The organism is Mesorhizobium sp. CNPSo 4688 (assembly GCF_057784295.1).
Genome location: NZ_JBWLUY010000011.1, coordinates 221,709 through 266,625, shown reverse-complemented (window position 1 = coordinate 266,625; position 44,917 = coordinate 221,709). Strand labels below are relative to the sequence as shown.

The 44,917-nt window shown below is 62.3% G+C and carries 52 protein-coding genes and 1 riboswitch (1 of these 53 running past the window's edge); of the genes, 15 read left to right on the top strand and 37 right to left on the bottom strand.

Features of this window, described 5'->3' with window-relative positions; genetic code table 11:
* Nucleotides 1-93: 93 nt before the first annotated feature.
* The 6 genes from AC04SH_RS22805 to AC04SH_RS22780 all read right to left on the bottom strand — a co-directional run bounded on the left by AC04SH_RS22805 (nucleotide 94) and on the right by AC04SH_RS22780 (nucleotide 5,941).
* The gene (locus tag AC04SH_RS22805) at nucleotides 94-1,347 is read right to left on the bottom strand and encodes a L,D-transpeptidase family protein (protein ID WP_488576734.1); all 1,254 of its coding nucleotides are present in this window, start codon (nucleotides 1,345-1,347) and stop codon (nucleotides 94-96) included.
* 341 nt (nucleotides 1,348-1,688) lie between these two features.
* Nucleotides 1,689-2,066, bottom strand: a complete 378-nt coding sequence (locus AC04SH_RS22800; protein WP_488576733.1) for a hypothetical protein — start codon at nucleotides 2,064-2,066, stop codon at nucleotides 1,689-1,691.
* Nucleotides 2,067-2,457: 391 nt separating this feature from the next.
* The gene (locus tag AC04SH_RS22795) at nucleotides 2,458-3,465 is read right to left on the bottom strand and encodes an ABC transporter substrate-binding protein (protein ID WP_488576732.1); all 1,008 of its coding nucleotides are present in this window, start codon (nucleotides 3,463-3,465) and stop codon (nucleotides 2,458-2,460) included.
* Nucleotides 3,462-4,250: an ABC transporter ATP-binding protein gene (locus AC04SH_RS22790; protein ID WP_488576731.1), complete on the bottom strand. Its 789-nt coding sequence runs from the start codon at nucleotides 4,248-4,250 to the stop codon at nucleotides 3,462-3,464. The genes AC04SH_RS22795 and AC04SH_RS22790 overlap by 4 nt, the downstream gene beginning before the upstream one ends.
* The gene (locus tag AC04SH_RS22785) at nucleotides 4,247-5,140 is read right to left on the bottom strand and encodes an ABC transporter permease (RefSeq protein ID WP_488576730.1); all 894 of its coding nucleotides are present in this window, start codon (nucleotides 5,138-5,140) and stop codon (nucleotides 4,247-4,249) included. Before AC04SH_RS22785 ends, AC04SH_RS22790 begins: the two co-directional genes overlap by 4 nt.
* Before the next feature lie 192 nt (nucleotides 5,141-5,332).
* Nucleotides 5,333-5,941, bottom strand: a complete 609-nt coding sequence (locus AC04SH_RS22780) for a YkoF family thiamine/hydroxymethylpyrimidine-binding protein (RefSeq protein WP_488576729.1) — start codon at nucleotides 5,939-5,941, stop codon at nucleotides 5,333-5,335.
* Nucleotides 5,932-6,044, bottom strand: a riboswitch (TPP riboswitch). Its footprint overlaps the gene before it by 10 nt.
* A 193-nt stretch (nucleotides 6,045-6,237) precedes the next feature.
* On the opposite strand from AC04SH_RS22780, the gene AC04SH_RS22775 reads away from it, so the two are divergent.
* Complete coding sequence (locus AC04SH_RS22775; RefSeq protein WP_112566792.1) at nucleotides 6,238-6,603, top strand: hypothetical protein; 366 nt, start codon at nucleotides 6,238-6,240, stop codon at nucleotides 6,601-6,603.
* Nucleotides 6,604-6,725: 122 nt separating this feature from the next.
* On the opposite strand, the gene AC04SH_RS22770 is transcribed toward AC04SH_RS22775, so the two are convergent.
* From AC04SH_RS22770 to AC04SH_RS22760, 3 genes are all read right to left on the bottom strand, one after another.
* Nucleotides 6,726-6,965, bottom strand: coding sequence for a DUF2934 domain-containing protein (locus AC04SH_RS22770; protein ID WP_112566789.1), 240 nt, complete (start codon nucleotides 6,963-6,965; stop codon nucleotides 6,726-6,728).
* Between the two features lie 87 nt (nucleotides 6,966-7,052).
* Entirely contained in the window at nucleotides 7,053-7,256 is a 204-nt protein-coding gene (locus AC04SH_RS22765) for a hypothetical protein (protein WP_477234644.1), read from the bottom strand.
* A gap of 91 nt (nucleotides 7,257-7,347) precedes the next feature.
* Complete coding sequence (locus AC04SH_RS22760) at nucleotides 7,348-7,677, bottom strand: DUF1236 domain-containing protein (RefSeq protein WP_477234646.1); 330 nt, start codon at nucleotides 7,675-7,677, stop codon at nucleotides 7,348-7,350.
* Between the two features lie 203 nt (nucleotides 7,678-7,880).
* On the opposite strand from AC04SH_RS22760, the gene AC04SH_RS22755 reads away from it, so the two are divergent.
* Nucleotides 7,881-8,189, top strand: coding sequence for a DUF982 domain-containing protein (locus AC04SH_RS22755; RefSeq protein ID WP_488576728.1), 309 nt, complete (start codon nucleotides 7,881-7,883; stop codon nucleotides 8,187-8,189).
* Nucleotides 8,190-8,204: 15 nt separating this feature from the next.
* Here AC04SH_RS22755 and AC04SH_RS22750 read toward each other — a convergent pair whose 3' ends face one another.
* A complete protein-coding gene (locus AC04SH_RS22750) occupies nucleotides 8,205-8,504 on the bottom strand; it encodes a hypothetical protein (protein ID WP_488576727.1) in 300 nt (99 codons plus the stop codon).
* 182 nt (nucleotides 8,505-8,686) lie between these two features.
* On the opposite strand from AC04SH_RS22750, the gene AC04SH_RS22745 reads away from it, so the two are divergent.
* The 3 genes from AC04SH_RS22745 (at nucleotide 8,687) to AC04SH_RS22735 (ending at nucleotide 9,591) form a co-directional block, all read left to right on the top strand.
* Complete coding sequence (locus tag AC04SH_RS22745) at nucleotides 8,687-8,959, top strand: hypothetical protein (RefSeq protein WP_352587470.1); 273 nt, start codon at nucleotides 8,687-8,689, stop codon at nucleotides 8,957-8,959.
* Nucleotides 8,960-9,055: 96 nt separating this feature from the next.
* Nucleotides 9,056-9,340 carry a PRC-barrel domain containing protein gene (locus tag AC04SH_RS22740; protein ID WP_142870101.1) on the top strand — a complete coding sequence of 95 codons (285 nt, stop codon included), beginning with the start codon at nucleotides 9,056-9,058 and terminating at the stop codon, nucleotides 9,338-9,340.
* 101 nt (nucleotides 9,341-9,441) lie between these two features.
* A complete protein-coding gene (locus tag AC04SH_RS22735) occupies nucleotides 9,442-9,591 on the top strand; it encodes a hypothetical protein (protein ID WP_142870100.1) in 150 nt (49 codons plus the stop codon).
* Nucleotides 9,592-9,734: 143 nt separating this feature from the next.
* On the opposite strand, the gene AC04SH_RS22730 is transcribed toward AC04SH_RS22735, so the two are convergent.
* From AC04SH_RS22730 to AC04SH_RS22715, 4 genes are all read right to left on the bottom strand, one after another.
* A complete protein-coding gene (locus tag AC04SH_RS22730; protein ID WP_477234656.1) occupies nucleotides 9,735-9,956 on the bottom strand; it encodes a hypothetical protein in 222 nt (73 codons plus the stop codon).
* Nucleotides 9,957-10,239: 283 nt separating this feature from the next.
* Nucleotides 10,240-10,647, bottom strand: a complete 408-nt coding sequence (locus AC04SH_RS22725; protein ID WP_488576742.1) for a hypothetical protein — start codon at nucleotides 10,645-10,647, stop codon at nucleotides 10,240-10,242.
* Nucleotides 10,648-10,838: 191 nt separating this feature from the next.
* Complete coding sequence (locus tag AC04SH_RS22720) at nucleotides 10,839-11,603, bottom strand: hypothetical protein (protein ID WP_488576726.1); 765 nt, start codon at nucleotides 11,601-11,603, stop codon at nucleotides 10,839-10,841.
* 422 nt (nucleotides 11,604-12,025) lie between these two features.
* Entirely contained in the window at nucleotides 12,026-12,262 is a 237-nt protein-coding gene (locus AC04SH_RS22715) for a hypothetical protein (protein WP_488576725.1), read from the bottom strand.
* A gap of 229 nt (nucleotides 12,263-12,491) precedes the next feature.
* Here AC04SH_RS22715 and dinB point away from each other — a divergent pair, with 229 nt between their 5' ends.
* Nucleotides 12,492-13,733: a DNA polymerase IV gene (gene dinB, locus AC04SH_RS22710; protein WP_488576724.1), complete on the top strand. Its 1,242-nt coding sequence runs from the start codon at nucleotides 12,492-12,494 to the stop codon at nucleotides 13,731-13,733.
* A 3-nt stretch (nucleotides 13,734-13,736) separates the two neighbouring features.
* Here dinB and AC04SH_RS22705 read toward each other — a convergent pair whose 3' ends face one another.
* The 4 genes from AC04SH_RS22705 to AC04SH_RS22690 all read right to left on the bottom strand — a co-directional run bounded on the left by AC04SH_RS22705 (nucleotide 13,737) and on the right by AC04SH_RS22690 (nucleotide 18,755).
* On the bottom strand, nucleotides 13,737-14,006 hold the full coding sequence (locus AC04SH_RS22705; protein WP_477234664.1) for an excalibur calcium-binding domain-containing protein: 270 nt from the start codon (nucleotides 14,004-14,006) through the stop codon (nucleotides 13,737-13,739).
* A gap of 95 nt (nucleotides 14,007-14,101) precedes the next feature.
* Nucleotides 14,102-15,397, bottom strand: a complete 1,296-nt coding sequence (locus tag AC04SH_RS22700; protein WP_477234666.1) for an HlyD family type I secretion periplasmic adaptor subunit — start codon at nucleotides 15,395-15,397, stop codon at nucleotides 14,102-14,104.
* A gap of 11 nt (nucleotides 15,398-15,408) precedes the next feature.
* Nucleotides 15,409-17,142 (bottom strand): type I secretion system permease/ATPase, encoded by a 1,734-nt coding sequence (locus AC04SH_RS22695; protein WP_488576723.1) that lies wholly within the window; start codon nucleotides 17,140-17,142, stop codon nucleotides 15,409-15,411.
* Between the two features lie 320 nt (nucleotides 17,143-17,462).
* Complete coding sequence (locus AC04SH_RS22690; protein WP_477234670.1) at nucleotides 17,463-18,755, bottom strand: Ig-like domain-containing protein; 1,293 nt, start codon at nucleotides 18,753-18,755, stop codon at nucleotides 17,463-17,465.
* 506 nt (nucleotides 18,756-19,261) lie between these two features.
* Between AC04SH_RS22690 and AC04SH_RS22685 the strand changes: the two genes are divergently transcribed.
* From AC04SH_RS22685 to AC04SH_RS22675, 3 genes are all read left to right on the top strand, one after another.
* The gene (locus AC04SH_RS22685) at nucleotides 19,262-19,957 is read left to right on the top strand and encodes a response regulator (RefSeq protein ID WP_488576722.1); all 696 of its coding nucleotides are present in this window, start codon (nucleotides 19,262-19,264) and stop codon (nucleotides 19,955-19,957) included.
* A 292-nt stretch (nucleotides 19,958-20,249) separates the two neighbouring features.
* Entirely contained in the window at nucleotides 20,250-21,554 is a 1,305-nt protein-coding gene (locus AC04SH_RS22680) for a sensor histidine kinase (RefSeq protein WP_488576741.1), read from the top strand.
* A complete protein-coding gene (locus AC04SH_RS22675) occupies nucleotides 21,551-22,198 on the top strand; it encodes a response regulator (RefSeq protein ID WP_488576721.1) in 648 nt (215 codons plus the stop codon). Before AC04SH_RS22680 ends, AC04SH_RS22675 begins: the two co-directional genes overlap by 4 nt.
* A 130-nt stretch (nucleotides 22,199-22,328) precedes the next feature.
* Here AC04SH_RS22675 and AC04SH_RS22670 read toward each other — a convergent pair whose 3' ends face one another.
* The 3 genes from AC04SH_RS22670 to AC04SH_RS22660 all read right to left on the bottom strand — a co-directional run bounded on the left by AC04SH_RS22670 (nucleotide 22,329) and on the right by AC04SH_RS22660 (nucleotide 24,501).
* The gene (locus AC04SH_RS22670) at nucleotides 22,329-22,757 is read right to left on the bottom strand and encodes a hypothetical protein (protein ID WP_488576720.1); all 429 of its coding nucleotides are present in this window, start codon (nucleotides 22,755-22,757) and stop codon (nucleotides 22,329-22,331) included.
* Between the two features lie 212 nt (nucleotides 22,758-22,969).
* Nucleotides 22,970-23,914 (bottom strand): LysR family transcriptional regulator, encoded by a 945-nt coding sequence (locus tag AC04SH_RS22665; RefSeq protein WP_488576719.1) that lies wholly within the window; start codon nucleotides 23,912-23,914, stop codon nucleotides 22,970-22,972.
* A gap of 53 nt (nucleotides 23,915-23,967) precedes the next feature.
* Nucleotides 23,968-24,501, bottom strand: coding sequence for a YybH family protein (locus AC04SH_RS22660; RefSeq protein WP_488576718.1), 534 nt, complete (start codon nucleotides 24,499-24,501; stop codon nucleotides 23,968-23,970).
* Nucleotides 24,502-24,617: 116 nt separating this feature from the next.
* Between AC04SH_RS22660 and AC04SH_RS22655 the strand changes: the two genes are divergently transcribed.
* Both AC04SH_RS22655 and AC04SH_RS22650 read left to right on the top strand, forming a co-directional pair.
* Entirely contained in the window at nucleotides 24,618-24,911 is a 294-nt protein-coding gene (locus tag AC04SH_RS22655; RefSeq protein ID WP_488576717.1) for a hypothetical protein, read from the top strand.
* A gap of 34 nt (nucleotides 24,912-24,945) precedes the next feature.
* A complete protein-coding gene (locus AC04SH_RS22650) occupies nucleotides 24,946-25,041 on the top strand; it encodes a putative RiPP precursor (RefSeq protein ID WP_488576716.1) in 96 nt (31 codons plus the stop codon).
* Between the two features lie 97 nt (nucleotides 25,042-25,138).
* Here the strand turns inward: AC04SH_RS22650 and AC04SH_RS22645 are convergent, their stop codons facing one another.
* The 8 genes from AC04SH_RS22645 to minC form a co-directional block, all read right to left on the bottom strand.
* Nucleotides 25,139-26,314: a hypothetical protein gene (locus AC04SH_RS22645; protein WP_488576715.1), complete on the bottom strand. Its 1,176-nt coding sequence runs from the start codon at nucleotides 26,312-26,314 to the stop codon at nucleotides 25,139-25,141.
* A gap of 292 nt (nucleotides 26,315-26,606) precedes the next feature.
* Nucleotides 26,607-27,488, bottom strand: a complete 882-nt coding sequence (locus AC04SH_RS22640; protein WP_488576714.1) for an EamA family transporter — start codon at nucleotides 27,486-27,488, stop codon at nucleotides 26,607-26,609.
* A 147-nt stretch (nucleotides 27,489-27,635) separates the two neighbouring features.
* Complete coding sequence (locus AC04SH_RS22635) at nucleotides 27,636-28,217, bottom strand: dihydrofolate reductase family protein (protein WP_488576713.1); 582 nt, start codon at nucleotides 28,215-28,217, stop codon at nucleotides 27,636-27,638.
* A 164-nt stretch (nucleotides 28,218-28,381) separates the two neighbouring features.
* Nucleotides 28,382-28,918, bottom strand: a complete 537-nt coding sequence (locus AC04SH_RS22630) for an SRPBCC family protein (protein WP_488576712.1) — start codon at nucleotides 28,916-28,918, stop codon at nucleotides 28,382-28,384.
* Nucleotides 28,915-29,352 carry an ArsR/SmtB family transcription factor gene (locus AC04SH_RS22625; protein WP_488576711.1) on the bottom strand — a complete coding sequence of 146 codons (438 nt, stop codon included), beginning with the start codon at nucleotides 29,350-29,352 and terminating at the stop codon, nucleotides 28,915-28,917. The genes AC04SH_RS22630 and AC04SH_RS22625 overlap by 4 nt, the downstream gene beginning before the upstream one ends.
* A 382-nt stretch (nucleotides 29,353-29,734) precedes the next feature.
* Nucleotides 29,735-30,007 (bottom strand): cell division topological specificity factor MinE, encoded by a 273-nt coding sequence (gene minE, locus AC04SH_RS22620; protein ID WP_112560940.1) that lies wholly within the window; start codon nucleotides 30,005-30,007, stop codon nucleotides 29,735-29,737.
* On the bottom strand, nucleotides 30,004-30,819 hold the full coding sequence (gene minD / locus AC04SH_RS22615; RefSeq protein ID WP_029869303.1) for a septum site-determining protein MinD: 816 nt from the start codon (nucleotides 30,817-30,819) through the stop codon (nucleotides 30,004-30,006). The genes minE and minD overlap by 4 nt, the downstream gene beginning before the upstream one ends.
* Nucleotides 30,820-30,873: 54 nt before the next feature.
* A complete protein-coding gene (minC, locus tag AC04SH_RS22610; RefSeq protein ID WP_488576710.1) occupies nucleotides 30,874-31,689 on the bottom strand; it encodes a septum site-determining protein MinC in 816 nt (271 codons plus the stop codon).
* 310 nt (nucleotides 31,690-31,999) lie between these two features.
* Between minC and AC04SH_RS22605 the strand changes: the two genes are divergently transcribed.
* The 4 genes from AC04SH_RS22605 (at nucleotide 32,000) to AC04SH_RS22590 (ending at nucleotide 40,069) form a co-directional block, all read left to right on the top strand.
* A complete protein-coding gene (locus AC04SH_RS22605; protein ID WP_488576709.1) occupies nucleotides 32,000-32,272 on the top strand; it encodes a hypothetical protein in 273 nt (90 codons plus the stop codon).
* 223 nt (nucleotides 32,273-32,495) lie between these two features.
* Nucleotides 32,496-37,238, top strand: coding sequence for an NACHT domain-containing protein (locus AC04SH_RS22600; RefSeq protein ID WP_488576708.1), 4,743 nt, complete (start codon nucleotides 32,496-32,498; stop codon nucleotides 37,236-37,238).
* A gap of 411 nt (nucleotides 37,239-37,649) precedes the next feature.
* Entirely contained in the window at nucleotides 37,650-38,180 is a 531-nt protein-coding gene (locus AC04SH_RS22595; protein WP_488576707.1) for a FecR domain-containing protein, read from the top strand.
* Between the two features lie 20 nt (nucleotides 38,181-38,200).
* Entirely contained in the window at nucleotides 38,201-40,069 is a 1,869-nt protein-coding gene (locus AC04SH_RS22590) for a CHASE2 domain-containing protein (RefSeq protein ID WP_488576740.1), read from the top strand.
* A 68-nt stretch (nucleotides 40,070-40,137) separates the two neighbouring features.
* Here the strand turns inward: AC04SH_RS22590 and AC04SH_RS22585 are convergent, their stop codons facing one another.
* The 8 genes from AC04SH_RS22585 to metH form a co-directional block, all read right to left on the bottom strand.
* A complete protein-coding gene (locus tag AC04SH_RS22585) occupies nucleotides 40,138-40,461 on the bottom strand; it encodes a DUF2934 domain-containing protein (RefSeq protein WP_192248711.1) in 324 nt (107 codons plus the stop codon).
* Between the two features lie 108 nt (nucleotides 40,462-40,569).
* The gene (locus tag AC04SH_RS22580) at nucleotides 40,570-41,184 is read right to left on the bottom strand and encodes a BA14K family protein (RefSeq protein ID WP_488576706.1); all 615 of its coding nucleotides are present in this window, start codon (nucleotides 41,182-41,184) and stop codon (nucleotides 40,570-40,572) included.
* A gap of 124 nt (nucleotides 41,185-41,308) precedes the next feature.
* Nucleotides 41,309-41,830: a DoxX family protein gene (locus AC04SH_RS22575; protein WP_488576705.1), complete on the bottom strand. Its 522-nt coding sequence runs from the start codon at nucleotides 41,828-41,830 to the stop codon at nucleotides 41,309-41,311.
* Nucleotides 41,831-42,070: 240 nt separating this feature from the next.
* Nucleotides 42,071-42,550, bottom strand: a complete 480-nt coding sequence (locus tag AC04SH_RS22570) for a tetratricopeptide repeat protein (RefSeq protein ID WP_488576704.1) — start codon at nucleotides 42,548-42,550, stop codon at nucleotides 42,071-42,073.
* A 31-nt stretch (nucleotides 42,551-42,581) separates the two neighbouring features.
* Nucleotides 42,582-43,553 carry an MBL fold metallo-hydrolase gene (locus tag AC04SH_RS22565; protein ID WP_488576703.1) on the bottom strand — a complete coding sequence of 324 codons (972 nt, stop codon included), beginning with the start codon at nucleotides 43,551-43,553 and terminating at the stop codon, nucleotides 42,582-42,584.
* 118 nt (nucleotides 43,554-43,671) lie between these two features.
* Nucleotides 43,672-43,911: a DUF680 domain-containing protein gene (locus AC04SH_RS22560; protein WP_488576702.1), complete on the bottom strand. Its 240-nt coding sequence runs from the start codon at nucleotides 43,909-43,911 to the stop codon at nucleotides 43,672-43,674.
* A gap of 151 nt (nucleotides 43,912-44,062) precedes the next feature.
* Nucleotides 44,063-44,248: a transcriptional regulator gene (locus AC04SH_RS22555; RefSeq protein WP_488576701.1), complete on the bottom strand. Its 186-nt coding sequence runs from the start codon at nucleotides 44,246-44,248 to the stop codon at nucleotides 44,063-44,065.
* 91 nt (nucleotides 44,249-44,339) lie between these two features.
* On the bottom strand, nucleotides 44,340-44,917 hold the final stretch of the coding sequence (gene metH / locus AC04SH_RS22550) for a methionine synthase (protein WP_488576700.1). It continues 3,232 nt past the right edge of the window; only the last 578 of its 3,810 coding nucleotides appear in the window; the start codon falls outside the window, past its right edge; the stop codon is at nucleotides 44,340-44,342.

The following is a 44,917-nucleotide window of genomic DNA, read 5'->3' as shown; positions in this document are numbered from 1 at the left end:
GCTGGTGAAGGCTCATATAGGCCGAGTCCAGCCAGAGCGGCGCAACAAAAAAGGCCGCCTTTCCGGCGGCATTTTGTTAATTATATCAAATATTTATAGCGAAGATGTAATCTGCAGTTCGCTGGCGCCATCGAGTGCGTAGACGTCGTCGCGGAACTGCACAACGCCCGGACCCGTCGACCACGCCGACAGATAGAGGAAGTGCACCGGCACCGGGTTGACGACCTGCACAGGCGTGTTCTCACCGGTCTTGATGGTCGCCTCGAAATGCTGGCGGTCCCAACCGGGGGTGTCGCGCAGGATCCAGGTGACGAGGTCGCGCACATTCTGCACGCGCACGCAGCCCGAGGAATCGAAGCGCATCATCTTGCCGAACAGGCTCTGCTGCGGCGTGTCGTGCATATAGACGCCGTCCGGGCTTGGGAAGTTGATCTTGACCGAGGCCATGGCGTTGCCTGAGCCCGGATCCTGACGGAAGCGGTATTTGGCGGCGTCGTCCGTCGACCAGTCGACGTTCATTGGATCAACTTCGCTGCCATCCGGCGCGAACAGGCGAATATGGCTGTCCGTGAGGTAGCTGGGGTTCTTCCGCATCAGCGGAATGATGTCCTTGCGCACGATCGAGACCGGCGCATTCCAGTAGGGATTGACGATGATCTCGTTGATCTTGGAATTGACCACCGGCGTCTGGCGGTCGATCTTGCCGACGATTGCGGTGTGACGCAACACGACGCGGTCGTTCTCGACCGCCTCGATCTGTGCCGCCGGAATGTCGACCAGCACATAACGGCTGCCCAGCGTGCCGGCCTTTTCGCGCAGCCGCTCCAGATTGGTCTGCAGCTGGCCGAGGCGGATCTGCGCCGAAACATTCATCGCGGCATAGGTGTATTTGCCCATGGCGCCGTCTGCCGGCAGGCCGTGGCGGGTCTGGAAGCGCTTGACCGCCGCGTCGACATAGGAATCGAACGACGTCGAAATGCCGGCGCTCTGCGCCAGGTCGCCCGAAATTATCAGCCGCTTGCGCAGCGGCACGACATCCGGATCGTCGACGCCGAGTTGTAGCTTCTTGGTCGCCGGAACGTCTTGCCAACCGCCTTGGGCGACAATGTTCTGATACTGTGCCACCGCCTGTTCGGTGAAAGCGACCGTCTGCAGGCTGAAGATCGGCAGCGTCGAGGCGACCTTGCCGCCTTCCGAGGCGCGGGCGTCGAACTGGTCGTCCCAATTGCCGCGGGCCGAGGATTTCAGGATATCGTCGATGACGTCCTGCGCGCTGGCGACATTAGCGACCATGGCGACGGCGAGCGCGGAGGCTCCGGAAAGGAAAAAGCGGCGGCTGGTTCTCATCGACGTTCCAGACATTCTTGTAGCGTTTGGCGCATAGCGTTCCGCTACTTGCTCGATCATTGGGCGATATCGCCCGCACTCTAAAGTTGGCACTGTTAACAATTAGCCAACCATGACCTGCATCACTCAGCCGTGAAAAAGCGGACCGCGATGCGACATTGCGGGCGCGCCGATGGCTTACGCCGCTGCATCACCCGCATCCTCGCTTCCACCGCGAATATGGCGGCAACGTGGCTTTGCGTCGAATTTGGAACCGCCAGCAATCTGAAATGGAATGACCGGTGCTTTTCGGCACCGTTCCCTGACTGTTCCCTCTAAGCCCCAAGTCTCGCTGGTCCGGCTCAGTTCTTTGCGTTGCCTGCCAGCTCCGAACAACGCTGCAGCACCTGGTTTTCCGGATAGCGCAGCAACTTGTTGTCATCGAGCTTGAGCAGCAGCGTTCGTCTTTTGTCGACGCTCTGCTCATCGTCCGAGCAGGTCATGTCGAGAATGATGGCGTCCAGGCCTTTCAGTTTCTGGACTTTTTGGACGGTGCAAGCGACTTCCCACATGTCCGCCGATTTGTCGGTGAACGTCACGATGGAGTCATTGTTGTCGCACGGGCTCGAGCCTTCACTGGCGAAGGCGCCCTGCCACCACTCCTGCGCAAACGCCATTTGCGGCGCGGCCAAGAGCATCATTGCAACCGGATAGATTTTGAGATTGTCGCCTAAACGCATGCTGTCCCCCTCCGGGCCAGGGCTATCGCATATGAGTTTTTACGAAGAAGACCCCCACCCTAACCCTCCCCACAAGGGGGAGGGAACGCTGCCGCACGCCCTGTTTGTCTCCGCCCTTGCATCCAGACCTCAGTAATTTGCCAAGATCAGCGCCAGCAGGGTCTCCCTCCCCCTTGTGGGGAGGGATTAAGGGTGGGGGTAAGTGCCGGGCAAACATCTCAGAAAATGTCATATGCGATAGCCCTACCCTCGAGGGGGAGATGTCGCCGAAGGCGACAGAGGGGGTCGCCGCGCGTGAAGCGCCGACTCTCCATCTGCAGGGGTAAGTCGAGCCCAGTCGGACCGACCCCCTCTGGCCGCTTCGCGGCCATCTCCCCCTCGAGGGGGGAGATTACGCCCCCAAAAACTCGTTCGTGAAATACGCTCCAAAATCCGGTCGCTCCTTCAGCGCCTTGCCGTCGGCGTCGAGCAATATGCCGGCGTTGAAGAGATAATCTCCCATCGCCTCGACCTTGGCCTTGTCGATTGTGCCGATAACGCCGGCCTCGCTTCTGAGGAAGTGCCCCTCGACCAGCATCTTCAGCGAAGCGTGGATCAGCGCCGGGTCGGTCAGCGCGTCCTTGTTGGACGCGATCAGCAGATCGCCGGCTTCTTGCGGATGATCGACGGCAAACTGATAGCCGCGCCGCGTAGCCTCGACGAAGGCCGACGCCGCTTTCGGGTTTGCCTGGAGATAGGCATCGCTGGAGCAGATGACGGTGGTGTGCTCGTCGGGCACACCATAATCGGCATAGCGGAAGCCGCGCTGCCTGATGCCCTTCAGTTCGGCATCGACGCCTTCCCAGGTCGAGACTTCCAGCGTGAAATCGACCGAGCCGTTGGCCAGCGCCTCATAGGCCGAGGTGCCGAGCGTCACCGTCTCGAAACTGCCCTTGCCGCCATCGTGGCGGATAATGGTCGAGATCAGCGTGTTTTCCCAGGCGCTGCCGAAGCCGCCATAGGTCAGGCCGTCGAGATTCTTCGGGCTCTTGATCTCGCTGCGATCCGCGTTGAAGACCAGCCGGCCGGTCTCTTGCTGCACCACGGCGTAAACCGCCTTGAGGTCGGCGCCGGCGGCGCGCTGGGTGAACAGGCCGACGCCGGCAATGCCGAAATCGGCGATGCGGTTGGCAACCAGCGTGCCGGCGCCGGTATCGCCATAAGGCAGGATGTCGACGGTGAGCCCGGCCTCGTCGTAAAAACCTTTGTCGCGAGCAACAAACAGGCCGATGTGGTTGGTGTTGACCGTCCAGTCGAGCGCGACGGTGACTTTTTGCGCAGCCGCATGAGCGCGCGAGGCCAGCGGCAGTCCGGCGGCCAGCGTCAGCAGCAAGGCTTGCCGGCGGGTGAATTTGGTCATGATGATCTCCTTTGAGCGGTCTGCGGGAACGAAGCTCGGTCAGTCCCAGGATTGAGCAGCGTGTCGAGGATTTCGGCTTCGAGCGCAGCGGCCTGGCGCGCGGCATCGCTGCCGGCGGCGCGCGGGCGCGGCAGCGGCACGGCAATCTCGCTGATGATGCGGGCCGGCCGCGCCGACAGGAGATAAATGCGGTCCGACAGGTACACCGCTTCACGCACGTCATGGGTGATCAGCAGCGCCGTCCAGCGATGACGCTGCCACATGCCTTCCAGCCAGCGCTGCATGGCCGCGCGTGTCAGCGCATCCAGCGCGCCAAAGGGCTCGTCGAGCAGCAGCATGTCGCGTTGCTGCACCACTGTGCGCAAAAGCGCGGCGCGCTGGCGCATGCCGCCGGAGAGCTCTGCCGGCCAGGCGCGCTCGAAACCGGCAAGGCCGAATTCGGCGAACAGCGGCGCGACTTGCTCGCGCGCCTCGCGGCGCTTCATGCCCTGCACCTCCAGCCCCAGCGTCACATTGTCGATGACGCGCCGCCACGGCATCAGCGCGTCGCGCTGCGGCATGAAGGCGAAATGGCGGCCATGGTCGTCGAGTGGCGCACCGTCGAAGCGCATGTCGCCCTCGCCTTTCAGCGCACCGGTCAGCAGCTGGAACAGTGTCGACTTGCCGGCGCCGGAGGGCCCGAGAATAGAAACGAACTCGCCGGCCGCGACGTGGAGCGAAATGCCCGCGAGCACCTCCAGCGCGCCGAAGCTTTTGCTGATATCGCGGAGTTCGAGCCGTGTCATTGGCTCTCTCCCGAAGGCTTGCGGTCGCGGCTCTCGCTCCCCGCATGTTCCCAGGGCATTGCGAGGCGCTGGATGAGCACCGCAAGGCCGAACAAAGCAAGCGTGAGCGCCGCGCTGACGGCGACCGCGGCGAGCACCAGATCGGGGCGGAAATTGTTCTTGGCGTTGAGCATGTAGATGCCCAACCCCTTCGCCGCCCCCGCATATTCGGCGAAGATCGCGCCGACCACGGCATAGGTGATGGAGATGCGCAGCCCGGCGAAGAAATAGGGCAGCGCCGAAGGCAAACGCGCCAGCCAGAAGATGCGCCAGCGCCCTGCCCCCATGGCGGCGAGCATCTGGGCAATCTCCTTGCTCGTTGCAGCGTAGCCTTCGACCAGCGCCACCATCATCGGGAAGAAAGTGACCAGTGCGACGAGCAGGATTTTCGGCATCAGCCCGAAGCCGAACCACAGCACTATGAGCGGCGCGATGGCGACCAGCGACAAGGTCTGGCTGACGATCAGCAGCGGGAAGAGCGCTCGGCGCAGCGGGGCCAGAAAATCCACCAGCGCCGAAAGCACGAAGGCGGCAATCAACGAGCAGGCGAAGCCCGCTGATGTGGCGCGGATGGTGGGAAGCGTGTTGTCGGCAAGGGCGCCGCGGTTTTCCCAGGCCTGCAGCAGCACGCGCGACGGCGCCGGCAGCATGCCATGCGTGACGCCGCCATAGCGGGCGTAGAGCTCCCAGGCCGCAAGGAGCAGGGCGAAGGAGATGGCTGCGGGGATGGCCTTGGCGATGCCAGCGAATCTCCCCCCTTGAGGGGGAGATGTCGCCGAAGGCGACAGAGGGGGTCGTCTCGCATAGAGCGCCCACGCCCTACCGACGCGAGGAGGACGTCGGCGCTCCACGCGCTCGGACCCCCTCTGGCCTGCCGGCCATCTCCCCCTCGAGGGGGGAGATTCGCTGGCATCGCGGCCTTCGTCAATCGCAGAAGATTCCACTCCGCCTCGCTGATCAGAAGCGGAGGCATCTCCCCCACGCAATGGGTTGGACAAAACAGCCACGACAATTTCCCTCAACGGCGCGCGCAAAGACGCGGCTCAGACGGCGCTCGGGCTGTTCGCCGAAATCGTGATGTCGAGGGTGACGTGGCCGGCGCCCGGGCCGAAGCGGCAGAAGGCCTCAGTGAGCGTTGCAAACACCGCGCCGGCATCGCCACGCAATTTGGTGCAGAAGTTCTTCGAGCGTTCAAAGACGCCGGACTGCTTCAGGAAATCGATGCAGCCATAAATCTCGTCCATATGGTCGCCCGTGCCCATCACATAGAGCGAGAACTGTGCTGCCACCGGCTGGTCGGTCGATGGCGTAGCCTGGACGGCGCGGATCGCGGCGAGCTTGCGCTCGTCCAGCGCAATGGCGGGTCCGCCGGTCTCGTCGGAGCGGCAGATCGGATCGTCGGGCTCACCCGGGCAACCGCGTGAAACTGCAGCCGAAAGCACGCAGTGCTTGCCGCTTTTGGCGGCCGCCACGAACAGGTCGCGCATGGCTGGAAACAACACCTCGGGCGGCCCGACCAGAAGCGTCGAGATGTCGTCGGTCTCGATCCTCAGCCGGTCGCGCCAGGGATCGAGCGCGCCGAGCGCGCCAAGGATGACGCCGACGAAATCGTCGGTCATGGGATAAAGGGAAATCTGTGCACCGGAAAACATCGCCCGCCTCGCTCCGCTGGTATTATCCAGATCAGCTTTAGGGTCCGAAGGCTTGCCGCCCTCATCTCAGCCCCGACCGTACGGAGCACCCCTGTGGATGGGCGGGTTAAAGCACTGTTCGAGGCATTGGGGAAGAGCATTTTTCGACTGTCATCGCGAAGTGTGTTGGGCCAGGTTTCTTGGCTTCAGGAAAATCCGCATCATTTCGAAAGTTGAATTCGTTCAAATTGTACGCGTCATCCTTGACGAAATATCGTACATAAAGTACGATATTTCCTTTCAACAAGGGGAATTCCGTGAGCACAGCGAACCATGCCGCCTTCGCCGACCTCTCCCGCCCGCTGTTGTCGCTGCCGCTGCTGCCGCCCTTGTCGCTCGACCAGCGTGAACGCGTTGCCGGAGCATGGCGAATGGCCAGCCAGGACATCGCCGACGATATTCGTTTCATCCGCCAATATTTGAAAGTGATTGCCGAGAAGGACGAGAGGCTGTCGACCGGCACGCTCGTTCACAGCCGCGCCTATGTCGAAGCCTGCGCCGGCTGGCTGCCGCAGACGGTGGCGCGCTATCTGCGCCACCTGCGCCAGATCACCGAATGCGAACTGGTCATGACAGCTGCCGGTATCCGCTTTGCCCTGTCGAGTTATGCCTGGGAGGCATAGGGTATCACGCGATCTTCATGCGCAATGAATTGCGCTCCCCGTTGGGGGCGCAATTCGTCGGACCCGGGTGCGCCGAACGGCGACATCCAGAACGAGGCCGCCCGGGCGAATTCTGCCCTTGCCTATTTCGACTTGGCTTTGCCGGACTTTGCGGCCGCCGGCTTTGCAGCCTTGGGCTTGGCGTCGGCCTTGACGGGCTTCGCAGCAGCCTTCTTCGCCGTCTTCTTCGGTTTGGCGGCCGCACCATCTATTTCGGCCGTGGCCTGTTCCCAGTGCTCCTGATGCGCGCCTTCTGGGCGGCCGGCCTGTTCCCAAATCTCATGTGCGCGCTGGCGAATGCGGTCCTGTCTGTCGTCCGTCACTTAAGCCTCCGTGGTTGGGTCCGATGGTTGGGTCCAGATTCCACGAAAACATTAGCCGAAATTTGAGCCGGCGTCTTGAGTGTGCTTTCAATGCGGATCGGAAACGATCGCAACGCCGAGCAGCGCCGCTTTCTTGGTGATCAGCCCGGCGAGGTCGGCATCCGACCGATCCGTGCCGGTGCGCTCCCGCAGCAGCTCAATCGCTTCCCTCATCGACAACAGCGCGGTGCTGCGCTCAGCCAACAGCTTGTCGCAACACGCCGCCACGTTGGTCTCGACATGCGGCAACATGGGGTAATGCTCCTTTCATCATTCGGCCCTGCCGCCCCTTTTGGGATGAACGACAGGGCCGTATTGGTGGTTCGGTCAGTTGTGGTCAGCGTTATTCGACCACCTCAACGATCCTGCGCGTGCTGGGATCGACCAACACTGTATGGTTGTCGACCACAGCATATCTGTACTGAACGTCAGGAACCTCCTGCAGTTCGACGGTGTCGGGCAAGGCGGAGCCGACATTCAACTCAACGCCGAGAAGACTAACCGAGGCCAGCGGATGTTTTTTTACGTATTGGTGCACGACCGTGCGCTGTTCAGGGGTGATGATCACCTGCTGCTGCGCCGGCTGCGTGACAATGACCTCGTCGGCCACGGCAACACCGAGACCTGCCATCATGGCGAGCCCGGCGACTGCTGGAATAAGGACGGTTTTCATCTTCGTCTCCTGTCGTTGTTGGCGAGCTCCGCCGAGCTCCCGCACGAGGCGAAAACAACACGGATCAAATTGGCGGGCTCCTGGAGACAAACGCCTCCGGTACGGTCTAGTTCCGTAAGTGGAGACTAATTGATCGGTTCCATTGCTGCTGGAACGCACAGGCATGATTCGCATTAGAGGATGATCCTCAGGAGACCTTCAAAATGGACGATATGCCGCTGCAAAATCCGGTGGCAATTGCCGTCGGCGCCGGCTCCCGACGCGACATCACCACGCTGGCCGAGATGCAGAATTTTCTTCAGGAATGGCCGCACGCCAGGCGCGGCAAGATTTACGAAACGGCGCTGAGGGCCTGCGAAATGGCAAGGGCTGGACACGTGACCAAGGACCAGGCGCGGCGGGCGTTCACAGCCTTTACGGAGACGGCCGGCATTGCCTGGACCGGCATTGATCCGGTGACGGCGCTGCGCCTGGCCAAGGCTGGAACTGGCCGGCCCCGGTCCACACTGTAGAGACCTCAAGCAAGGTCATTGCTTCGGTGGCTGCACAGGCACCTCGCCGGGCTTGATCACCGGTGTTTTTCCCTGGTCCGGCGGCGGCTGCGTCATGCCCTGGTCACCGCTGGGCGGCGGTTGGAGGACGCCGCCGCAAGAACCAAGATTGGCGGTCGAATTGCCACTGCCGTCATCGGCCAGGGGCGGCTGCTGGCCGCCATCCTGGGGCTGCGCCTGGCAAGGCACGGGAGGAGTGCCCTCGCCGCTGTCTTGCGCGGCGGCAGGGCCGGCAAGTGCCAGCAGCGCACACGGCAAGAAAACAAAGATCTTCATTGTCCGGTCTCCGTCTGGAATCGTCTTCTTTTGGCAAATGCAGCCCAGCGGAAATTGGTTCCCAAAGTGGTTCCCCCACTGGTTCCTAAGTGGTCCCCAAGCAAGGTGGACCGGTTTCGGGAACCTGCTTGCCGGCGGCGAGTTCCGCCTACTCGATGCAAGCACTGACCAGGGAGAAAATCATGGACCCGCGTAGAAAACCAAGCGACGAAGTGGAAGCCCCGACGCCGCGCCAGCAGGACTGGGATGCGTTGCGTGGCGCAAGGATCCTGCCCGACGGGGCAGATGAAGAAAGCCTGCCGGACACCACCGGTGTCGAGAAGGAAGGCGACCTGCCCGAGGAAGACGACGACAACCCCTATCAGGACAGTGACGATGCCTTGCCCGACGATGCCGAGGAAGCCGCCATTGGTCGCGACCCGGCGCGACGCGGTGGTCCTTTCGACGAGGTGTAGGCTCGAAGCAGTCTGCGCCGGACTTTCGTGGCGTTTTACCGGAACTCTTCGTCTGTTCGCTGGTTAGGAAATTGTCCAACTCAGAGGAGACCGGTCATGGATCACACCAATCACGCACGACTTGCCAGCACCGAACTGACGCCCGACATTCTCGAAGGCGCGACCATCTATGGCCCTGACGATGAGAAGATCGGTTCTGTCGATCATCTGCATGGCAGTCAGGTTGTCATCGACGTCGGCGGCTTTCTTGGCATCGGCGCCAAGCCGGTGGCGGTCACCACCAGCCAGCTTGATTTCATGCGCGACGAGGATGGCGACGTCCACGCCGTCACCAGCTGGACCAAGGACCAGCTCAAGGCGATGCCGGAGCATCGCGACTGATATCTTTCGAAGGGGCCGGCTGCGGTCAGCCCCTTCGCTCGCACGCCGGCGCGCCCTGGCGGCTTGGCTTCAGCGGCGCCCTGGTGATCAGGGAGAGACCTATGATCAGAAAACTCAAATCAGGAAAATACCGCCTCTATTCGCGCAAGGTCGATGAAAAGACCGGACGGCGACGCAACCTCGGCACCTTCGACAGCCGCGAGGCGGCCGAGAAACACGAACGCGAAGTCCAGTATTTCAAGCGCCATTGAGATCGCTCCCCGACCTCTTCAAAGCGCGCACAGGCAATCGCCCGACGCTGAGCGTGTGCTGCGTGCACGCTCCGACGCCGACCTGCGGGCCGGCGCCGGGCAACCGTCGGCGCTTGAGAGCCGACGGGCGCGCGACCGGACCTTCAGTTCGATGCGGAATCGCCCAGCGCCTCGGTGACGAAGGACGCCGCCATCAGGTCGTCGGCATCGATGCGTAGGGACCCTTCGCTACCCCCCATGATGGCAGCGACCTTCTGGAAGGCCTGCATCTCGTATTCGGTAATCCTGGCGTTTCGCATCCTGGCTTTCAGATCGGCAATGCGTCTGCCCAATGAGGCGGACGTTCCGATTTCTCTTTTCGACATTGTATCGTGCTCCAACCCATGCTTAGTTTTGCCCTCTGCCCGTCTGCCCCTCGCCGGCTTCGCTTGCTCCACGCCTGTATATGAGGCAGAGCGAATACCCACGCCGCAACGCGCTATCCAATGGAAGGTTCCGGCGCCAAACGGTCACAAAGTAATTCGCACCGGGCCTGGAAACCGCCGACGGCCAGGAGCCGGAGGCGGGGCGCCGACAGGCGCCGCAACCATCGGCTGCAGACGGCCCGGGCACCGGCCCGGCCGCCAAGTGCTCCGCACGCCTGAAAGTCTAGCGAGAGGGCGACGGCACGCCTGAGACCGAGCGCGTCGTTTCAGGCGAGAAAACCACGAAAGCAAAGATCAGAACGGCAGCGGCGACGATCAGCGAGCCTCCGGCAACGACGGGCTCAAGCGCCGGATTTCCCTGCAACATCACGTAGAGGGCCGGCAGCATGATCACCACGCCAACCGTATAGAGCCAGTAGTGGATCATGGCGATGCGGCGTGCCGCCTTTTGCGGATTGAGCGCGTAGTAGCCGCCGAAGATGGCGCTCGTCACCCAGCCCAGCAGGTTGATATGCGCATGCGCCGGAAAAGCACTGTGCTCGCCGGAAATGGCCATCTGCAAGCCGGCCGCGATCCCCAATATGAGGAACACGATGGCGGTTTTGAAAAAGAGCTCTGAAACCTTAGGCATGTCGTTCTCCCCCGATGCCGTTACCCCGGTATTGCGAAGGCTACACTCGGGAGTGAAGATTTTCCATACCGTACTTGGGGTTAGTAACGGTTTTCCCTTGATATTGGCGCTCCCCCGTGCCGTCAAAAAAGCCGCCGGGGCGAACCCCGGCGGCTTGGTCATTCGACTGGCCGTTTTAGCCGCGATCGGCTTTACGGCGTTGCCGGAGGAGTCAGCGTGGCGGCCATCTGGTCGATCTTCTCGGCAAGCACGCCGTTGGCCCATTCGGTGACCTCGGGGTCGACCGGCTTGTTGGCCATATCGGCGAGTGCGTCATCGAGCGACGGGATATTGGCAGCAGCGTCGGCCGCAGCCTCCTGCGCCTTCGCAGCCGCTTCTTCAGCATCCGTGACCGCAGCCTCCAGATCCGCCATCGTTGCGTCCTGGGCCGCCTGCTCCTCGGCCGTTGGCGGCGTATCCACATGCGCTGCATCGAAGGCCGCCTGCTGGGCGGCCACCGCCTCCTCAGCCGCCGTCACCGCCGCATTTGCCTCGTCAACCGCGGCTTGGGCGTTCTTGGCAACTGCCGACGCCGTCACATAAGCCTGAACGCCAGCGAAATTCTTGCTCTTGGAGTTCAAATAGGCGTTGATGTTGCGTTGCAGCGAGTTCAGCCGGCCAAGCTTGGCGTGGATGTTCTTTTCCTTGGGCGTCGCGGCGACTTCGACGTCATCGACAGCCTGGTCGTCGGTCGAGGCCTTCTTGCCGGCATGAGCCGATGCCGATTTGCCATGCGAAGCGCTGTTGCCGGATTTGCCGCTACTGCCGTTGCCGCCGCCATGGCCGTTGCCGCCGCCGCTGCCACCGCCATGGCCGTGACCACCACCGTTGCCGTTACCACCAGCACCAGCCAGGGCCGGAGAGGCCAGGAGCGCAAACGCGGCAAGCGCCGCCAAAAGAGTTTTTCGGGATGTCATGATACCTCCTCGGGGGATAGCCCATCTCCGCCGACTCGCTATAGCAGCGCCGTATGAGAATTTGCTAATTCGATGGAGTAAACTTTAGATAAATGGGGTTGCGATGCGCGACAATCGGCCTGCAAAAGGCTGGAGACATTTTTGTAACTGATTGAAATGTAAGATAAATATGGAAATCACAGAGCGGATCAGCCCTTTGCGCGACTGACGCCCTATACTGATCAGACCTTAGGCCCTATTGGCTGTGATACTTAGGTCGCGACCAGCGGAGCCATGACCGTCGTGGCGTAACTTATCGAGCAGGCGTCGAATGCTAGATACGACATCACCGGGCAGCCACCAACGTGATGATCGAGCTTCCGGCAGAGCCGTCGAGGCCGCCCGGGAAGGATGGCCCTTTCAAGCGCTTGCGGCATTTGAGCCTATGGCATCAGCAGGATATCGGCGCCCGACTGCTCGTCGAACAGCACCGCGCAGCCGCGTCCCAGCGCCACCGCCGACAGTGCGTTGGCGACTGCCTCGTCCGGCGACACAAAATCACCGGTCAGCACCCGCAACTCTTCCACGGCCTTGGCCATAGACACGCAGTGCCCGGCAACGCGATCGCTCGCGCAGGCGTCAGCGACGCTGACGAGGTCGATCATTTCGAACTGGCTCATACCGGCCTCCATGAAACCGTGTCCCATCGAGACAATGAACGCGGCGGCGAGAGACAATGTTCCCTGCGCCCGGCGGCAAGGCGGATCAATCGACTGCCGGTTCTCCAGCGAATTCACTGGAGTTAAGCACCTCGCTTGACAGTGAGCCCTGTTTGTTCTCTATTTGTTCGTCAAAACCACCCTAGCAACAGACGCGGCTAATGCTGCAACGCCCAAAGGAACGGCCGGGATGGAACCCACCATCCTGCATGCGGATCTCGATGCCTTCTATGCCTCGGTCGAGCAGCTGCTCGACCCGTCGCTCAGGGGCAAGCCGATTGCCGTCGGCGGCGGTGTCGTGCTGGCCGCCTCCTACGAGGCCAGGGTTTTTGGCGTGCGCGGCGGGATGCCGGGGCGGCGCGCGCGGGAGCTTTGCCCGCAGTTGATCTTTGTCGGCGGAAATTTCGGCGAGTACCAGAGGCTGGGCGACGCCGCGATCAAAGTGCTCGACGATTTCACGCCGCTGGTCGAGCGCATCTCGATCGACGAGGCCTTTGCCGATGTCGCCGGCTGCACGCATCTGTTCGGGTCGCCGGCCGAGATCGCCGCCAGGGTGCGGCGGCGTGTGCGGGCTGAACTCGGCCTGCCGATCTCGATCGGTGTGGCGCGCACCAAGCACCTGGCCAAGATCGCCTCGCAAGTGGCGAAACCCGACGGGCTGGTGGTGGTCGATCCGGCAACGGAGCTCGCCTTCCTGCACGACCTGCCGGTCGGGTTGATGTGGGGCGTCGGCCCGGCGACCAAAGCGCGGCTGGCCGAGATCGACATCGAGACCATCGGCCAGTTGGCCAAGACCCACAGCGGCGCGTTGCGCCGGCTGCTCGGCCCCGCCGCCGGCGAGAAGCTGGCATCGCTGGCGTGGAACCGAGATCCGCGAAAACTCGAGACGCACCGGCGGGCGCATTCGGCCGGCGCGCAGTCGGCGCTCGGCAAGTGGCCGGCCGAGGCCCATGTGTTCGGACCTGTTCTTCTGCATCTGGCAGACCGGGTCGCCAGCCGGCTCAGGGCAAAATCGCGACCCGGCCGCACGGTGACGGTGCGGGTGCGTTTCGCCGATCTGCACGCGGTCACGCGCTCGGTGACGCTCGATCAGCCGGTTTCGGCGACCGCGATGCTGGCCGAAATCGCCGAGGAGCTGGTACGCGGCGTGCTGGCCGCCAACCCTCGGGAAAAGACCATCTCGCTGCTAGCGATCTCGGTGTCGCAGTTGGAAGACAGTGCCGAGCTGCAGCTCGAGCTACCGCTCGGCCTCGATGACGAGAAGCAGCGGCCCGGCAGCAAAAAGGGCCTGGCGCGCTTTGGCGCCGACCGTGCCATCGACAAGATCCGCCAGCGCTTTGGCAGAGAGGCGGTCGGCTATGGCGCGGTGGCGCTGGAAGCCCGGCGCTCGGTCCCCGACGCCTTCCGCGAACTAGCGGAAAAGGAGCTGTGAAAACTATCGGCCGGTGCGCCAATAGCGATGCACCTTGACGCCGCTTGCGCTTGCCCCATTCCAGGGCTCGCAAGCTATGCCGTCATGGTCGGCGTCGTGCGTCGGCCAGTAGCCCGGTTCTCCCAAACGCGCAGGGGCCAGGCCGACGGCGCGGGCAGTGCTACAGTTCGGAAATGCCGCAAGGTGCCTGAGCACGGCCCAGGGCGAGTCGAACCGAACGCCCAGGAAGCCGGAAACGATGTAGCCGAACAACAGGATGAATGGGGCCAGCATGGCCAGCCGTCTCAACCTGCCCGACCTGCCGTGGCGGCGATGCATTGGCCAACGCAGGAACGGCAGGAGCATCATTCTTGGCACGCCCTTTGGCCTCACTCCCTGAAGGCGCGGTTGATCTGGTCTTGCAGCGGCTTGACGAGGTAGGAAATCACGGTCCGGTCGGCGGTCTTGATGAAGGATTCGACCGGCATGCCCGGAACCAGCTTGATCTCGCCAAGGCGAGCCACTTCCGCGCTCGTGGTCGCGATGCGCACGGTGTAGTAGCTGATGCCGGTGCGCTGGTCGGTGGTCGTGTCCGGCGAGGTGCGCTCGACCGTGCCGTTGATCTGCGGCGTGGTGCGCTGGTTGAAGGCCGAGAAGCGCAATGCGGCCGGCTGGCCGACCCATAGCTGGTCGATGTCGCTCGGCGCGATCCTGGCCTCGACGGCCAGGCTGTCGCTGTCGGGCACGATCTGCATGATCGTCTGGCCAGGGGTGATGACGCCGCCGATTGTGTGGGCAATGGACTGCTGCACGACGCCGTCCTGCGGCGCTCGGATGTCGATGCGTCTGAGCTGGTCCTCGGCGGCGATCTTGCGCTCCGTCAGTTCGCCGACCTTGGCGTCGATCTCGCGCAAATCCTTGTTGACCTCGGTGCCGAGTTCGAGATCGATCTGGAGTATCTGCAAATTGATCTCGGCAATCTTGCCCTGGGCCTGCGCCTGAGCCGCGATCAGCTGGCTGCGCTCGCCGTCGAGCCGTGCCGACTCGCGCTCCATGGCCGTCAGGCGGTCGATGGAAATCAGCCGTTTTTTCCACAGCTCCCGTATGCTGGCCAATTCCTCCTCGACGAGCGTGATTTCTTTCGACTTGGCCGCTGCCTGGCCCGTGTTCCCCACGATCTCCTTCTGCAGTTGGAGGATGCGCTCCTGCAACTGGCTCTTCTGGCCGGAACGGCCTGCGCGCCTTGTCTCGAAAACCTGTAGCTCGCCGGCCATGATCTCGGCGATCGCCGGATCATCGCGGCGATCGAGCAGGTCCTTTGGAAAGGCGATGCCGTCGGCGCCCTGGCGCTCGGCTTCGAGGCGCGCCTCGCGTGCCGACAGCTGGTCGAGCGCCTTGGTCACCACGGCAAGGTTGGCTGCCGGCATGGTGGGATCGAGGCGCACGAGCAGCGCACCGCGCTTGACGCGGTCTCCGTCGCGCACGGCGATCTCGCCGACGATGCCTCCGGTCGAATGCTGCACGTCCTTGACGTGGGAATCGACGACGAGGACCCCGGTGGCGATGACCGCTCCGGAAATGCGGGTCAGCGATGCCCAGCCACCGACACCGCCCACCAGCAGCGCGACCGCGACGAGGCCGAAACGCATATAGCGTCGAATGGATTGGTGGGAGGAGCTCAGCATCGTTCCTGCCTTCATTCGCCTGCGGCCACCGCTGCGGGCGTCGGCTCTTCGGTGGCGAGCCTGAGACGCGGCACAGCGACCACCGTTGGCTGCGGCCGCGGGAACAGCTTGGCCAAAACGTCGTCCTTGAGGCCGAAAGCCTGGACACGGCCCTGGTTCATGGCGAGGATGAAATCGACCGTGGCGAGCGCGCTCGGCCGGTGCGCCACCAGCACGACGATGCCGCCGCGCTCCCGCACCCCCATGATCGCCTGTAGCAGCGCCTTCTCACCCTCGGCATCGAGGTTTGAATTCGGCTCATCGAGCACCACCAGGAAAGGATCGCGATAGAGCGCGCGGGCCAGCGCGATGCGCTGGCGCTGGCCGGCCGACACGGCTTCGCCGAGCTCGCCGATCTGCGTTTCGTAACCGTCACGGAAACCGACGATGAGATCATGCGCGCCGGCGGCATTGGCCGCGGCAATGATCGGTGCGGGATCGGCATCGGGCTCGAAACGCGCGATGTTCTCGGCGACCGTGCCGGCAAACAGCTCCACATCCTGCGGCAGATAACCGATGAAGCGGCCGCGATCCTGCGGAGACCACTGGTCGAGGTCGGCGCCGTCGAGTTTGACGCGTCCAACAACAGGTTGCCAAACGCCCGCGAGTGCACGAACCAGCGAGGACTTGCCCGAACCGCTCGATCCAATGATGCCGACGGCGTGGCCCGCTTCGAGGCCAAAGCTCGCCTCCTGCACCAGGAGCCGCTGCGTGCCGGGTGCGGCAACACTGACATTCAACATCGTGACATGGGCATTGGGTTGCGGCAGTGGCATGCGCTCGGCCTCAGCGGGCAACAGCATCAGGATCTTGTTCAGGCGTTGCCAGCCCTGGCGCGCCGATACGAAACCCTTCCAGTTGCCGATGGCCAGATCGACCGGGGCCAGCGCCCTGCCGCTGAGGATCGAGGCCGTGATCATAATGCCGGCCGTCGCCTGCTGCTCGATCACCAGCCAGGCACCGATGCCGAGCATTGCCGACTGCAGGAGCATTCGCAGCACCTTGGACATCGCGCCAAAGCCGCCGGCAATGTCGCTCACCCTGCGCTGCTCTGCGAGATAATCGAGGTTGGCATCCTGCCATTTTTCCGCAAGTGCGCCCTCCATGCCCATGGCCGCGATGACCTCTGCATTGCGGTAGCCCGCATCGGCAAGACCGTTGCGGGCCGCGCCGATCCTGGTTGCGGAGCGGACCGGCTCGCGTGTCAGGCGTCCGGCGACGATGGTCAGCAACACCAAGACCGTGGCGCCCAGCAGGGCGACTGCGCCGAGAACCATGTGGAAGGCAAAGATGACGATCAAGTAAAGCGGTATCCACGGCAGATCGAACAGGGCCGTCGGGCCAGCGCCGGAGAGGAATCCGCGAACGTTGTCGAGATCGCGGAGCGGCTGATTGCCATCACCTGCATGGCCGATCTTCAGCGGCAGCCTGAGTACGCTGGCATAGATGCGGGGGCCAAGGGACTCGTCGAGAGCGCCGCCGATCCGCACGAGGATGCGACCGCGAATGAAATCGAGCAGGCCCTGGCCGCCGTAAAGAATGACGAGGAGGACGCTTAGGCCCAATAGGGTCGGCAAGCTGCGGCTCGGCAACACCCGATCGTAAACTTCCAGCATGTAGATTGAGCCTGAGAGCATCAGGATGTTGATCACGCCGCTGAAAAGCGCGATGGCGACAAAGGCCGAACGGCAGGAGCGTAGCGCCACGGCAAGCTCCGCACGCGGGGGCGAAGCACCTGCTCGCTTGCGAGAGGCGCGACCCGCAACGGCTGCAGGGGCTGGGTTTTTCGCGATGCGGCGGTGGTTGCTATCGACAAACCGGAACACGATGCCGAGAAGGATCACGGCCGATGCGATAAGCATCCCGACCGAACCCGTCAAATTGGCTGGAACCGGAATCGCACCGGCGAACAAGAAGGAGCAGGCCGCGAAACCCATGCCAAGCAACTTGACCATAATGCGCATTGGTTTGAACATATTTGCTGCAGTCAAGGGCCGCGCAAAGCACGGCCCTTGAGTTTGCTATGTTATTCGTGCGTGTGGATGAGAAGGTCGGTAAGCTCGGCGATGGAATAGGCGTCCGGAGCCCCGCTGTACGCATCCTGCACCTGCGCTATCAGATCGGCCTTGATTTGGTCGGCCGTGAGCCCGGTCAGGTTGTTGGCAGCGTCGGGGTCAGCCGACGCGTGATGCTCACGTTGATAGATGTACGCCGCCATGAAGCCGGGGTTTGTATCTTCATCGAGAAGATTGAGAACCGCGTTGACCGCCTCCTTCGCCAGCAGGTTCTGGCCGCCGTCGCCGTTGGGGAGCGAAAGAGCGTCGTGGAACGTAAAGTCATTGACCAAAGCACCGCTGCCGTTGACAGGAGAACTAACGTCCCATTGCCCCCCCGCATACGGGCCATTGACGGTGAAGTAGGTTTCGAACGACGTATCCTGTGGGATGTCCCAGTCATTCGCTTGCGGCCCGCTTCCGTCATGCCCCTTCCAATATCCGGGCGAACCGGCATCGGCGTAGATGCAGAGATCGACATCGGCGCTATCAGTGCCACCCTTCCCGTCGGAGATGTCGTAGCTGAACGTATCGACAGGATCGGCATGTCCGCCCACGGGAATATCGGCGCCAGTGTATTGATACTGGAAGTCGCCGTCGGTCTGTATCATCAGCGTGCCGTGCGCGAGGACGATCGTGTACCAGCCGTCCCCGTCCGGGATCAGCGTGGAAAGAGCCACGCCATTCACAGCCGTAACGGCCAGAGCGTCGCCGTCAGGATCGCTATCGTTGGCAAGGACGTTGCCGGTGACAGGCGTGTGCTCGGTGCCGCACGCCGGATCGTCGTCGACGGCAACCGGCGGATGATTGGTGGGCGGGGTATCCGGTGTGTCGTCAGTCCATTTGATGCTGCCACCGGCGCTCGTCGTGCTTGTGGCGCGGACGCCAAGAGTGCCGAATTTTGTCGGATCGAAGTCACTCGGCGCGGCGATCGAGAAAGACGAACCATAAAGATCGTTGGGATCGGCGGTGATGTAGCTGCTCGGCGGTACCTTGCCTAGCCCGGCATCCGAGATCTTCAATCCGCCGTCCCAGACCTCGCCACTACCGTTCATATTCAAGCTGCTTTCCGACTTGGCGCCGGTAAAGCCGGTCAAACCGGTCAACGCAGAATCGACGGTATTGCCGTCCGACCAATAGAGCGCGTTCACATTCATCGACCCGAAAAGGACCGTGGTCGTAAATGTTCCCGCGACCGAGTCATAGACGACTTTGAATTGTAGCCCTTCGGCCACGCTGCCGAAATCCCACTCATAGGTTGACATTTTTTCACTCCCCAACATGGCGCGCTTACACACAACCGCGCCCTTTGCGCCCTGAGGCGCGCCCCAATTTTCTGCCCACAAAGGAATGTTGCCGCCCTTCACCCTTTGTTAACGAATTCTTGCATTTCCGTGATGAACCTGTCCATATAACCTCGGTTATAGGCGCTTTCGTAAAATTAACGACAGCAAAAATCTTCTTTGTTATAATATAGTATTGTCATCCGGCTCGAATTCTTTTCTTGAATTGATAAATTTACCAAGCACAGCGAATTTCTTTGGGTCACTCTGCCCCTTTCATAAAGATGAACGACAGAATTGATGCGTCTGTTTAGCGCGTTTTTTCAGTTCGCCGCTACCAATCTTGCTATGAGTCTCGCGCGGCGGTTAACTAACTAGCTGCTAATGTTTTGCATAGTCGTGCTGCTTCTGTCAGCATGGCTCCCTTCCATACCAAGCGCGGTTGCCATATCCGCTTCCGGCGGTTGGGAGCGCAGGGAGGAGACGTCATGACTGGACACGTGGCAGCTTTCGGCGGGCTGAACATGGTCACCACGGTGTTCATCGCCGATGACCATCCGCTCCTGCTGCACGGACTGGCCGACCTGATTGCCCGCGATCCCGGCTTCCTGGTTGTCGGGTCGGCGCTGGACGGAAAGAGCGCGCTGGCGATGATCCAGCAGCAGGTGCCGGATGTCGCGGTGCTCGACGTGCGCATGCCGGAGCTGAGCGGGCCCGAAATCGCCGCGGAAATCGGCAGGCTGGGGCTCGCCACGCGCTGCGTGCTTCTGACCGCAACCGCTTCCAACGCCGAGCTTTATGATGCCGTGATGGCGGGCGTCGCCGGTATCGTGTTCAAGGAAGCCACGGTCGAGACGCTGGCCAAATGTATCCATCAGGTGGCCGCGGGCGGACGTTGGTTGCCCGCCGAGATCGTCGGCGACGCTGTCGAAAGCGAGGCTTCCCGGCGGATCAGATGGCGAAAGCTTTCGTCGCTGCTGACCATTCGCGAGATGGAAATCGCCCAGCTGGCCGCCGCCAACAGGCCGAACGGGCAGATCGCGCTCGATCTCGGCATTTCGAAAGGCACGCTGAAAATCCATATGAACAATATCTACCGCAAATTGCAGGTCTCGTCGCGAGGCGAGCTTTTTCAGCTGGTGGCCGGTCAAATCTCGCACGACGCCCGGACAACCCGGCAATGAAACCCGTTCAGATGTGTGCGACAGCCTGCCTGTCCGGCTTCGCCGGCCCTGTAAGATCCCCGGTGCTGCGGTGCTGCCGATGCCGAACCGCGGCGGCCAGAATCTCGCACAGGCCAAAATCTGGCACAGGCAATGTCGCAAACGCCGCGGGGCCTCTATAACAGGGCACGGGTGGGAAGGGTGGATCGTGCGATTGCTGGGGGTTTTCCTGGGAGAGTTCTTGCGGCGTTGGGGCAGATTGTCGCTGGCCCTGCAGTTCCTCATTGCCGGCGGTATCGGGCTGCTGGTGGTGATGCTGGTGGTCGGCCTGTGGGTGACCTCGCAAATCCGGCAAGGTGTCATGCGCAATTCCGCTGCGACCACGGCGCTCTATGTCGACAGCGTGATCGCGCCGCTGTTGCCAGACATGCGCAAAAGCCGCGAGCTCGACGATACTGTCAAGCGGGCGCTCGACGAGACGCTCGACCAGGGTGCACTCGGCAAGCGGCTAGCGTCGTTCAAGCTGTGGCGGCGCGACGGCACGATCCTCTACGCCAAGGATACGACGCTTATCGGCAAGGTGTTCGAGCCGAACGCCAACCTGGTCGCCGCCTTCAGCGGCAATGTCGTGGCCGAGTACAACGACCTCGACGACGATGTCGAGAGCCGATACGAGAAAAAGACTGAGGCTGGACCGCTGCTGGAAATCTACAATCCGGTACGCGAACCCTGGTCGGGCGAAGTCGTCGCCGTTTCGGAGTTCTACGAGGTTGCCGACGGCTTCGAGTCGACGCTGAACGTCGCCCTGTGGCAAAGCTGGCTGGTCGTGGCCGGCGCCACGGCGGCGGCATTGGCGCTTTTGTCGGGCATCGTCCTTCGCGGCAGCCGCACTATCCAAACCCAGCGGGCGGCACTTGAGGCCAAGATCGCCGAATTGCGGGCGCTGCTGTCACAGAATTCATCGCTGCGCCAGCGCGTGCAGCACGCCTCGCGCCGCGCCACCGCGCTCAACGAACGCTATCTCAGGCGCATCGGCGCCGATCTTCACGACGGGCCGGCCCAACTCGTGGCGCTGGCGGCACTCAGGATGGACAGCCCGATCTTGCTTGATCCCGGCGCCCCCACCGCGCTGCGCGAAGCCGAGATTGCCGACATCCACAAAACGCTTGATGAAGCGATCCGCGAGATACGCGGCATCTGCAACGGTCTCGTCCTGCCGCAGATCGAGACTGCGGCGGTGCTCGACATATTGCGGCTGGCGGTCGCCGAACACCAACGGCGGACCGGAACCTCGGTTTCGCTGACGCTGCCAAAGCGCTTGCGCGAACCCGGCCCTTCCGAGAAGATCAGCATCTATCGTTTTGTCCAGGAAGGCTTGAACAACGCCTATCGCCACGGGAAAGGCAGGGATCAGGCGGTGAAAGCGGCAATGAAAGGCGGCAAGCTGTTCGTCGAGGTCCTCGACGGCGGTCCGGGATTCGACCCGGCAAGAAGCGAGGGCCTTGGGCTTGCCGGTCTCAGGGAGCGTATCGAGAGCATCGGCGGCCAGTTTGAAACTGTATCTGGCCCACAAGGCACACGACTGGTGATAACATTGTCCATTGAGGAGCAATCGTGACCCAAGCCATCCGCATTGCCATTGTCGACGACCATCCGTTGTTTCGCGAGGGCGTAGCGCGCAGCCTCGGCGAGATCGGCGGTTTCGAAGTGGTCGGCGAAGGCGCCAGCGCCGAGGATGCCGAAAGGCTGGTCGCGGCCATGCGGCCCGACATCGTGCTGCTCGACATCAGCATGCCGGGCGGCGGGCTCGCCGCCGCAGCAAACATCATGGCCGGGTACCCCGGCCAGAAGGTCGTCATGCTGACGGTGTCGGAAGCCAATGCCGACGTTGCCCAGGCGCTCAATGCCGGCGCGCGCGGCTATGTGCTGAAAGGCGTCGGTTCGAAGGCGCTGGCTGAAATCCTCAGCAATGTCGCGGCTGGCGAAAGCTATGTCTCGCCGACACTGTCGGCCCGGCTTCTGTCGGACCTGTTGCAGCCGGCGAACCGCAAGGCCGAACCCCTCCAGCAGCTCACCGGCCGCGAGACCGATATCCTGCGCCTGGTGGCGGAAGGCTTGAGCAACAAGGAAGTCGCCGCACGGCTTTCGCTGCAGGAGAAGACAGTCAAACATCACATGACGCGGGTTCTGGCCAAGCTCAATGTCCGCAACCGCACCGAGGCGGCGCTGCTGATGCGCGAGGCGCGGGAGCGCGCGAGTTGACACGCGGCGCACGGACGACACCCATCCGCGCCAGGCACTGAGGCAAAAACACATCCGCGCGAAAGCGGCTAGAGCGCTACGCGCTTTTCCCGGGAAAACCGCTCACACTTTTCCTGGAATTGCTCTAGCCTCACAAACTTTTCAAACGTGCCATATCGGCGGCGGTCGCCGGTCGCTCGATAATGGTACGGTCGAGCGCATCCTTCATCGTGAACCGACCATTTTGGATCCGTTCCTTCATGCCGTTGGGATGGGTGACCGTGATGCCGGTGGCGTCGACCTCGACCTGGTCGCCGGTTGCAGAATTCACATGGCTGGCCTTGCCGGCGCCGGAATTGCCCTTGCCGTTACCGCCGCTGTTGCTGTTACCGTTTCCACCGCTGTTGCCATTACCGCCACTGTTGCCGCCGCCACCCCCATTGCCGCCGCCATTGCCACCGCCGCCGCCCCCATGGCCGCCATCCTTGGCGAAGGCATTGCTGGCGGCAATCTTGGCGGCGCCGTCAAAGCTGAGGTGATAGGGCGTAAGGATCAGGGCGAGCGTCGTGGACGCCCGCAAGGCAAACCAGCAGAGTTGGCGAAAACGCGTAATCTGTTCTTCCCCTGATGGTCAGCGAAGACCAATCCGGTCTGTCCACAACCGGAATGGCGTTGTTACCAGAACAGCATCCACAAATCGACGTCCTTGCGAAGCGGCTTACGACCCTTATCTCGCCAAATACAGACCTTTTTTGTAAAATTGTCAGACTTAAGTCCTATATTTTGCAACCTCTAGCTGCATCCCGTCTGTTTGAGCAGGCCGACCAGCCAGGCCAGGCCGGCATCCATCAACGCGACTTTCGGCACGATGCTGTTGACGTTGAAATGACCGAACCCGATGGGCGCATCGATGCCGACGACGCCGAAACGGCCGCCATGCATGGCGAGGAACCGGCGCGGATAGGCCGAGATCAGGTCGGTTTGCGCAAGCACCGCCAGTCCGAACATGAAGTTGGGGACCGTCAGCGCGACGCGGCGCGACAGGCGGTGTTCGGCCAGCACCCTGTCGACAAAACCATTTGGATCGCCGCTGTTCGAGACGACCATATGTTGCATGGCGCAGTAGCTTTCGAGGCCCGGCTCGTTCGCGAAAGGATGGCCGGCGCGCATGGCGACGATGAAATCCTCCTCATAAAGCGTGTGGACGGCAAAGCGCGGCGGCAGGCCGTCGAACGGAATCACGGCGACATCCATGGCGCGGGCTTCGAGCTCGGCGACGCAGTCGCTCCAGGCCGTAAGGGGCGACGGTTCGCCTTGGCGCGGCAGCAGGTGCCGGATGGAGATGTCGACGGCCGGGGCCGTTCGGCGCACTTTTTCGAGCAGCGGCGGCAGGAGCACGGATGACACGGCATCCGGCGCGCCGATGGTGAAGCGGCGCGTCGAGCGGGCGGGATCGAACGGCTCGGCGCTTGCGATCACCCGGCGCACCCGCGCCAGAATCTCGGCCACCGGCTCGGCAAGCTCTGTTGCCCGATCGGTGGGCACGACGCCGCGCGGTGTCTTCAGAAACAGCGGATCGCCAAGCAACTTGCGCAGCCGGCCGAGCCCATGGCTGACGGCCGAAGCTGACAGGTTGAGCCGCTCCGCCGAGCGGCCGACATGCCGCTCTTCCATGATGGTCTGGAACAGGACCAGCAAATTGAGGTCGGCACGGGCGAGATCGATCTTGTTCAGCATATTCCTGAAACCATATCACTGGATTCAGGGCAGTAAAGTTTCGGATGGCGTTGTCAGCCCCGGGCGATGGCAGCCGCCTGTTCCAGGCTGATGCCCTTGGCGAGAGGATCGGCATGGCGATGGGCGAGCCGCCATTCGGCCCCGTCGCGACGATAGACCAGGGTGACACGCAGCGGCCACTCCTGTGCCGGCAGACCGCCGGCTTCGACGTGGCATCGTTCCAGGGTCGCAAGAACCACCATGTCAGCCGAGCCATATGTCTGGACCACCTCCTGCTCGAACGTACCGTTTCTAAAGAAGCGACCAACCGCTTCCCAATTCTCTTCCGTCATATTCGAGCCGCGCGTGGGCGTTCCGCCGAATGGAGCCATCAGCGTGTAGTCGTCGTCGTGCGGGACCAAAGAGCGATAGAAGTCGATGTCACCGCGCATGAGCGCCGCGTTTGCGTCCCTGGATCGCTGGACGAGCTCCGCGATCGTCCGGTCGATGGCGGGATCCTCGTGCGCCGAGGCGGAAACGCCGATTGCAAGCGATGCAAGGCCCGCGCTGCCCGCTGCGGCGAGAAGTGAACGTCGTGAAGTGAGCATAAGGGTTTCTCCTGTCGTGATCTCTGGTGGGCCGCCGCAGTTCGGCCAGGGCACGTCCCGCGAGATCGCATTTCGATTCCGATGAATCCAGAGATATGATTTCAGCAATATACTGAATGAAATTGATCATTGGCTGGTCGATCTCAGGATCGCCGCCGACGAGGTCGCCCGAAGAACAACGGTTTCTTGACGAAGATGGATTTGCCGGTTGGCGCATAGATCCCAAGAAAAACCGGGACGGGATGACGGTACCGCAAAGGTTGACAGTGTCGATCTGTCTGGCATTATCGCATCATCCTGGAGGATGCACTGTGAAGAAAAGCTATTCGAAGCCGGTACTGGTCAAAAAAGGAAAGCTCTCGCAGGTTACGGCGGTTACCAATGGTGCCGGTTCCGGGCCCACCACATAAGGTCGGATCGTCCTCGTGGGCCGAGGCGCAGGAGATGGGAAATATGAAGAAGACCTATTCCAAGCCGGTGCTGGTCAAAAAGGGCAAGCTCTCGCAGATCGCCGCGAACGGCGCTTCCAACCCTCGATAGACCCTTTCACCCCGATTGATCGCGGCCACCACCCTGACAGAGTCGGGCGGCTGATCCTTTCCAGAGCATGATCTTTTCCCGCAGGTGACGGGACCATTCAGCGCGCAACCACCAGATCGTCGAGCACGAGCTGCCAATAATGGCTCGTGGAAAGGCGCACGCGCGTGACCGCCGCCAGCATCGGCGCGTAGTGCACGGGCGCCAGCGCCGACAGGATGATGGTGTCGCTTGCGATCAGCTTGTCGCCGAGCCAGCTCTCCACCAGCGCGGTTTCGCCTTCGGACTTCAGCCACGCCGCGGTCAGCATTACGGAATGGAACCCGAACGGTTTTTCGCTTGAGAATTCCGCCGGATGTCCGCTGCTCGTATAGCAGACATGGTCTCCCGAGATGTTGCCGTTGACGTAGCCTTCGCTGCCTTCGGTATGATCGCGCGCAAGTGCGTTCAGGTTGAACCAGGTCAAGCCGGCATAACCGGACGGCACCTTGCGCAGGCCGCGCGAGGTGACATCGTCGAAACCGATGGTGTGCAAAGGCACTGCGCTCTCGACAGCCGTGTTCTCGGGCGACAGCAGGCCGAGTTCGGTCGGATAGGCCGACAAGGTGAGCCTGCACGCAATGCCGCGGCCGGCAATGTCGATCGCGTCGGCGTCATCGGGCAGATCGAGGCGGAAGGCGGCGCCATCACTGAGCGGATGCACCGCCACCTCTTGCCCTTTCGCCATCACCGAGATGCTTGCCGAAACACCGTCGGCCAGGCGGCCGCTGAGCCGGCGTATCGGAAACAGGCCGACCGGCTGCAGCATTGCTTCCGAGACCAGCCCGGTGGGCGAGCCCGACAGCAGCCGGAGATGCTGCGACTGGACCTCGTTGGCGCTGCTTACGCGCCAGCCGGGCGGCACCGAAACGGTGAAGCGGTAGCTGCCCGGCACATGGATGGGCGCGGCCCGACGTTTCGTCGACGTCAGGAAATTGGCGAAGCCGCCGCGATTGCTCCGCGCCGCGGCGACGAAGCGGCCGTCGCCATCATGCAGTCTGACCATGATGCCGGCCATCGGCCGGTCGCCGAGCCCGTAGCGACCGTCGCGATCGGCATCGAAATAGACAAAGGACGAGTAATTGAGCTTGCCGTGGTTACCCGACCAGTCCTGGCGAACGGCGTAGTCGTTGGCCGGATTTTCACCCAGCCGGGCCTTGCGACGCGACCGCGCCTGCCGCCAGGCGAGAGCCGTAACGGCAGCGGCGAGCCCGACCAGGAGCAGTGCCTTGATCACGGACGGCTCAAGCAATGCTGTCGGCCCTCGCTGTGCTCATTTGGATCTCCTGCGACAAGCCATATATCGATGCTGCGGGCCCTTGAGCAACCGACACGGGGCCGACAGACCACACCATCGGCCTTACATCCCCATTTCGGCCCAGAAACCGCGCTGCTCGGCGGTCTGTTTCAGGCTGCCATGGCATTGGTGGATGTCGAGCCCCGGGCTGGTGTTGGCCTCGACGATGACGATGCCGGCCGCATCAGCGCGACATCCGGTCTGTTCACTTGCGCCGACCTGGCTTCGGCAACTATTCCGGCGACGGCACAGGCGGCTTGGTCGTCAGCGCGGCGCCGAAGGCGGCGACGACGACGGCGGCGATGCCCGCGCATTGCAGCGGGCTCAGGATTTCATGCAGGAACAGGAAACCGGCCAGCGCGCCCAGCGCCGGCTCCAGGCAGGTCAGCGTGCCGTAGAGCCTCGCCGGCATGCGGGTCAGCGCCACCATCTCCAGCCAGAACGGCAAGGCGCTGGAGAACAGCCCGACCAGCAGCGCGCTGACCAGGATCGCGGGCGCGAGCAGGCCGGAGCCCGCCTCGGCGATGCCGAACGGCAGGGCGATGGCGGCGGCGATGACCAGCCCGTAAGCGGTTGTCTGGCTGCCAAGCTCGGCGCCCGCCTTTTGCGCAAAGACGATGTAAAGCGCCCAGCAGCCGCCGGCGGCAAGCGCCAGCATCACGCCGATCGGGTCAAGCGCACGGCCGGAATGGATGAAGGGCGACAACAGGACGATGCCGGCGACGGCCAGCGCTACCCACACGAAATCAGTGGCGCGCCGCGACGACAGCGTCGCCACCAAAAGCGGACCGGAGAATTCAAGCGCCACAGCAATGCCGAGCGGGATTCTGGCGAGTGCCGCATAAAACAAAAGGTTCAGCGCCGCGAGGTTGACGCCATAGGCGATGAGCCAGGGCAATACGGCGCGCGACGGCCGCGCCCTCCAGGGTCTCAGCACCGCCGCCAGCATCAGCGCGCCCACGGCCAGCCGAAGCGCCGTGGTGCCGTTGGCGCCGATCAGCGGAAACAGGCCCTTGGCAAAGGTGGCGCCGATCTGGATCGACACCATGGCGCCGAGCAGCGCGCCAATCGGCAAGGCTTTCGCTTCGGCAGCGGCAATCGGCGTCGACGTCAATCCTGTTCCCTCCCGGCGCGACCAGCTCGCTGCGGCGCAGGCCCGAGATAGGGGCAACGGTGCTGACTGTCGTGTGGCACGGGTCGCGTGTTGATGGGGCACAACGCTATTTCCTCTCCCCCGTCGATCGGGGGAGAGGAAAAGCGGCTAGTTCACCAGCCCATAAACCAGGCTCACCCGTCCATCCGAAAGCGCCTCGACCTTGCGCAGGTCCAGCTTGTGCCGGGCGTGCACCGTGCCAAACAGCGCCTTGCCGTCGCCGGCAAGCAGCGGATAGACGATCAGCCGCATTTCATCCACCAGCCCGGCCTCGATCAGGCTGGCGGTGATGCGGGCGCCGCCCATGAGGTAGATGTCCTTGCCGGGCTCGCGCTTCAGCGCGGCGATGTCGTCAAGACTGCGCAGGAAGCGCGTCGACGGCCAGGTTGCCGACGTCATGGTGTTGGACAACACATAGTGCGGGGTTTTCGCGGCAAAGCGGGCCCATTCGAGTTCGGCCGGGTCGACCAGCTTGCCGGTCATCGGCAACGGCTGGTCCGGCTCGTTCTCAAGGATCGCGCTCCAGTAGCGCTCATAGCCGGCATACATGACGCCGCCGAGCAGGCAGGCGTCGATCCCGGGCATCAGGCCGTATTCCTCCGACCAGTTGTCGACCCAGTCGGCGAAGCCTTCGGGTCCTTCCATCTTGCCGTCGATGGAGATCTTCATTCCGGTGATCAATTTACGCATGACTTCCTCCTTCAGGCTTGCGGGATGCAAGCATGTTGCTTGGTTTCATCGGTGGTGAGTGCGCCTCAATGGCTGGCGAAGGCGCGTGTTTCGCCGGCCCTTGCGCCGGCGTTCGGCGCAAGGGGTAGATGACCCGGTTAGACCGGACGATGCGTTAGGTCAGGTCAGGCCGGCAGGCGCTGGTCGTATTCCGTCATGAGACGGCTCCAGCCGTCCCAGAACGGTTCCGGCTTTTCGCCCGTCACGCGGGCGGCCAGGATGTCGAGATGCATGTGCCAGCCGGCGGCATGCATCATCAGACTCGAGCGGTTGGGCAGGCGGCGATGGACCAAAGTGAGCAGGACGTCGTCGCCGCGCTGCGCCAATTCGAACGTGACATTGCCGCTGCCGTTCCAGGTGATGGTGAGCTTGCGCGGCGGGTCGCATTCGACGATCTGGTTGTGCATCCTCTGCTCACCGCCAGCGAAGCTGGCCGGCCTCTGGCCGGGCGGGTCAGTCAGTTCATCATTGCGCCAGACCAGCTCGAAGGAAGAGCCTTCCTCCATATCCATGTCGCCGGCCGCCAGCCACTGGCGGCGCAGATCGCTCTGCGTCAGGTATTCCCAGACGCGCTCCCTGGTTCCGGGCAAAAGCCGTTCGATCCTCAACGTGGCCGGCTGGATCAACTCAGCGTAGCCGTCGAAGCTGTTCATCTGGTTCATTGGTCTTCTCCCTCGGATGATGTTGGCCTGGGTGATGCTGGCCTGGATGATTCTGGCTTGGGTGATTCAGGCTTTGCCGGTGCCGGCGTTGTCTGCGTTTTTCGCCCCGCCTCCTCGCGCAAAAGCTGTTCGAGGACATCGAGGCGGCTGTTCCAGAAACGCGAGTATTGGGCGAGCCACTCATAGGCGGTGGCCAGCGGGCGGGCCTCGAGGCGGCAGACATGGGTGCGGCCGCGCACTTCGCGCCGGATCAGCCCGGCATGCTCCAGCGCCTTGATGTGCTTGGAGGCGGCGGCCAGCGACATGGCAAAGGGTTCGGCCAGCTGGCTCACCGTGCGCTCGCCGCCGGCGAGGCTGTTGAGCATGTTGCGGCGCGTGGCGTCGCTAAGGGCGTGAAAAACCTGATCCATCTGGGGCGTCTCTAATTCAACCATGTAGTTGAATATAGAGGCGCGCTTTTGGATAGTAAACCGTTTGGTTGAATGTTTTTTGAAATAGGCGCAGCCGCCCTACCTCCCCCTTGTGGGGGTGAGCGCCGGTTCGCGAAGCGAATTCATCGTGCCGGTGGCACGATGAAAGGCGGCGAACGCCGGGACGCTGCAAAGCAGCGGGGACCCGGCAGAGGACCGCAGGTCCGGGTGGGGGTGCTTGGCGCTGACCGTGAGGGTGTTGCTCGTCCCGCACGCGGGTGTCAGAAACAAGACGGCGGAGGTCGCGCAACCCCCCACCCCGATCCGCTTTGCGGATCGACTTACCGGGGCGAGCCGCGGGTCTCGCCGTCCTTCGGACCCCCACAAGGGGGAGGGTAAAGTCCCCTCACCCAGCCATCGCGAGCGGCACCGGGCTCTTGTTGGGGATCTGGATGTCGATCTCCAGCGTCGACATGGTCTCGCCGCGGTCCATCGAGACCTGGAGATAGTCCTGGTCGATCTGCACATGCTTGGCGATCACCGCCATGATCTCCTCGCGCAGGATGGAGACGAGGTCGGGCTGGCTGCGGTTGCGGCGCTCATAGGCGAGCAGCACTTGCAGCCGTTCGCGCGCCACCGGCGCGCTGGTGCGCCGCTTGAAGATGTCGAGCAGGTTCATGCCGCCCTCCTTCCCAAAAGACGGTCGAGGAAGCCCTTGCGTTCGAAGGGCACAATGACCGGCAGCTGTTCACCCTCGAGCCGCTTTGCGGCGTCGATGTAAGCCTTGGCGGCGGCATTGAGCGGCTCCGACAATGTCACCGGCGAACCGAGGTTGGAGGCCCTCAGCACATCCTGGCTTTCCGGAATGATGCCCAGGAGCGGCGTCGAGAGAATCTCCAGCACGTCGTCGATCGACAGCATTTCACCGCGAGCCGCGCGGGCGGCATCATAACGCGTGACCAGCACGTGCTTGGCGATCTGCTCGCCCTGTTCGGCGCGCAAGGTGCGGGCGTCGAGCAGACCGATGATGCGATCGGAATCGCGCACCGACGACACCTCAGGATTGGTGACGATGACCGCCTCGTCGGCAAAGCGCATGGCGAGCTGCGCGCCGCGCTCGATGCCGGCCGGGCTGTCGCAGAAGACATAGTCGAAGACCGAGCGCAGCTTGCCGATGACCTCGGCCACGCCCTCCTCGGTCAGCGCATCCTTGTCGCGCGTCTGCGAGGCCGGCAGCAGGAACAGCGTCTCCACCCGCTTGTCGCGGATCAGCGCCTGCGACAGTTTTGCCGAGCCCTGGATGACGTTGACGAGGTCGAACACCACGCGCCGCTCGGCGCCCATGATCAAATCGAGGTTGCGCAGGCCGACGTCGAAGTCGACCAGCGCCACCTTCTTGCCGGTCTTGGCGACCGCCGCCCCCAGAGCCGCGGTCGAGGTCGTCTTGCCGACGCCCCCCTTGCCCGAGGTGACCACCACTACCTTGCCCATCAATAAAGCCTCCATTGTTGTCGTTATTCGTTGGACGGGCGCGAGCCCGCCGCATTAGCTGAAAGGGGCGATGCGCAGCATGCCGTTGTCGAGGAATGCCTGCACAGGCTTGCCCCGGACTGACGGGTCCATCTCCTCGGCGGTGCAATACCAGCCATCCACCGACAGAAGCTCGGCCTCGTTCCTGCGACAGAAGACGCGGGCGGACGTGTTGCCTTGAGCGCCCGCCGAAGCGCGGCCGCGCAGCGTGCCATAGACATGAATGGAGCCGGTGGCGACGATTTCGGAGCCGGAGGCGACGGAGCCCAGCACGATGACATCGCCATGCGGATGAAAGATCAGCTGACCCGAGCGGATCGGCGAGCGGATCATCAAGGTGCCGGCGTCCGGGGCCTTGGCGTCCTGCGGCAGCGGCCTGGCATCGCCCGCCGGCTTCAAATCGCCTGCCTTCAAATCCGCTTTCGCATCACCTGCCCGCTTCGTGTCACTTGTCGCAGTAGCATCCTCCGCCCTGCCCGCCTTGCGGCTCGGCTGCAGCAGCCCGTCGGTGGTCGCCTCCTTGGCGCCGACCAACACCGGCGGCAGATGCGCGCCAAGCTCGCCGCCGCCGTCGAGTTCCATGGCGTAGACGCGGATGCCGCGCTGGCCGAGCACACCAATCAGCGCTTCAATGGCGACGACATCGGGCTTCAGCACGTTCAGATCGAGCACCACCGGGCGGCCGGCAAAATAGCCGGGCGAATTGCCGATCCAGCGATCCAGGCTCTCCAGCCAAACATCCAAAGGCGCCTCCGGCGTCAGCGTGAAAGCGACGAAGGAGCGGGCGCGAAAGCGAATGGATTTGGCCTCGAGGGGAGCGGCAAAGGTCACGGCGGGCGATTCCTTACTGAGAGGTAAACGCTAGCGGTGGTATGGTTAATGAAAGGTTAACGAGGGGGATTTGCGTGCAGCGGGAGGGCGGTTCCTGGCAGCCGGTGCCCGGCTTTCTGCCAGCCTTGCAAGTGCGCGAATTTAACCCGTTCCCGCCGTCGGCAAGACCAGTTGCAATCGCAGCGACTAAAACGCGACCAGTGTTGGCGCAGATTGTTGGAAATAATCATGTATTACCCGGCACCGAATACTTGCGCGCCGCCATGCGCCGCGTAATGTCGTCGTGGGGCGGGTTTATCGGGGGGAATTTATGAAGCGCACTATTTTGACGCTATCGTTGCTGGCTGGCCTCGCAGGATGCGCCACCCCGCCCGACAAGATAGCCGGCGTTCCAAATTCCGGCCCCTGCACCGACGCCGACAGACAGCGCCTTGCCGTCATATCAAACCAGCAGAACAAGTCGGCATCCGGCGATGCGCTCGGCGTCTTCCTGATCGGCGTGCCTGTCGCCTCCATGTCGGGCGGCGACCACGAGGCCGAGATAGCGATTCTTAAGGGTCGGTGCGTGGCGCCGAAGACGTAGCCGTTACACCATGGCAAAGAGAAAACAGACGGCGCCTCCCAACAGGAATACTCGAACGAGCGCGCCAACTCGCACGGAAGCCCCTCAGTGGCTCCTAAGCGAACCGCTTGGTGAGAGCCCCCCACCGCCGGTCTCGACACGGCCAGGACTACTGCCCTTCCTTGAGTTGGGTTGGGAGAATTTTGAGCGCCTTTGCTATCGGCTCGCTAAGATCGATGGCGCGGTGGAAAAGGCTTGGGTCTATGGCACTTCGGGGTACAGCCAGTACGGCATAGACGTCTTGGTTCGCATGAAGGACGGAAGCTTCGGGGCGTGGCAAAGCAAACGCCACAGAAAGTTTGACCTTTCGTCTTTGAAAGATGCCTTGCAGCAGTTCGAGGACGCCGATTGGGCAAAACAATCCGAGCGCTTCGTCTTAGCCGTCGCGTGCGTGATCAACGACCCGAAGGTGTTCGACGAGATTGAGCAAGCGCGCACGCGGCTGGCGCTTCGTGGCATTGCTTTTGAGCCCCTGTTTGCGGGGGAGCTAACCGAAAACCTACGGACTCAGCCTGAAATTATCGACGACTTCTTCGGGCGCGCGTGGGTAGACAAGATTTGCGCTCCGGAAGTCGCTATCAAGGTCACCGATCGCCTTTCGCGCATCGACATTGCAGCGTTGCGGACGCGTCTTCGCGCGTTTTATGGTGCCTGGATTGGCATTGTCGACCCGGGTCTTCCATTAATTGGGCAAACTACCGGAGATATGCCAGCTCCCGCACTGTCCCAGCGTTACGTTCTGCCTGATGTAGTGACTTTGGAGCGGAATATTGCAGAACACCACCACGTAATTACCGAGCGGGGAGAACCACCCCTTGTCAGCGAATTTCCCGACGAAGCAGCACTCTATCAAGGGGGTGAGGCACAACGAACTCCTATGGTATTACACTCACGCCCGAGTGAGCGACGAATTCCGATCGGTCAGTTCATTGCAGACACGGATCGCGCCATAATTACAGCAGAGGCGGGCGCCGGCAAAACTACACTCCTTCGATACCTTGCACTTGACTTTCTTTCTGACTCTCCGACGCTGGATGCGGTCAGTGACCGCTATGCTGGCTACGTGCCGGTCTGGGTGCCATTTGCCCTCTGGGCACAGATGTCCGAGGGCAAGGATCGACCTCCAACCCTGGACGAGGTCGTGCACGGCTTCATTCAGACGCTTAATGAGCCAGAGCTTGCCGAGCAGATGCGGCGTGTCCTGAGGACTAAGCACGTTGTCCTGCTCGTTGATGGCCTTGACGAGACGGGCGAACAGTCGATTGCTGATGCGCTGTTGGTCTCCTTAACCGTCTTCGCAGAACAGGCTGGCGTCGCGGTGTTTGCCACGTCGCGTCCTCACGGGATAAAAGCGTTGAGCGGAATTGGGGGCACGTGGACCCTCGCTCGGCTGGCTCCTCTGTCGGACCAACAGCGTGGTGCCCTTGCGCTGCTCTGGTACCGCATCCTTGAGCGACATGAACTCGGCGCCAGCGCGACCCCCGAGGTCGTAGAGCGGCAGGCACAATCGCGTGCAAACAGTTTCGCCAAGGCACTGCTGGGAAGCCCCGGTATCGCGCGCCTTGGTCGCACACCCCTCTTTCTCGTCTCGCTGCTGAAACTGCACAGACTTGGGAGAGACCTTCCCCGGAACCGATTTGACGTTAGCAAAGAGATCGTCGAGCAACTCATTGTCCACCAGCCAAAGCGACGTGCGAAGGACGCGATGAAACTGGGATCCGCTCAAAAGATGCGGCAGCGCGAACGTGTGCTCGAAGACTTCGCTTTCGGTTTACATTCAGGAGAATTGCGAGGTGACGTTCCCGATGGCGCTATCGAAGCTGCCGCTGTCGCGCGAGCGGCCAAGGTTATCGCCTCGCGCACGGGCAACGTGGATGCCGACCGCGCTGAAGAAGAGGCGCAGACAGTATTTTCGTTTAGTGAAGAAACCGCCGGCCTTCTGGTTAGGAAGACCCAGAACGATGTCGGCTTTCTCCATCGCTCTCTCCAAGAATTTTTCGTAGGCGCCTATCTACTTCAAGTTTCTCTTTCCGATCGAGTGGCGTTCATCAAAAGCCATGCCAGCCAGGCAGCGTGGAAAGAACCGATCCTGTACCTACTCTACCATGTGCGAAACGAGCAGGAAGTCGGACTCCTAGTTGATGCAATCGGTGAAGCGTCGGCTATTGACGCAGCAGAAGAAGCTGTACGCGTCGCCCTGCTGACCGAGGCGGTCTTCGCCGATTTTGCGCATGACATTTCCAAGGTGCAGAGTCTCGTGCAGAGATTTTTCGAAGAGGCCGAGCTCTATGCGTCAGGAACACGTCAACGGGCACTTCTGGTCTCTGCCGTTGACGGTCTTTTCTCCCAAGCTGTTTCAACCCGATGCGCCGAGAAGCTACAGGAATGGCTCCCCGACTACCACGGCGGGGGTCGAAACGATGCAATCATAGCTATGCGCAAATGGGACAAGGCGCTTCGCCCGGCCTGCGTGCCGCTTCTGATTCGAGTATTGGCAGGTGATCTCGAATACGTGTGGCGGGCCGCAGGACCTGTGCTCGCCGAATTTGCACAGGGCGACATGCGGGTCAAAAGCGCGCTGCTTCGCCTACTGCATGAACCTAGATCCGCATCAACGCTTCATGGCGCGCTTTTCGCGCTCGGTCAGGGCTGGCGTGACGACGCTGACGTTGGAGCCCTCGCTTCCGACCTACGGCATACTCGTTTCAAGGGAATTCAAATCGATGCGATTCGCATTCGTGCCTTGCGCGGCGAGGCTGATCTTGGCGATCTCGAAATCTTCTCGGAACTCACCTTTCAGCAGGACAGCTTTCTCTCCAACATTATTGAACCAGATCTCATCGAATACTTCGCAGCAAATCATAAAACGGAATTGCTTGCACACGTTAAACGAGCGTTAGAGAGCCAAGACAGGCGCCGCGTTGCAATTCCTCTATTAGGCTCTTTAATCTTCGTCGACCCTAAGCACCATCTTGTCAAACCAATTCTCGAAGACCTTCTCAAAGAGAAGTGGTCTATCCATCAACTGTTCAGAAATTCAGAAATCCCTCTGAACCGAGTTGATTGGGACTCTAATTTGGTGAAACTTATTGAAGATAATTTAAGCAACGAAAAGCACTTAGACTATGAATATTATTGGATAAGCCGTGCACTTAAGCTCCCATCACTGAAAGAGCGCATGATAACTTCTATGAAAGCGGGTGAAGGCCTGACCTTCTGGTCGTCTCGTGGCCTCGCAGAACTGTGGGGCGGGAATGACACCGAAGTTCGCGCAGCCTTCACGGCAATGCTTGATGCTCCCTCGAAAGCGTTCGCTGAAGCGGCCGACGATGCCGCCTCTATCCTTGGGGATAAGGAGGCGGTGCGAAAGGCGATCCTTCGGGCACTGCGTGATAAGCCTCATGAGACGCGCTTTCTGATCGCAGCGCTGCGCAGGCTTGGGACCGGCCCACAGGATGATGAGGCATTTAAGGCCAGCTATGAAGCAGGGGACCCGAAGGGCCGCTTTCTTCACGACGACCATTGGCGCGATTCGATGTTCTCGACTTTCGCAACTAGACCAGAGATTCGCAATTTGGCGCGGATTGAACTGACAATCCGCGATGGCAATCTCGGCGCGGTGGCCGACGCATATGCGGCTGACCCTGAGATATGTGCGGGAATTATGAAAGTGATCGCGCCGCTGTCGGAAGCCCCGCGCCTATCGCTTGTGCCCGAACTGGGTACTGCGGCTCCGTCGAATCCAATGGCGTTTGGAGTCATTGCCGCCATGCGGCACGACACAAGTGGCGCAGTCAGTGGAGAAGCTGTGATGGCTTGGGCCGATAGTCGCCTGGCTCAGAATGCGTTCGGAAATGATGACCTAAGTTTCCTAGCCGATGAGCTGCACGCGGTGGGGCCTGACTACATGCATCGACGCGCCGCCGCGGTGGTTGGGCTCGTCATCACAGACAATCTGCCGGTATTTGCTAGTCTTGTTGACCACACCGGAAACCCTCAGAACATCGATATTGGTCGGCTCACCTCATTGGATGGGAGCGACCGCTATTTAAAGCGTATCTTGCCTCACTGGGGCCAAGTGGCAGATGTTCTGGGAGGAGAACACACTGCCATGAAGCGCCTTGAGCTTTCGCCGAGCGGTACCCTTTCTATCTTGAACCCAGGCACACCGAGTGCCGCGCACATGTTTCAACTGCTCAACGCCCAGGCACAGAAAAACGATGCGCCTCTCTATGAGCGCATCGCGGCGATGCGACGGTTCGCGCCCGACAGTGCCGAGATGCGGAAACTCGTTGAACCGCTGTTACTGCAGCCTGGATCTGCGCGAGGGCCGCGTAGTAACTACGACCGTTGGCCTGCAATAATGGCGGCAGAAATATTCGCTGATCATTTTGCAGGTACGGATCTGCGACAGCGAGTGATCGGCCTTTTCACATCTGACCCTCAAAGTGATTGCGCGGCTGCTGCACTGGCGGAGACAGCACTCCGCGAGCGCGATTTGGAAGTTGAGACGCTGCTGCAAAGGAAGGCAAAAGGCATCGCCTACGAGGTTGTCACAAGTCTGCGTATAGCGGCCTCCGTCGGTAATATCGTTGAGGCCTTGGAGCGGCTGCTTAGCCGAGATCCCGGAGAAACATTTGGCTGGAATTGCTCGTATTGGGTACCTGCGTTTGCTAGGCGGATAGAGCGGGATGACAATGCAGTCAACGAGATCATCAATGCTCTCGAACATGCGCCATCCGAATCCGCGCGACTATCTGAGTTAGCTCTGCTTGGGCTGGGATGCAAAGACAAAGCCAAGAGCAGAGTAATTCTGACTGCCGCTCTCCGGAAATACGAAGCGCGGAAAACACCCGTCCTTGCATTCGATGTGACGGCTGGTACTTATCGCCTGGCTGTACATACTCTTCGAGAGCTTCTCATGTAGCGGCGTCCCGGGGGCGTGAGCGAGAAAGGTTGGCGCTCTACGGCGCCCCCCCCCTCTGCCCTGCCGGCGTTCGTTCGGAAAGCCAAGCAATTGGCTTCCCGTCCGCTGCGCGGACCACTCCTCACCCCCCACTTGTGGGGAGATTGGCAGCTTCGGCGCCTCGCCAGTTCCACGATAGCGGCCGAGCAGCCTCCAGAACCTGGTTCAAGGGGCCTCCTTCACCTTGCCTGCCCGGCGAACGCGACCCACCATGCCGCACATGCTTAGCGCCGGAGCAGCTTGTCGTGTTACGATTGCCGGTCGGCATCCCTCCAACGCGGCTGCAAGTGCCGGCTCGTGAACCAAACATGCGGGCAGACTGACGGCAGAAGATTTTCCCGCCGCAGAGTTTCGCAAAGCGAGGAGACGTCGATGAGCGCAAGGGGCCGATTTTTCCGTAGCCTGGTGGCTGTCCTGTTTGCCGGCGTCTTTCGGGTCGATGCCGCCCATGCGCAGGATGCAGGGTGTACGTTCGAGCCGGTGGCCGGTACGTCCCGACAGATTCTGAGATGTCGGGAAGGCCTTGCCATCATTGTGGAAGGTGGCGCTCGTTTTTCGCTGGAGGATCGCGATCGAAACGGCACTCCCGACGCGGTCAGGTTGCGGCGCAAAGCGCTGCTGCTCGATGCTCCGGCCGGCGCGGTCCAGGGTGGCTTCGCGGTTGTCACCCCGCAGGCGATCGCCGCGGTGCGAGGCACAAAATGGGCAGTCGACGTTGGCAATGGCAAGACGTCTGTTTTCGTCCTGAGAGGTCGCGTCGCCGTGCAAAGACCGGCATCCACCGCCATCGTGGTCCTCGCACCGGGCGATGGCGTGGACGTCGAGGCCGGGACAGGCAAACTCATCGTCAAGCGCTGGCCCGCCAAGCGCGTTTCCGCATTGCTGGCCCGTTTCGGCCAGTGAGCTTGCCCAATGAGCTTGCAATGAGCCGACGAAGGCTTCCGACGCTGATCGCGCTCATTCTGGCGGGTCTTTGGGGCGCCGGCCTGGGCTTCGCGCACTGGCACGGCAATTTCTGGTTTCTCGATCGCGTCGAGGCAACGATGACCGATCTTCGAACGCTTGTTCGAGGAACGGCAAAGCCACCGGAGCTGATCACCATTGTCGCAATAGACGATGAAACGGTGCGGCGCGAGGGCAGTTATCCCCTCAGCCGCGCCACGCTTGCCCGAATCATCGATACGATAGAGCCGCTCGGGCCGAAAGCCATTGCGCTCGACCTGCTGCTGGTCGACCCCGGGGCAAAAGACACCGACGAGGCGCTCGCGCGTTCGCTGAGGAGGAGTAGAAGCGTAATCGCTGCAGCGGCGATCTACCCCGGAGGCAAACAATGGACGCTGGCCGTGGGCGAAGGACCCCTCGCCCGCGTGCCGAATGCCGAGCGGTTCCTGTGGCCCCTGAAAGCGTTTTCTGACGCCGCCGCAGTCGGCGTCGTGAACGTGGTCACCGACAGGACGGGAACGCCCCGGTTCGTGCCGTTGCTGTTTCGGGCCGGAGATCAGTTGCAAGCGTCCTTCTCCTTGCGTGTCGCCACCATGGCGGCGGGAGAGGACCCTGGAATTGCACCCGATGATCTATCGCTGGACGGACGGTCGATCCGTACGGACATTGGTCACATCCTGCCTCTGACATTCTATGGCCCGCGCGGCACGATCCCCACGATCAGCGCCGCGACGGTGCTGGCGGGCCAATTCGATCCCGGCGCTATCCGGGGTCGAATTGTCTTGATAGGAGCGACCGCAACCGGCACCGGCGATGTCTTCCCGACACCGTTCGATCCCATATTGCCGGGCGTCGAGGTCATGTCGACGGCGATTGCCCATCTGATGACCGGCGACGGAATCGTGCGCGACCAGAACATTCGCCTTGCAGATGCGGGCTTTGCAGTGGCGCTGCCCATGCTTCTTGTCGGCCTGTTAGCGTGGCGCCGAAACGCCATCGGCCTCGCGGCGGTCGCCGGCGTGGTCCTGATCTGGCTCGTGGTCAACATGACCGCTTTCCTGCACCATATCTGGCTGAGCGCCGCGCTGCCGATGACCGCTGCCGTTCCGCCGGCAATCCTGTTTGGGGCCGCGCAGCTTTGGCTGGGCAGGAGCCGGGCCCAATATTTCGCCACGCAGAGCCAATTGCTTCAACGCGTTGAAGCCCCAGGACTGGGAGCATGGCTCGCCAAGCATGGCGACTTCCTCTCGGAACCCGTCCGGACAGACGCCGCCATCCTGTTCATCGACCTGTCCGGCTTCACCGGACTGAGTGAAACCTTGGGACCGAGCGCCACACGCGAACTCCTGAACAATTTTCACGCGTTGGTGGACGAAGAAGTGACAAGCTGCGGTGGCGTTGTCACGAGTTTCATGGGTGACGGCGCCATGATCCTGTTCGGCCTGCCGGAACCCGCGACAGACGACGCCTTCAATGCTGCCCGCTGTTGTGCCGGGCTCTCCAGCCGCACCAACGATTGGCTCGCCTCGTTGCCTGCGTCGACCGCATCCCGGATCGGCTTCAAGATTGGAGCGCATTATGGAACAATCGTGGCCTCTCGACTCGGCGGCGAAGGGCGTCAGCACATCGCGGCCATCGGCGACACCGTCAACGTGTCAAGTCGCTTGATGGAGATCGCTGCCGGCCAGAATGCCGAAGTGGCAGTGAGTGACGAAATGCTTGCTGTCGCCGGTCGCGACTGCGCGTTGTTCAAATCCGGTGTTTTGAGAGGACCTGTGGAGACACAGATCCGTGGGCGATCCGGCTCGCTCGCAATCTGGTTTTGGCAGAGTGCCCGGGCGCCGCAGTAGATCCAGCCACGTGATCAATGGCGCGCCATCCATCCCTTCGCCAAACCTCTGCGCCGTGAGGCCCCCGATCAAGACGTGCGCCGCCCTTTCCCCTTGAGGCTCCGCGCCGCCTGCTCAACCGCAGCCCGGTCGGCGCCAAGGCGGTCAATCAGCTCCTGCGCCTCGTCGCCGGATATGCCGGTGCGCACGGCCAGTTCCTCGACTGTCAGGACGTCGGTGCTGGCGATCTCACGCGTTTGCGGCAGGGCGTCGTCGGCCGTCAGCGGCAAAGCGGCTTCCCTGTCGATTTCGGCCTCGGCCCGGTGCCAGTGATGCTCGGGATCACCACCGCCTTCGCGCTCCCAGATCTGGTAAGCGCGCTTCTGGATTTTCTCATGCCGTTCGTCACCCATCGTCGTTCCTCCTTGGTGTCAGGGAAGAACGCCGCATCGGTGCGAACGATCCAAAAAATTTGCGTGATCGACATGGCAAGGGATCGCACGGGATTCGAGCAGCCCGCCCTACTCGCACTGGCGCCGCGGCCCGCCGGAATAGGGCTGGTAGCTGTTGTCCTCGGGGCGGTAGGAGCGGTAGCGGCTGAAGCAGGATTCGACGTGATCGTCCGAAAGGTCCGCTGTTGCCACCAGCGGGCCGGCGCCGTCCCCGATATAGCTGACTTCGGCGGGTTGCTGCGCGGCCTGGCCGGCGGCGGCGCTGGTTTCAAGATAGGGCGAGACGCAGGGGCGCTGCTGTCCACCGTAGGACATGTAGCTGTTGTCGTCAGGATTGTAGGAGCGGTAGCGGTCCGCGCACCAGCTGACATGGGCAGCCGGCAGCCTGGCCTGCTGCTCGCCCGCATCGGGCGCCACCGCGGCTGTGCTGGTCGGGTCCGACGACTGCATCCTGGCGGAGGCATCGGGCGCTGCGGGCTGCGCGGCGGCCACGCGCTCCAGCCCCGGCGCGGCCTTGTCCACCTTCTGTGCGTCCTTGGTCCACAGTTGCGAGACACTCTCGGTCGGCCCGGCCTGATGCACCGGCTTGGCGACAATCAGCCAGGCGGCGAAAGCCAGCCCGCTGGCAAAGACCGCAAGGGTCAGGACGAAGCCTGCTACCAGTGCCAAAACCGCTTTCATCACACACTCCCTTGAGGCCCCGCTAATAGAATGCGGAGCATCGGGACTGGTTCCAGCAAGCAAGCATTTGGCAAGGGCCGGCAACTGGAGGGCCAGACGATGCGCAAAGCGGCAGGCCCAGGGTGCCTCAAACCGGCAGCCGCACGTGCGGCGTGAACTCGTTCTCCGCCGCCAGCAGCGCGGCGACCATCTCCTTGTCGCGCTGGCGCTGCTGCAGATGGAGCGTCACCAGCCGGTCCAGCGAGAAGGCGCCGGCGCCTGCAATGGCCAGCACGAACATGCCGCCTGATATGGCCAGATCCTTTTCGAAATGCAGCAGCTCGTTCTGGCTGGCGAGGTTGGTGTGGAACAGCGTGGCCGTTGCCAGGCAAAACAGGCCAAGGCCGATGGCGCCGAGGCGGGTGAGCAGGCCGGAGGCAATGGAGAGCCCAGCGCCCATTTGCAGCACGAGCGTGGCGACGAACAGCGGCAGGCTGATGCCTTGCGCGGCCATCGCCTTGGCGGCGGCGTCGAAATGGGTGGCGAGCGTCAGGCCTTCGTGCAGGAAGATCAGGGACAAGAGCAGGCGGGCGGCAAGCAGGGCGATGTCCTTGGTGTGGTATTTTGCGGCGAGAAGGCGAAGCTTCGCGATTTGGTCAGTCAGGTTCATGGTTTGGCTCCGGAATGGGCAGGCGCGGCGCGCCGGGTTGGGCGCGCAGGAACTGCGCTGGAAGTGGGTGATGTCCGAGGGGCCGGAGCCGGCCGCCACGGTCACTGCCTTGGAAGGTTTGGCATTTCCTCTCCCCCATGGACATGGGGGAGAGGTGGCCGCGAAGCGGACGGAGTGGGGGCTGGCTCCGCTATATGCGATTGCCCCACCTCGCGGAGGTGCGAGGAAGCATCGCCGCGCCTACTGCGTCACCTTGGTGTCAATCGCCTTCTGCAAATCCTCGAGTTCCTCGCAGCCGGCGGGGCACAGTTTCTGCAGCGAGGCCAGCTGCTCGTTGGCCTTGGCCATGTCGCCGGTTTCGACATAGAGCTCGCCCAGATATTCGCGGGCGGCCTTGTGGTCGGGCTTCAGCTCCAGCGCCTTGTTGTAGTAGGTCAGCGCGGTGGTGAAATCGCCGGTCTTGCGCAGCGTGAAGCCGAGCAGATTGTAGACGTCGGCCTGCTGGTTGTCCTGGGCAAGATCACGCAAGTCGGCCAGCGCGCCCTTGTAGTCCTTGACGGCGATCTTGGCCTGGACGGCGGTGAGGTCGGGCGCGTCAGCGCCCTCGATGTCGTCGACCGCATAGGCCGGCATGATTGTGGCCACGGGAACCACGGTCAGCACGGCGATGGCGCCGAGCAGGCCGAACAGGGCGTTTCTGCCCAGACAGGATTTTCTCATTGTCTTTCTCGCTTTGGTTGGGAGCTCGCGCTCAAATCTGAACCGGAGTGAAGCCGTATGCATTGCCGTCTTTGACGAAGACGCCGGTGCCGGGGAACGGGAAGTGCGAGCCGGAAATGCGGATGTTGTCCGCGATCACCCGGTCGATAATCTTGTGGCGGGTGGCGATCGCCGTCGGCCCGTCCTGGTCGTAGCTGCCCTGCCACTCCGGATGCGGCGCCAGAAGCGCCGGCACATACATGGTGTCGGCCGAGATCATCAGCTGTTCCTTGCCGGAATTGGCGAGGTAGACCGAATGGCCCGGCGTGTGGCCGGGGGCGGCGATGATCTGGATGCCGGGCACGACCTCGGCGCCATCCTCGACCAACTTCCAGTTCTTCCATTTCGGGAAATTTTCGGCGATGCGCTTGCCAGCGGGCTTGCGGCCTTCGGGCAGCTTCGCCAGCCGACTGGGGTCGGTCCACCAGACGTATTCGGTGGCGTTGACGATCAGCTCGGCATTGGGGAACACCGGCGCGTTGGTGCCCTTTTCCATCAGGCCCCAGACATGGTCGGGGTGGAAATGCGAGATCATGATGGTGTCGATCGCCTTGTAGTCGATGCCCGCGGCGGCCATGTTGGCCGGCAGATGCGTGGCGTTGGTCTGCCATTGGCCGACGCCCGAGCCGGCATCCATCATGATCAGCTTGCCGTTCATCTTGAGCACGACGACGGTGAGCGGGATCGGCATGAAGTCGGTGGTCAGCCCCGCCTTGGCGAGTGCTGCCTTGGTGTCGTCGACCGAGACACCCTTGATGAAGGCCGGGTCGTGGGGCTTGCGCCAAATACCGTCATAGATGGCGGTGACCTCGATATCGCCGACTTTGTATTTGTAGAAGCCGATCGAAGGCTCCACCGGTGTTTCGGCGAAGGCGGGTCCGGTGAATTCGAGCTTGCCGGCAAGGCCGAAGGCCGTTGCGGCGAGCGTGGTTCCAAGCAATGTGCGACGTGTCATTGTGAACATGGGTGATCTCCTCTTGTGAGTGGTGTCCGAAGTCGCGGAAGAGAGATGACGGAGAGTGCTGGCTCCCCGTCCTGACCGGTTGAGGCGGCGGCGCGGATCCGGCGCCGGCGCCCATCACTCAGCGGCCCCAGATGCTGTCGCGATTGTGCTGGGCAATGATGTCCTGCACCGAGCCCTGGTTCGGCCCCGTCGTCACCTTGGCATCGACGCCGTCCTGGTGCGCTGTGTAGGGAATTGACGCGGTGGCATTGGTGTCGACGGCAGGCTGGCTGGCCTTGTTGGTGAAGTGGTCGCTGCCGGCAAAGGCAGCGCTCGAGGCAAGCAGCATCGCAGCCACGCTGAAAGCGAGCTTGGTCATGTCCAAATTCCTTGTTTCGTTTCTTGGGTCGCGGGCTGGAATTGCCTCGCTGACAACAAGACCCGGAAGGGCCGCGCTTTATTCCCCGATGCGGTGAGATTTTTTTGGAGGGGGAGAAATCAAGGGGCGGTCGAGCAGACGCTGGGTCGGATCAGGCGCGGTTGCGCGCTTGAATTGGATAGTGCTTGTCCTCATAGGCTGCGATCAGCGTTGCGAGGACGTGGAAGCGGTCAGCTTCAACAGAGCCGAACTCAGGCTCATTCTCAAAATATTTGGCGATCTCCGCAATCGCCCGGCCGTACTCGGCTTCGGTTTCAATGGGTCGAATGTTTTCCATCCCACCTTCTCCGGATCAATCTTGCCGGAGTCCTTTGCGCGTCTCGACGAGTTTGATCAAGAGTGATTTTACCGACGCGCAGGGGCCGCGCCTACTCGGCCGCCTCTGCGTAATCCACGGGCACATAGTTGAGGATCGGGCCAAGCCAGCGCTCCACCTCGGCCAGCGGCATGGCCTTGCGGCGGGCGTAATCCTCGACCTGGTCGCGTTCGACCTTGGCGACGCCGAAATAGTAGCTTTCGGGATGCGCGAGATAGAGGCCGGAGACCGACGAGCCCGGCCACATCGCGTAGCTCTCGGTCAGGCTGACGCCGGCATTGCGCTCGCCGTCGAGCAGCCGGAATAACGTCGCCTTTTCGGTATGGTCGGGCTGCGCGGGATAGCCGGGCGCCGGGCGGATGCCGCGATAGGGTTCGCCGATCAGTTCGTCTGGCGCCAGTTTCTCGTCGGCCGCATAGCCCCAGAATTCCGTGCGCACCTTCTCGTGCATGCGCTCGGCGAAAGCTTCGGCGAAACGGTCGGCCAGCGCCTTGACCATGATCGAGGAGTAATCGTCATTGGCCCGCTCGAAACGCTCGGCGATCGCCACCTCCTCGATGCCGGCGGTGACGATGAAGCCACCGATATAATCGGGCTTGCCGCTCTCGGCAGGCGCGACGAAATCCGACA

Excerpts from the sequence above, each read along its gene's own strand:
- AC04SH_RS22760 (WP_477234646.1), bottom strand. The coding sequence starts at position 7,677 with ATGAAAACCGTCCTTATTCCAGCAGTCGCCGGGCTCGCCATGATGGCA.
- minD (WP_029869303.1), bottom strand. The coding sequence starts at position 30,819 with ATGGGCAAGGTAGTGGTGGTCACCTCGGGCAAGGGGGGCGTCGGCAAG.
- AC04SH_RS22555 (WP_488576701.1), bottom strand. The coding sequence starts at position 44,248 with ATGGAAAACATTCGACCCATTGAAACCGAAGCCGAGTACGGCCGGGCG.
- AC04SH_RS22560 (WP_488576702.1), bottom strand. The coding sequence starts at position 43,911 with ATGACCAAGCTCGCTTTCAGCGTGGCTGCGATGCTGCTTGCCTCGAGC.
- AC04SH_RS22725 (WP_488576742.1), bottom strand. The coding sequence starts at position 10,647 with ATGCCTAAGGTTTCAGAGCTCTTTTTCAAAACCGCCATCGTGTTCCTC.
- AC04SH_RS22750 (WP_488576727.1), bottom strand. The coding sequence starts at position 8,504 with ATGAAGATCTTTGTTTTCTTGCCGTGTGCGCTGCTGGCACTTGCCGGC.
- AC04SH_RS22665 (WP_488576719.1), bottom strand. The coding sequence starts at position 23,914 with ATGCTGAACAAGATCGATCTCGCCCGTGCCGACCTCAATTTGCTGGTC.
- AC04SH_RS22685 (WP_488576722.1), top strand. The coding sequence starts at position 19,262 with ATGACTGGACACGTGGCAGCTTTCGGCGGGCTGAACATGGTCACCACG.
- AC04SH_RS22650 (WP_488576716.1), top strand. The coding sequence starts at position 24,946 with ATGGGAAATATGAAGAAGACCTATTCCAAGCCGGTGCTGGTCAAAAAG.
- AC04SH_RS22570 (WP_488576704.1), bottom strand. The coding sequence starts at position 42,550 with ATGAGAAAATCCTGTCTGGGCAGAAACGCCCTGTTCGGCCTGCTCGGC.
- AC04SH_RS22565 (WP_488576703.1), bottom strand. The coding sequence starts at position 43,553 with ATGTTCACAATGACACGTCGCACATTGCTTGGAACCACGCTCGCCGCA.
- AC04SH_RS22655 (WP_488576717.1), top strand. The coding sequence starts at position 24,618 with ATGAAATTGATCATTGGCTGGTCGATCTCAGGATCGCCGCCGACGAGG.
- AC04SH_RS22765 (WP_477234644.1), bottom strand. The coding sequence starts at position 7,256 with ATGTTGCCGCATGTCGAGACCAACGTGGCGGCGTGTTGCGACAAGCTG.
- AC04SH_RS22635 (WP_488576713.1), bottom strand. The coding sequence starts at position 28,217 with ATGCGTAAATTGATCACCGGAATGAAGATCTCCATCGACGGCAAGATG.
- AC04SH_RS22630 (WP_488576712.1), bottom strand. The coding sequence starts at position 28,918 with ATGAACCAGATGAACAGCTTCGACGGCTACGCTGAGTTGATCCAGCCG.
- AC04SH_RS22755 (WP_488576728.1), top strand. The coding sequence starts at position 7,881 with ATGGACGATATGCCGCTGCAAAATCCGGTGGCAATTGCCGTCGGCGCC.
- AC04SH_RS22715 (WP_488576725.1), bottom strand. The coding sequence starts at position 12,262 with ATGAGCCAGTTCGAAATGATCGACCTCGTCAGCGTCGCTGACGCCTGC.
- AC04SH_RS22720 (WP_488576726.1), bottom strand. The coding sequence starts at position 11,603 with ATGACATCCCGAAAAACTCTTTTGGCGGCGCTTGCCGCGTTTGCGCTC.
- AC04SH_RS22780 (WP_488576729.1), bottom strand. The coding sequence starts at position 5,941 with ATGTTTTCCGGTGCACAGATTTCCCTTTATCCCATGACCGACGATTTC.
- AC04SH_RS22625 (WP_488576711.1), bottom strand. The coding sequence starts at position 29,352 with ATGGTTGAATTAGAGACGCCCCAGATGGATCAGGTTTTTCACGCCCTT.
- AC04SH_RS22590 (WP_488576740.1), top strand. The coding sequence starts at position 38,201 with ATGAGCCGACGAAGGCTTCCGACGCTGATCGCGCTCATTCTGGCGGGT.
- AC04SH_RS22690 (WP_477234670.1), bottom strand. The coding sequence starts at position 18,755 with ATGTCAACCTATGAGTGGGATTTCGGCAGCGTGGCCGAAGGGCTACAA.
- AC04SH_RS22585 (WP_192248711.1), bottom strand. The coding sequence starts at position 40,461 with ATGGGTGACGAACGGCATGAGAAAATCCAGAAGCGCGCTTACCAGATC.
- AC04SH_RS22730 (WP_477234656.1), bottom strand. The coding sequence starts at position 9,956 with ATGTCGAAAAGAGAAATCGGAACGTCCGCCTCATTGGGCAGACGCATT.
- AC04SH_RS22575 (WP_488576705.1), bottom strand. The coding sequence starts at position 41,830 with ATGAACCTGACTGACCAAATCGCGAAGCTTCGCCTTCTCGCCGCAAAA.
- AC04SH_RS22745 (WP_352587470.1), top strand. The coding sequence starts at position 8,687 with ATGGACCCGCGTAGAAAACCAAGCGACGAAGTGGAAGCCCCGACGCCG.
- AC04SH_RS22800 (WP_488576733.1), bottom strand. The coding sequence starts at position 2,066 with ATGCGTTTAGGCGACAATCTCAAAATCTATCCGGTTGCAATGATGCTC.
- AC04SH_RS22735 (WP_142870100.1), top strand. The coding sequence starts at position 9,442 with ATGATCAGAAAACTCAAATCAGGAAAATACCGCCTCTATTCGCGCAAG.
- AC04SH_RS22740 (WP_142870101.1), top strand. The coding sequence starts at position 9,056 with ATGGATCACACCAATCACGCACGACTTGCCAGCACCGAACTGACGCCC.
- AC04SH_RS22705 (WP_477234664.1), bottom strand. The coding sequence starts at position 14,006 with ATGCTGGCCCCATTCATCCTGTTGTTCGGCTACATCGTTTCCGGCTTC.
- AC04SH_RS22595 (WP_488576707.1), top strand. The coding sequence starts at position 37,650 with ATGAGCGCAAGGGGCCGATTTTTCCGTAGCCTGGTGGCTGTCCTGTTT.
- AC04SH_RS22795 (WP_488576732.1), bottom strand. The coding sequence starts at position 3,465 with ATGACCAAATTCACCCGCCGGCAAGCCTTGCTGCTGACGCTGGCCGCC.
- AC04SH_RS22700 (WP_477234666.1), bottom strand. The coding sequence starts at position 15,397 with ATGCTGAGCTCCTCCCACCAATCCATTCGACGCTATATGCGTTTCGGC.
- dinB (WP_488576724.1), top strand. The coding sequence starts at position 12,492 with ATGGAACCCACCATCCTGCATGCGGATCTCGATGCCTTCTATGCCTCG.
- AC04SH_RS22605 (WP_488576709.1), top strand. The coding sequence starts at position 32,000 with ATGAAGCGCACTATTTTGACGCTATCGTTGCTGGCTGGCCTCGCAGGA.
- AC04SH_RS22660 (WP_488576718.1), bottom strand. The coding sequence starts at position 24,501 with ATGCTCACTTCACGACGTTCACTTCTCGCCGCAGCGGGCAGCGCGGGC.
- AC04SH_RS22680 (WP_488576741.1), top strand. The coding sequence starts at position 20,250 with ATGCTGGTGGTCGGCCTGTGGGTGACCTCGCAAATCCGGCAAGGTGTC.
- AC04SH_RS22790 (WP_488576731.1), bottom strand. The coding sequence starts at position 4,250 with ATGACACGGCTCGAACTCCGCGATATCAGCAAAAGCTTCGGCGCGCTG.
- minE (WP_112560940.1), bottom strand. The coding sequence starts at position 30,007 with ATGAACCTGCTCGACATCTTCAAGCGGCGCACCAGCGCGCCGGTGGCG.
- AC04SH_RS22805 (WP_488576734.1), bottom strand. The coding sequence starts at position 1,347 with ATGAGAACCAGCCGCCGCTTTTTCCTTTCCGGAGCCTCCGCGCTCGCC.